General features: G+C 40.4%; 53 protein-coding genes and 1 riboswitch (2 of these 54 running past the window's edge). Of the genes, 14 read left to right on the top strand and 39 right to left on the bottom strand.

All coding sequences use genetic code 11. The features are described from left to right. A protein-coding gene (locus tag AC0KTX_RS02105) for a PAS domain S-box protein (RefSeq protein ID WP_474250577.1) crosses the window boundary here: on the bottom strand, window positions 1–1,390 show its 5' portion. 770 nt of this gene lie to the left of the window's left edge; 1,390 of the gene's 2,160 nt are visible here — the first part of the coding sequence; the start codon lies at window positions 1,388–1,390; its stop codon lies beyond the left edge, outside the window. A 226-nt stretch (window positions 1,391–1,616) separates the two neighbouring features. On the opposite strand from AC0KTX_RS02105, the gene AC0KTX_RS02100 reads away from it, so the two are divergent. Next, on the top strand, window positions 1,617–2,621 hold the full coding sequence (locus tag AC0KTX_RS02100) for an acyltransferase family protein (protein WP_474250576.1): 1,005 nt from the start codon (window positions 1,617–1,619) through the stop codon (window positions 2,619–2,621). A gap of 89 nt (window positions 2,622–2,710) precedes the next feature. Here AC0KTX_RS02100 and AC0KTX_RS02095 read toward each other — a convergent pair whose 3' ends face one another. Genes AC0KTX_RS02095 through AC0KTX_RS02085 form a run of 3 tightly spaced genes read right to left on the bottom strand, consistent with a single transcriptional unit; the run spans window position 2,711 to window position 5,594 of the window. Beyond that, window positions 2,711–3,430: a LutC/YkgG family protein gene (locus AC0KTX_RS02095; RefSeq protein WP_474250575.1), complete on the bottom strand. Its 720-nt coding sequence runs from the start codon at window positions 3,428–3,430 to the stop codon at window positions 2,711–2,713. Further along, window positions 3,427–4,860, bottom strand: coding sequence for a LutB/LldF family L-lactate oxidation iron-sulfur protein (locus AC0KTX_RS02090; RefSeq protein ID WP_474250574.1), 1,434 nt, complete (start codon window positions 4,858–4,860; stop codon window positions 3,427–3,429). The genes AC0KTX_RS02095 and AC0KTX_RS02090 overlap by 4 nt, the downstream gene beginning before the upstream one ends. A 14-nt stretch (window positions 4,861–4,874) precedes the next feature. Continuing rightward, on the bottom strand, window positions 4,875–5,594 hold the full coding sequence (locus AC0KTX_RS02085) for a (Fe-S)-binding protein (RefSeq protein WP_474250573.1): 720 nt from the start codon (window positions 5,592–5,594) through the stop codon (window positions 4,875–4,877). A gap of 235 nt (window positions 5,595–5,829) precedes the next feature. Between AC0KTX_RS02085 and AC0KTX_RS02080 the strand changes: the two genes are divergently transcribed. Then, complete coding sequence (locus AC0KTX_RS02080) at window positions 5,830–6,573, top strand: FadR/GntR family transcriptional regulator (RefSeq protein ID WP_474250572.1); 744 nt, start codon at window positions 5,830–5,832, stop codon at window positions 6,571–6,573. Between the two features lie 55 nt (window positions 6,574–6,628). Next, entirely contained in the window at window positions 6,629–8,398 is a 1,770-nt protein-coding gene (locus tag AC0KTX_RS02075) for a B12-binding domain-containing radical SAM protein (protein WP_474250571.1), read from the top strand. On the opposite strand, the gene AC0KTX_RS02070 is transcribed toward AC0KTX_RS02075, so the two are convergent. Next, on the bottom strand, window positions 8,395–8,541 hold the full coding sequence (locus tag AC0KTX_RS02070) for a hypothetical protein (protein WP_474250570.1): 147 nt from the start codon (window positions 8,539–8,541) through the stop codon (window positions 8,395–8,397). The genes AC0KTX_RS02075 and AC0KTX_RS02070 overlap by 4 nt on opposite strands. Window positions 8,542–8,920: 379 nt before the next feature. After that, window positions 8,921–10,909 (bottom strand): penicillin-binding transpeptidase domain-containing protein, encoded by a 1,989-nt coding sequence (locus tag AC0KTX_RS02065; RefSeq protein WP_474250569.1) that lies wholly within the window; start codon window positions 10,907–10,909, stop codon window positions 8,921–8,923. A 304-nt stretch (window positions 10,910–11,213) separates the two neighbouring features. On the opposite strand from AC0KTX_RS02065, the gene AC0KTX_RS02060 reads away from it, so the two are divergent. Beyond that, a complete protein-coding gene (locus AC0KTX_RS02060) occupies window positions 11,214–11,894 on the top strand; it encodes a DUF1836 domain-containing protein (RefSeq protein ID WP_474250568.1) in 681 nt (226 codons plus the stop codon). A 36-nt stretch (window positions 11,895–11,930) separates the two neighbouring features. On the opposite strand, the gene AC0KTX_RS02055 is transcribed toward AC0KTX_RS02060, so the two are convergent. Next, window positions 11,931–12,146, bottom strand: a complete 216-nt coding sequence (locus AC0KTX_RS02055) for a hypothetical protein (protein ID WP_474250567.1) — start codon at window positions 12,144–12,146, stop codon at window positions 11,931–11,933. Between the two features lie 164 nt (window positions 12,147–12,310). Between AC0KTX_RS02055 and AC0KTX_RS02050 the strand changes: the two genes are divergently transcribed. From AC0KTX_RS02050 to ku, 3 genes are all read left to right on the top strand, one after another. Next, on the top strand, window positions 12,311–12,514 hold the full coding sequence (locus AC0KTX_RS02050) for a small, acid-soluble spore protein, alpha/beta type (RefSeq protein WP_474250566.1): 204 nt from the start codon (window positions 12,311–12,313) through the stop codon (window positions 12,512–12,514). Window positions 12,515–12,626: 112 nt separating this feature from the next. Continuing rightward, entirely contained in the window at window positions 12,627–12,797 is a 171-nt protein-coding gene (locus AC0KTX_RS02045) for a twin-arginine translocase TatA/TatE family subunit (RefSeq protein ID WP_474250565.1), read from the top strand. A 215-nt stretch (window positions 12,798–13,012) separates the two neighbouring features. Continuing rightward, window positions 13,013–13,852: a non-homologous end joining protein Ku gene (ku, locus tag AC0KTX_RS02040; protein WP_474250564.1), complete on the top strand. Its 840-nt coding sequence runs from the start codon at window positions 13,013–13,015 to the stop codon at window positions 13,850–13,852. On the opposite strand, the gene AC0KTX_RS02035 is transcribed toward ku, so the two are convergent. Then, a complete protein-coding gene (locus AC0KTX_RS02035; RefSeq protein ID WP_474250563.1) occupies window positions 13,849–14,370 on the bottom strand; it encodes a D-glycero-alpha-D-manno-heptose-1,7-bisphosphate 7-phosphatase in 522 nt (173 codons plus the stop codon). The genes ku and AC0KTX_RS02035 overlap by 4 nt on opposite strands. 44 nt (window positions 14,371–14,414) lie before the next feature. Here AC0KTX_RS02035 and AC0KTX_RS02030 point away from each other — a divergent pair, with 44 nt between their 5' ends. Both AC0KTX_RS02030 and AC0KTX_RS02025 read left to right on the top strand, forming a co-directional pair. Further along, window positions 14,415–16,208: a DNA ligase D gene (locus AC0KTX_RS02030; RefSeq protein ID WP_474250616.1), complete on the top strand. Its 1,794-nt coding sequence runs from the start codon at window positions 14,415–14,417 to the stop codon at window positions 16,206–16,208. 79 nt (window positions 16,209–16,287) lie between these two features. After that, a complete protein-coding gene (locus AC0KTX_RS02025; protein WP_474250562.1) occupies window positions 16,288–16,383 on the top strand; it encodes a YjcZ family sporulation protein in 96 nt (31 codons plus the stop codon). Window positions 16,384–16,410: 27 nt separating this feature from the next. Here AC0KTX_RS02025 and AC0KTX_RS02020 read toward each other — a convergent pair whose 3' ends face one another. The 16 genes from AC0KTX_RS02020 to AC0KTX_RS01945 form a co-directional block, all read right to left on the bottom strand. Then, a complete protein-coding gene (locus tag AC0KTX_RS02020) occupies window positions 16,411–18,066 on the bottom strand; it encodes a putative bifunctional diguanylate cyclase/phosphodiesterase (RefSeq protein ID WP_474250561.1) in 1,656 nt (551 codons plus the stop codon). A gap of 120 nt (window positions 18,067–18,186) precedes the next feature. Next, the gene (locus AC0KTX_RS02015; protein ID WP_474250560.1) at window positions 18,187–18,648 is read right to left on the bottom strand and encodes a MarR family winged helix-turn-helix transcriptional regulator; all 462 of its coding nucleotides are present in this window, start codon (window positions 18,646–18,648) and stop codon (window positions 18,187–18,189) included. Between the two features lie 135 nt (window positions 18,649–18,783). After that, window positions 18,784–20,598, bottom strand: coding sequence for a methyl-accepting chemotaxis protein (locus AC0KTX_RS02010; protein WP_474250559.1), 1,815 nt, complete (start codon window positions 20,596–20,598; stop codon window positions 18,784–18,786). A gap of 252 nt (window positions 20,599–20,850) precedes the next feature. Then, window positions 20,851–22,062 (bottom strand): M20 family metallopeptidase, encoded by a 1,212-nt coding sequence (locus AC0KTX_RS02005; protein ID WP_474250558.1) that lies wholly within the window; start codon window positions 22,060–22,062, stop codon window positions 20,851–20,853. A gap of 636 nt (window positions 22,063–22,698) precedes the next feature. Further along, on the bottom strand, window positions 22,699–23,877 hold the full coding sequence (locus tag AC0KTX_RS02000) for a CaiB/BaiF CoA transferase family protein (RefSeq protein ID WP_474250557.1): 1,179 nt from the start codon (window positions 23,875–23,877) through the stop codon (window positions 22,699–22,701). 34 nt (window positions 23,878–23,911) lie between these two features. Further along, the gene (locus AC0KTX_RS01995; protein ID WP_474250556.1) at window positions 23,912–24,469 is read right to left on the bottom strand and encodes a Fe-S-containing hydro-lyase; all 558 of its coding nucleotides are present in this window, start codon (window positions 24,467–24,469) and stop codon (window positions 23,912–23,914) included. A 461-nt stretch (window positions 24,470–24,930) separates the two neighbouring features. Then, window positions 24,931–25,776, bottom strand: coding sequence for a fumarate hydratase (locus AC0KTX_RS01990; protein WP_474250555.1), 846 nt, complete (start codon window positions 25,774–25,776; stop codon window positions 24,931–24,933). A 30-nt stretch (window positions 25,777–25,806) separates the two neighbouring features. Continuing rightward, window positions 25,807–26,307 (bottom strand): MaoC family dehydratase, encoded by a 501-nt coding sequence (locus AC0KTX_RS01985; protein ID WP_474250554.1) that lies wholly within the window; start codon window positions 26,305–26,307, stop codon window positions 25,807–25,809. A gap of 31 nt (window positions 26,308–26,338) precedes the next feature. Then, window positions 26,339–27,097: a succinate dehydrogenase iron-sulfur subunit gene (gene sdhB / locus AC0KTX_RS01980; RefSeq protein WP_474250553.1), complete on the bottom strand. Its 759-nt coding sequence runs from the start codon at window positions 27,095–27,097 to the stop codon at window positions 26,339–26,341. Between the two features lie 20 nt (window positions 27,098–27,117). Beyond that, entirely contained in the window at window positions 27,118–28,899 is a 1,782-nt protein-coding gene (gene sdhA, locus AC0KTX_RS01975; RefSeq protein WP_474250552.1) for a succinate dehydrogenase flavoprotein subunit, read from the bottom strand. Between the two features lie 20 nt (window positions 28,900–28,919). After that, window positions 28,920–29,558 carry a succinate dehydrogenase/fumarate reductase transmembrane subunit gene (locus AC0KTX_RS01970; protein WP_474250551.1) on the bottom strand — a complete coding sequence of 213 codons (639 nt, stop codon included), beginning with the start codon at window positions 29,556–29,558 and terminating at the stop codon, window positions 28,920–28,922. 123 nt (window positions 29,559–29,681) lie between these two features. Next, window positions 29,682–30,362 (bottom strand): GntR family transcriptional regulator, encoded by a 681-nt coding sequence (locus AC0KTX_RS01965; RefSeq protein ID WP_474250550.1) that lies wholly within the window; start codon window positions 30,360–30,362, stop codon window positions 29,682–29,684. A gap of 278 nt (window positions 30,363–30,640) precedes the next feature. Further along, window positions 30,641–31,999 carry an MmgE/PrpD family protein gene (locus AC0KTX_RS01960; RefSeq protein WP_474250549.1) on the bottom strand — a complete coding sequence of 453 codons (1,359 nt, stop codon included), beginning with the start codon at window positions 31,997–31,999 and terminating at the stop codon, window positions 30,641–30,643. Window positions 32,000–32,284: 285 nt separating this feature from the next. Next, window positions 32,285–33,151 (bottom strand): HpcH/HpaI aldolase/citrate lyase family protein, encoded by an 867-nt coding sequence (locus AC0KTX_RS01955; RefSeq protein ID WP_474250548.1) that lies wholly within the window; start codon window positions 33,149–33,151, stop codon window positions 32,285–32,287. Between the two features lie 41 nt (window positions 33,152–33,192). Next, window positions 33,193–34,461, bottom strand: a complete 1,269-nt coding sequence (locus AC0KTX_RS01950) for a TRAP transporter large permease (RefSeq protein WP_474250547.1) — start codon at window positions 34,459–34,461, stop codon at window positions 33,193–33,195. Then, the gene (locus tag AC0KTX_RS01945; protein ID WP_474250546.1) at window positions 34,458–34,988 is read right to left on the bottom strand and encodes a TRAP transporter small permease; all 531 of its coding nucleotides are present in this window, start codon (window positions 34,986–34,988) and stop codon (window positions 34,458–34,460) included. Before AC0KTX_RS01945 ends, AC0KTX_RS01950 begins: the two co-directional genes overlap by 4 nt. 256 nt (window positions 34,989–35,244) lie before the next feature. Here AC0KTX_RS01945 and AC0KTX_RS01940 point away from each other — a divergent pair, with 256 nt between their 5' ends. Beyond that, window positions 35,245–36,270: a DctP family TRAP transporter solute-binding subunit gene (locus AC0KTX_RS01940; protein ID WP_474250545.1), complete on the top strand. Its 1,026-nt coding sequence runs from the start codon at window positions 35,245–35,247 to the stop codon at window positions 36,268–36,270. Between the two features lie 412 nt (window positions 36,271–36,682). Here the strand turns inward: AC0KTX_RS01940 and AC0KTX_RS01935 are convergent, their stop codons facing one another. Further along, complete coding sequence (locus AC0KTX_RS01935) at window positions 36,683–38,035, bottom strand: aspartate kinase (protein ID WP_474250544.1); 1,353 nt, start codon at window positions 38,033–38,035, stop codon at window positions 36,683–36,685. A gap of 803 nt (window positions 38,036–38,838) precedes the next feature. Between AC0KTX_RS01935 and AC0KTX_RS01930 the strand changes: the two genes are divergently transcribed. The 3 genes from AC0KTX_RS01930 to AC0KTX_RS01920 all read left to right on the top strand — a co-directional run bounded on the left by AC0KTX_RS01930 (window position 38,839) and on the right by AC0KTX_RS01920 (window position 43,689). Next, the gene (locus AC0KTX_RS01930; protein ID WP_474250543.1) at window positions 38,839–39,207 is read left to right on the top strand and encodes a Na-translocating system protein MpsC family protein; all 369 of its coding nucleotides are present in this window, start codon (window positions 38,839–38,841) and stop codon (window positions 39,205–39,207) included. A 338-nt stretch (window positions 39,208–39,545) separates the two neighbouring features. After that, window positions 39,546–41,045, top strand: coding sequence for an NADH dehydrogenase subunit 5 (locus tag AC0KTX_RS01925; protein ID WP_474250615.1), 1,500 nt, complete (start codon window positions 39,546–39,548; stop codon window positions 41,043–41,045). Continuing rightward, window positions 41,038–43,689 (top strand): DUF2309 domain-containing protein, encoded by a 2,652-nt coding sequence (locus AC0KTX_RS01920; protein WP_474250542.1) that lies wholly within the window; start codon window positions 41,038–41,040, stop codon window positions 43,687–43,689. Before AC0KTX_RS01925 ends, AC0KTX_RS01920 begins: the two co-directional genes overlap by 8 nt. A gap of 579 nt (window positions 43,690–44,268) precedes the next feature. On the opposite strand, the gene AC0KTX_RS01915 is transcribed toward AC0KTX_RS01920, so the two are convergent. The 14 genes from AC0KTX_RS01915 to AC0KTX_RS01850 all read right to left on the bottom strand — a co-directional run bounded on the left by AC0KTX_RS01915 (window position 44,269) and on the right by AC0KTX_RS01850 (window position 56,904). Continuing rightward, window positions 44,269–45,564: a hemolysin family protein gene (locus AC0KTX_RS01915; RefSeq protein WP_474250541.1), complete on the bottom strand. Its 1,296-nt coding sequence runs from the start codon at window positions 45,562–45,564 to the stop codon at window positions 44,269–44,271. Between the two features lie 86 nt (window positions 45,565–45,650). Beyond that, on the bottom strand, window positions 45,651–46,052 hold the full coding sequence (locus AC0KTX_RS01910; RefSeq protein WP_474250614.1) for a MerR family transcriptional regulator: 402 nt from the start codon (window positions 46,050–46,052) through the stop codon (window positions 45,651–45,653). A gap of 273 nt (window positions 46,053–46,325) precedes the next feature. After that, window positions 46,326–47,045, bottom strand: a complete 720-nt coding sequence (locus tag AC0KTX_RS01905; protein WP_474250540.1) for an AIR synthase related protein — start codon at window positions 47,043–47,045, stop codon at window positions 46,326–46,328. Then, window positions 47,011–47,520 carry an ECF transporter S component gene (locus tag AC0KTX_RS01900; RefSeq protein WP_474250539.1) on the bottom strand — a complete coding sequence of 170 codons (510 nt, stop codon included), beginning with the start codon at window positions 47,518–47,520 and terminating at the stop codon, window positions 47,011–47,013. The genes AC0KTX_RS01905 and AC0KTX_RS01900 overlap by 35 nt, the downstream gene beginning before the upstream one ends. Before the next feature lie 73 nt (window positions 47,521–47,593). After that, entirely contained in the window at window positions 47,594–48,028 is a 435-nt protein-coding gene (locus AC0KTX_RS01895; RefSeq protein WP_474250538.1) for a bifunctional adenosylcobinamide kinase/adenosylcobinamide-phosphate guanylyltransferase, read from the bottom strand. Continuing rightward, window positions 47,980–48,603, bottom strand: coding sequence for a histidine phosphatase family protein (locus tag AC0KTX_RS01890; RefSeq protein ID WP_474250537.1), 624 nt, complete (start codon window positions 48,601–48,603; stop codon window positions 47,980–47,982). Before AC0KTX_RS01890 ends, AC0KTX_RS01895 begins: the two co-directional genes overlap by 49 nt. Continuing rightward, entirely contained in the window at window positions 48,561–49,358 is a 798-nt protein-coding gene (gene cobS / locus AC0KTX_RS01885) for an adenosylcobinamide-GDP ribazoletransferase (protein ID WP_474250536.1), read from the bottom strand. Before cobS ends, AC0KTX_RS01890 begins: the two co-directional genes overlap by 43 nt. 1 nt (window position 49,359) lies before the next feature. Then, window positions 49,360–50,862, bottom strand: coding sequence for a cobyric acid synthase (locus AC0KTX_RS01880; protein WP_474250535.1), 1,503 nt, complete (start codon window positions 50,860–50,862; stop codon window positions 49,360–49,362). Continuing rightward, on the bottom strand, window positions 50,859–51,428 hold the full coding sequence (locus tag AC0KTX_RS01875; protein WP_339194967.1) for a bifunctional adenosylcobinamide kinase/adenosylcobinamide-phosphate guanylyltransferase: 570 nt from the start codon (window positions 51,426–51,428) through the stop codon (window positions 50,859–50,861). The genes AC0KTX_RS01880 and AC0KTX_RS01875 overlap by 4 nt, the downstream gene beginning before the upstream one ends. Continuing rightward, window positions 51,422–52,501: a threonine-phosphate decarboxylase CobD gene (gene cobD, locus AC0KTX_RS01870; protein ID WP_474250534.1), complete on the bottom strand. Its 1,080-nt coding sequence runs from the start codon at window positions 52,499–52,501 to the stop codon at window positions 51,422–51,424. Before cobD ends, AC0KTX_RS01875 begins: the two co-directional genes overlap by 7 nt. Beyond that, window positions 52,461–53,444 carry an adenosylcobinamide-phosphate synthase CbiB gene (cbiB, locus tag AC0KTX_RS01865; RefSeq protein ID WP_474250533.1) on the bottom strand — a complete coding sequence of 328 codons (984 nt, stop codon included), beginning with the start codon at window positions 53,442–53,444 and terminating at the stop codon, window positions 52,461–52,463. Before cbiB ends, cobD begins: the two co-directional genes overlap by 41 nt. Next, window positions 53,441–54,904 (bottom strand): adenosylcobinamide amidohydrolase, encoded by a 1,464-nt coding sequence (locus AC0KTX_RS01860; protein WP_474250532.1) that lies wholly within the window; start codon window positions 54,902–54,904, stop codon window positions 53,441–53,443. Before AC0KTX_RS01860 ends, cbiB begins: the two co-directional genes overlap by 4 nt. Window position 54,905: 1 nt before the next feature. Next, window positions 54,906–55,967, bottom strand: a complete 1,062-nt coding sequence (locus AC0KTX_RS01855) for a FecCD family ABC transporter permease (protein ID WP_474250531.1) — start codon at window positions 55,965–55,967, stop codon at window positions 54,906–54,908. Continuing rightward, entirely contained in the window at window positions 55,930–56,904 is a 975-nt protein-coding gene (locus AC0KTX_RS01850; protein ID WP_063389407.1) for an ABC transporter substrate-binding protein, read from the bottom strand. Before AC0KTX_RS01850 ends, AC0KTX_RS01855 begins: the two co-directional genes overlap by 38 nt. A gap of 104 nt (window positions 56,905–57,008) precedes the next feature. After that, window positions 57,009–57,189, bottom strand: a riboswitch (cobalamin riboswitch). Window positions 57,190–57,394: 205 nt separating this feature from the next. Between AC0KTX_RS01850 and AC0KTX_RS01845 the strand changes: the two genes are divergently transcribed. Then, window positions 57,395–57,671, top strand: partial view of an N-acetylmuramoyl-L-alanine amidase gene (locus tag AC0KTX_RS01845; protein ID WP_474250530.1) — the beginning only. The gene runs 1,169 nt beyond the window's last position; the window shows 277 of its 1,446 coding nt (coding positions 1–277); it begins with the start codon at window positions 57,395–57,397; its stop codon lies off the right edge, out of view.

The following is a 57,671-nucleotide window of genomic DNA, read 5'->3' as shown; positions in this document are numbered from 1 at the left end:
CGTTTTTCAATGTTAACACAAATTCTTTTGTTAATCCATTCTGATTCCAATCATTCATATTTTTTATGGAAAACAGTTCCAACAGACAATATTGATCTATTTTTTTGTTTGATAATCCTAAAATTTGTTTTGCCACCGGATTTGCATCGACAATCATCCATGAATCATCAAACAAAACAATTCCGTCCATGGCGCCGTTAAAAACGTTGCGAAACTTTTGTTCGCTTTCCCGAAGCTCTTTTTCCATCCGTTTTCGGTCGCTGACATTTCGTAAAATGGTCATATGGGTCCGTTCTTTCGGATTGTATTTTGAAGTGAATTCCAGTTGTTTCTTTTGTCCGTTCGGCATATAAAACATCAGTTCTTCTCTTATAGCACCTGTTTTCAAGTAGTGATGTATAATTTTCCGAAATTTCGGATCCCTCCGATTAATAAATTGCAGCAAATTGCTTTTCAACAGATTGTGAATAGGAAGTTCAAATATGCGGCAAGCCCATTGGTTGGCTTTTTGAATGTTTCCTTTTTCATCCCAAATAATGATGGCATCGAGTGCATTTTCAAATACTTCTCTAAATCTTTCTTCGCTTTCAATTAATTGTTGTTCCATTTTTCTTTTCTCGGTTATATCGCGCATGATGGACATGTAAAAGCCGTTGAATATATTCGAAGTGATCGTATATTCAAAAGTTCTCTTTGCGCCGTTTTTTAATTTTACCGGAAGTTCCCCTTTCATTCTTCCTTTTTTTTGAATGGTTTCCATAAAGGAAGAAGCCATTTCATCCGATTCAATAAAATCGGAAATTTTATGCTTGTTCAATTCGTTCGGATTAATGCAAAAACTTGAACAAAATGAATTGTTCGCATCAACAAAAAATCCTTTATGATCAATGATGGCAATCCCGTCAACGGCTCGTTCAAATAAATCCTGAAAAAGCTGATCATTGATTGACTGTTCACGTTCAAGCAGCTTTCTTTTGGAAACATCCCGCAAAATCAGCAGATTATATGATTCAAACACTTTTTCACATAAGCTGTATTCCACATATTTAATCCGTCCGTTTGGCAATTTCAGCAAACATTCTTCTTCATAATCCCCTTTATCATCATTGCATGTTTTGAAATTCCAATCACCGTTCGGCATCATAAATATGAAATCTTGGAACGATTTTTTCATCAATTCCTCGCAAGTCATTTCAAACAATCGGCAGGCGGCCTGATTCACCATATAAATTTGATCATTCGGATCCAAGAGCACCATGGCATCCAATGAATGGTCAAAAAGTCGATAAAAATTGTCCAGCTTTTTTCTCAGCTTTTCATTTTCCTCATTTGCTTTTTTCCAACGTCTCATCCATAGGCTGCCTTCTAATGTCATCACCTTTTGCTTCATTGTTCCCACCCCTTATTTGACACACTCTCTCCGCTTTTTCATTTTCTACAATTCCCCGCTAAATTCCTTCATTTCTTAAAAATTTGGGAATTTTGTTATATCTTTTCCATACTGTATGCCATACAGAAAAGTTTACAAATATAAAAATTTTGCTTATAGTTGAATATGGTATGTAGAAGTGGATAAAAATGATTTTTTGATACAAATTGCTTTTGAAGGTGATGTTATGAAAGAACGCGACAATTATTTTGATAATGCCAAATTTGTCTTGATTTGCCTCGTCGTGTTCGGTCATTTTATACGGTCAACGATTGAAGAAAATGATTTCATGATGAATTTGTACAAGTTTATTTATACGTTTCACATGCCTGCGTTTATCTTAATTTCCGGCTATTTTGCGAAAGGGTTTAAAAAGAAAGGATATGTCAAAAAAATAACGAAAAAGCTGATTTTCCCTTATTTGATTTTCCATGGAATTTATACGGTGTACTATACGTTAATCAAGGGGGAAAATTTTCTTTCATCGATGGATCCCTTAAATCCTCACTGGTCCCTCTGGTTTTTGATCAGCTTGTTTTTCTGGAACATCATGCTCTTTCCTTTTTCAAAACTGAATAAATTCGCGGCTCTTTTCATCTCATTTGCCATTGGAATCTTGGCTGGCTACTTTGATTTCATCAGCAACTATTTAAGCCTTTCGCGCACGTTCGTTTTCCTTCCCATCTTTTTGGCCGGATTTTATTTGAATAGCGGACATTTCCGTTCCATCGTCAAATGGCCGATGCGCTTAACAAGCTTTATTGCTTTATCGTTGATCTTTGTTTCTTACTTTCACCTTTCTTTTGACTACGAATGGCTGTTTGGCTCCAAACCGTATTCTGCCTTTGGCGATCCTGATTTCACATCAGCTTTGACGAGACTTGGATTTTATTTGTTGACATTTGTGACGACGTTCGGTTTTCTTTCCTTCATTCCAAGAAAACGCTACTTTTTTACAAAATGGGGGGCAAGAACATTTTATGTATATTTGCTTCATGGATTCATTATCCAAACGATCAGGGAGAGCGAATTGGAAAATTGGGTGATGGAAATAGAAAATACTTTGATCATTGCCGTAATCTCAGTCATGATCACCTTTATCCTGTCCAGCAATCCCGTGAAAGCATTTACCCAGCCAATAATTGAACTCCGGGCAACGCAACTGAAAAAATTAGTAAAAATTCATAATTAAACCGGGCGCAAAAGAGTGCACCCGGTTTTTCACTGCCGTTTAAGGCTTCGCTTCAATTACTTTCAAAAGGCAATTTTCTCTCCCTTTCTCTATAAATCTTCGACAATGAGATAAGCAGTTTTCACCGGCCCGTGCACACCGACAACTAAATTCATTTCAATATCAGCGGAATTGCTCGGTCCGGAAATAAAATTTATGCAAGAAGAAATGTCCTCTCCCCGTTCCTGCATTTGATGAATGAGTTCCGCTGCCTGCGTCATCCGAGGAACAATCGTACTTTTTGGAATGATTGCGATATAAGTTGTCGGCAAAAGGCTGACAGCCCTTCCTTTCCCGCCTCCATTAAATAATACAACTGTTCCTGATTCAGCAAGTGTCAAATCGCTAAAAGTGATGCCAACGTTTGCTTTTTCGGCCATTTTCAAATTTTCTTCTCCATTTTCCGGATTCCATATATAAACGTCCATCCCTTCGCTCGGCAGTTCCTTTTCAAGAAATGTTGCTAGACCGAAAGCTTCAAACCTTGGATCGTCCCAAACCGTCACAGGGCCTCCTCCATAAAAGTCAATTGCTTCCTTCAGCATACTTTTCAATGTTTGTTTTTCCGCTTTATAAACGTCCACATGAATATTTGCGCATTGCTTGATCAATACATTAACTAACTCATCTGTTGACGCTCCTGCAAGAACTTTTTGTTGAGGGTGATATGACCATGCCGGCCGCCTTACCCCTTCCGTTCGGACTTCCCTTTTTAAACGATTGGCAATCGTTTTCAAGAAGAAGTCGCGATTTTGAACAGTGCCTTTCATGAACGACCACCCACCCCGTTTTTGTGCTCTTTAAACCAATTTCGAAAACTGTTCTTTTCGGGTGCGGGGAATTCGCGAATCGATGTCCATGCCTTTAGCGGTCCAATACCGTTTGAGATAATCCCTTCTTTCGCAAACGGTTTCAAAGCGTTTGGCGCTATCTTTGTTCCCCACTTGTAAAGTTTTTGGTTGGCCGCTCCCAAACCGAAAGCCTTCATGGCCATTTTTTCGCTGATTGGCGCCCGTCCTTCTTTTTCCACAATAACCTGTCTGTGTTTTAATAATAGCTCATGCAAAGGAATTTTAACAGGGCAAGCTTCCGTACATGCCGCACAAAGCGTTGAAGCATAGGGCAGTTCTTTGTAGTCGTCATATCCGCCGATCAATGGCGACAACACCGCACCAATCGGACCGGAATAAATCGATCCATATGAGTGGCCGCCGATATGCCGGTAAACTGGACAAACGTTTACACATGCCGCACAGCGAATACATTGTAATACGGATTGAAATTCAGTTCCTAAAATATTGGATCTGCCGTTATCCACAATCACTAAATGAAATTCTTCCGGTCCGTCTACATCCCCTTCTTCTCTCGGTCCGGTTAAAACGGTTACATAGCTGGTCAGTTTCTGGCCAACAGCACTTCTCGTCAGCAGGCTGACAAGGACATCCAGCTCTTCAAATGTCGGCACAATCCGTTCCATTCCCATAACGGTAATTTGCGTCTTCGGAACAGTTGTGACCATTCTGGCATTCCCCTCGTTTGTGACAAGACAAAATGAACCCGATTCTGCGATGGCAAAATTGCAGCCTGTTATTCCTACATCAGCTGTTAAAAATTCGTTTCTGAGCATTTGCCGCGCATGAAGGGCGAGTTCTTCCGGTTTTTCCGTCTTTGTATAACCGAGTTTTTTCATAAAGACATCGCGGATTTGCTCCTTATTTTTATGCAAGGCGGGTGCCACAATATGGGAAGGAGGATCATGATCATCGACTTGCAGAATATATTCCCCAAGATCTGTTTCAATGACTTGGCAACCCGCTTCTTCCAAGCTTTGGTTCAAATGAATTTCTTCCGTAACCATCGATTTTGATTTGACGACCTTTTTCGCTTCCTTTTGTTCAATAACACCGCGAATATAATTTCTTGCTTCTTCCGCCGTACTGGCAAAGAAAACATGTCCTCCTCTTTTTGCAACATTTTCGCTTAACTGGAACAAATAAAAATCCAAATTGTCCAATGTATGCTTGCGGATTTGTTCACCGAGAGATCTCCATTCTTCCCAATTGCCCAGTTCTTCAGCAGCTTCTAATCTTCTTTGTCTCAACCGTTCCTGCGCATCGGCAACGGCATTTCGCATAAAGTCATTTTTTAAATTTGTTTCCAGTCTTTGTCCGAAAGGCTGATCGCTAATTTTCATCGCCATCGTTTTCCCCTCCCTTATTCCACGCTGTTTAACACTTCGGCAATGTGCATGACTTTAACAGGTTTACCTTTCCTCATGATCCGGCCGCCAATATTCATTAAACAGCCGCAATCCGCTCCGATTAAATAATCGGCCCCCGTTTCTTCAATGTGGCGAACTTTTTCATCGACCATTTGCTCTGAAATTTTTTCCATTTTGACCGAGAATGTTCCGCCAAAACCGCAGCAATCATATGCGTTTTTTAACGGAATGACCTCCAAACCTTTCACATTGGAGAGCAGCTTAAATGGCGCATCTTTTACTGCCAAAAGGCGCGTCATATGACAGGAGGTGTGATACGTCGCTTTTCCATGCAGCGTTGCCCCCACATCTTCCACCTTCAATACATTGACAATGAATTGTGTTAATTCATATGTTTTTTCCGCCAGTTTTTTTGCTTTTTCTCCCCATTCGGGATCATCGGAGAAAATTTGCGGATACTCATGAAACATTGTTGCACACGAACCGGAAGGAGTGACAACATATTCAGCGTCTTCAAATGTTCGTATCATGTTTTTCATCGCCCTTTTAGCATCGCTTACATAACCACTGTTAAAAGCAGGCTGGCCGCAGCAAATTTGACCTTCCGGAAATTCAACCTGACAGCCGAGCCGTTCCAGCAGTTCGACCGCAGCTTTTCCCACAGAGCCGTTAAAAACATCTACTAAACAAGTAACAAACAAGGAAACTTTCATTTTTGCTCCCCCTTGTAAATCGTTTTATCTATGAAACCCTTTACATTCACTTTAGCGCTTTTTATTTTTTAAGTCAACCGGTCATCAGATGACTCTGTTTTGTTATATAAACGACCTTGTTCATTATTTCGCATTTTTGCAAATGTTTCATTTATACTGTTGATTTGCTACTATATATTATGATTAGAACAATCAACTAATGGGTGCGGATTTTGATAATGAGGTGAAAAATCCTGTGAAATATAAAGAAATAAAACGGAAAAAAATTTATGAGCAAGTAGCGGAAACGATTTTTGACATGATAAAAGAGGGGGTGCTCAAACCCGGTGACAAATTGGACTCGGTTCAACAATTGGCCGAAAATTTTCAAGTGGGCAGAGCGGCGATCCGTGAAGCTTTAAGCGCCTTGCAAGCAATGGGATTGATCGAAATGAAACAAGGAGAAGGAACATATGTCCGCTCATTTGATCCTTCCATGATATCCTTTCCCATTTCGATTGCGGCGTTAATGAAAAAAGAGGACATTGTTCACTTAATGGAAGTAAGGAAACTTTTAGAAGTCGGTACAGCTGCAGTCGCTGCCCGAAAGCGGACGGAGAAAGATTTAAAAACAATGGAGCATGCGCTTGATCGCATGCGGGAAGGACTTGGAAATAAAGAACTTGGCGATGAAGCTGATTTTCTTTTCCATATGGCAATTGCTGAAGCTTCCCAAAATCCGATGTTAATAAACTTGATGAATAATATTTCAGGTTTGATGATTGAGACGATGCGAGAAACAAGAAGAATTTGGCTGTTTTCCGATCAAACTGCAAGCGAGCAGTTATTAGATGAACATATGCTCATTTTCGAAGCGATCCGTGAACAAAAGGAAGATCTTGCACAACAACAAATGAACAGACATTTGGTCAATGTTGAAAATGTGCTGGCAAAATTTTTTCAGGAAGCTCCCATTTCCAACCAAAACGAAGTGAAATAAGAAAACTATTTTTATGCTGCAATTTTTCAATTCAAAAGGAAAAAGGTGCAAAACGATGAACATAGTTGTGAGTGCTTTAAATGCAAAATACATCCATACAAATTTGGCCATCCGCTATTTAAAAGCATATGCAAAGCCGGAATTTGATGTTCAAATGAGCGAGTATACAATTAAAGATCCGGCGATGAACATTGTGACCGATCTTTTCCGAAAAAATCCTCGAATATTGGGATTCAGCTGCTACATTTGGAACATTGAAGAAACGATCAAAGTGATCAAAATGTTGAAAAAAATAAAACCGGAGCTGTTGATCGTGTTAGGAGGCCCTGAAGTATCTTATGATACAAAAGAGTGGATGGAGAGAGTTCCGGAAATCGATTTTATTGTCATCGGCGAAGGGGAAGAAACGTTTAAGCAGTTTTTACAGGAAGCCCACGGAAACCAAGAATGGGAAAAAGTGAGCGGACTTGCTTTTAGGAGAAATGGGCAGATTTTCATAAATCCGCAGCGAAATAAAATCGATCTGCGCAAAATGCCGTCGCCGTTTCGCTTTGAAGAGGATTTGCCGCATCTCTCCAAACGAATCACGTATATCGAAACAAGCCGCGGATGTCCGTTCAGCTGCCAATTTTGTTTGTCTTCCATTGAGGTTGGTGTTCGTTATTTTGACCGGGAAAAAATTAAGGAAGATATTCGTTTCTTAATGAAAAATGGTGCGAAAACGATCAAATTTGTCGACCGCACTTTTAACATCAGCCGCAAGTATGCGATGGACATGTTTCAATTTTTAATCGACGAGCATGTGCCGGGAGTCGTTTTTCAATTTGAAATTACCGGGGACATCATGCGTCCGGAAGTGATTCAATTTTTAAACGAAAAGGCGCCGAAAGGGTTGTTCCGGTTTGAAATCGGAGTTCAATCGACAAACGATTTGACGAATGAACTAGTAAAAAGGAAACAAAACTTCGCCAAACTGTCCAGAACAGTGAAAATGATCAAAGAAGGCGGAAAAATTGATCAGCATCTTGATTTAATTGCTGGGCTTCCTGAGGAAGATTACCATTCCTTTAAAAAAACGTTCAACGATGTATTTGACTTAAGACCGGAAGAATTGCAGCTCGGATTTTTGAAGTTGCTGCGGGGAACCGGTTTAAGAATTGGAGCCGATCATTACGGCTACGTTTACATGGATGTGGCGCCATACGAAATATTGTCCAACAACGTCCTTTCTTTTCATGACATTTTAAAAATTAAACAAGTAGAAGATGTCCTCGAAAAATATTGGAACGATCACCGCATGGACGCAACGATAGAATTTTTGGTCAAAAACGTCTTTGATACACCTTTTGATTTCTTCCAGCAATTTGGGGCGTATTGGGATGAGCGCGGCTGGGCAAGAATCGGCCATCAGCTTGAAGATTTGTTCAAGCGATTGTTTGCATTTTTGAAAGAAAATGAGCCGGAACACCTAGACGTTGCGGAAGGATTTATGAAATACGATTATTTGTGCAGCCAAAAAACGAAGCCGAGGAAGCCTTGGTGGGAAGAAAAGCTTCCAAAAGAAGAGCAATCATCCATTTATCAAACGATTTTGCAAAAACCAGAGCTGCTTGGCGAATCTTTCTTAAAATTATCACTTTCGGAAAAAGATTTGTACAAACATACTGTGTTGGAAAAGCTTCCGTTTGATCCTGAATTATTTGTCAAAAAAGGGCTGCTGATGAGAGAACCGACCATCTTGCTTGTTTATTATGATCCAGCGGAAAAAACTGCTCATCCTTTCACTTTTCCGTTGACGGCACTCAAAAAGGCGGCGGAAGCTTAGCAGCTCCCGCCTTTCTGACGTTTTTTGCTTCCTTGCAAAATATCGTATATTTTTGCTGCATTCGGATCCCCTAGTTCGCTGCCGAACTCTGCATCTTGTTTGGCTTCCTTTTTATTTTTTTCAATCCCTTTCTTTCTATCCATTTGTTTTCCATTTGCTCCTTTTTTCTTCAGTTTGTCCTTTTTTATGGCTAGGCGAGCAAGATTATTGTACAGGCAGGCTTTTCAACAGCGTTTCGCCTGTTTGCGCTGCTTCACTCTAGCCTTGTATTGCTTGCGGTTCATCACCCTTTATTTTTTTCAGATGAAAACCATTTATTCAATGACTTTAGTTGCGCCTTGAATTTTTTGTTTCCTAAGGTGATGTGTCCATAAAAAAGGGGGTGACCGAAAAATGGTTTTTCAGCCCAATCATGAAAAAAGTAAGACCAAAGAATGCTGTTAAATCAACATTCTTTGGTCTTTATTTGGAATCATGTGGCACTAAAATGCGCTTTTCAGACAGACCCTTTACGATGATTGTCTATCTATTTTTGAACACGTTTTTTACTTTTGGAACAACATAATGGCTACCGCCGCGATTTTCAACATCTTCAATCATCATTGCAATTAATAAATCTTTTTGACCGGCATCAACGGCGACAAACCAGCCGTTTTCTTGACCGCTTTCCCCTTTTTCTCTTTTGAGCTCGGCGGTTCCGGTTTTTCCAGCCAACTTCAATCCGTTGATTTGCGGTTCATGACCCGTTCCTTTCGGATCTTCCACTACTTGAATTAAATCTTGAAAGATCATGTTGGCTTGCTCCTGCGAAAGGATATTGCTCTTCCAGAATGATTGTTTTACATCTCCCTCTTTTACGAGAACGGGGGCGGCCATGTTTCCGCCATTAACAAATGCTGTATAGGCGTAAGCCAAATGAAATGGGCTCATTTGAATTTGTCCTTGTCCGTAACCTGAGTCGGCTAAAAGTACTTCGCTGTTTAAACCATTATTGGCGACTTTGGACGTTTCGACAGGAAATGGAAAGGAAATTTTTTCATTAAATCCAAATGACTCAAGGCCTTTCATAAATTTTTCTGCCCCAATGTTTAGTGCCGCTTGGGCAAAATAAATATTATCGGAATAAACAAGGGCGTCGCGCAAATTTACGTTTGTCACTGGAGACGGCACCCTTTTCACATAATAATCTCCCCAGCTTTTATTCTTTTGCCAAGTATCTTTTGCTATCGAAACTTTTTCATTAGGATCGATTGCCCCTGTGTTTAAACCGATGGCGGCAGTCAAAGGTTTTAAAGATGAACCTGGTGCATATACATGAGCAAACTTTGCGATAAACGGTTTATTGGGGTCATCTTTTTTCTTTTCGTATTCTGATTGGAATTTGTTTGGATCATAAGACGGCGCACTCACTAAAGCTAGCGTTTCCCCCGTTTGCGGATTGATGGCTACACCAGCTCCAGAATCATTCGACAATTCCTTGTAGATCCTTTGCTGCAAATCAGCATCAATGGTTAAATGAATATCCTTTCCATTTACAGCTTCTTTTTTGGCGATAACCTCATCGGTTCCTTTTACCTTGATCGTCCATCCTGTCTTACCGTGCAGTTCGTCTTCAAATATTTGTTCCAAACCCGCTGCACCGATTTGTTCGGATGAGCTGTAGCCTTTCTGCTGAAATTTTTCAAGTTCTTCCTTATACATCGGACGCAAATAACCTGTTAAATGGGCTGCGCTTTCGCCAAACGGATATATTCGCCCCGTCACGTTTTTTTTCAAGACGGAAGGAATTTTAAGAAGCTTGCTAACAAGTTCGGTGTCAGCAGGATTCACTATTTTCAGCGGAACAAAAGAATCGTCCTTCACCCAGCTTTGAGACATTTTTTGTTCAATCTCTTCCTCTGAAATCCCCAGCAGCTTTGCTGTTTGCGCAATAATTTCATCCTTTTGATCCGCCATTTTTCCCGGTACAACGCCGATTTCATACAATTGCCCATTAATCGCAAGGCCTTTTCCATTCCGATCAAAAATCTGTCCTCTGATTGGAATCGTTGATTGAATGGAAACCTCCTCCCCCTCATCAAGCTGGGAAAAAATATATGAAGGATTCCATTTTATTTTCCAATCTTCCCCATCATCCGTCTTTTCTTTTTTCAAAACCGCTTCATTTTCAAAGCTTATGTTCCCTGCGATTGTCTCCATTGATACTTGAAAAGGAAATTTTACTTCGCCTTTTTTATCAGGTTTTACTTCTTCATCCGGCTTTGCAAAAGAAACTTTTAAATTTTTCACTTCAATGTCTTGATAGATTTTTTTATAACGAGAAACAAACTCATCTTTTTTTACCTTATTTTTTATTTCGGAAGATAACTGATCATACATTGCTGAAAAATTTTGATCATTCCACTTGGATATAAAGCTTGCAAAGCGATCTTCAGGTTTTGGATCATTTGAACAACCTGCGATGAAAAACAGCGTTATGAAAAATGAAAAGATGATGTTAATGAAACGCACAAATTTCCCCTCCCTTCCACGATCATACCATGACTTGCAAGAAAATGGCATGAACTGTTGATGATAAGTTTGATTTCGTTTTAATCTTTCGCTAAAGGCTAATAATTTCGGACAACATCCTTGTGCGCCAAAAATCTCGAACAAAATCTGTCCTTCATTTGAATTTGTGCACATCTTTAATCATAACGGAAAACGATGGCGTTTTAAAAGAAATTTTTTGAAGCCGAAAAATTCAAATGGATAATGAAAGTTTCTTCAATTTTGTATTATAATTTAAGAAAAACGCACTAGATTAGGGGATTCTATGGAAAACGTTCATTCAGCACGCTCAACAATTGTCAAACTGCTTATGTCATTGAAAGGAATTTCCGACGCAACGCCGAATGATATCCTATTGCAATCTCCAGCAATGGATGAAAACTATCAACTCTTGAATTTCCTGAAAAAATTCAGGAAAGGGAAGGAAAAGGGTGAACGGGGTCTTTCCTCAAACGAAATTGTGCTGCTCGGCAATTTAGGGGATTTGCCTTCTCTGACATCCACCTCTGTACAAAATTGGGTGAAACGGGATGTGAAGGAGCTTATCGGACCGCCGGAACTTGGCAAAAAATATTCTGCTGAACAAACTGCCCTTTTACTAATCGTGAAGGATTTAAAAACAATCTTTGACTTTGAAACAATCCGCTCACTGCTTATGAAAGTGTTTAACACCATTTCGGACAGGCAGGATGATTTGATCAGTCCATTAAAATTTTACCGGTTATATACAGAAGTTTTGGATAAAATAACAAACGTGCAGCTCGAGAAAAATAGTGAATTAGAAAACATTCTATATAAAGAAACGAAAAAGCAACTGCAAAACGAGCCTTTGTCGGACGAACAGTTGGACAAAATTTGCCAAGTGGCGGTCGTAGCTGTGCTAGCCGTTTTAACTTCTTTTTTCAAATCAAAAGCAGCTCATTATGTAAACGAAAAGTTGTTATGATGTCGGGATGTCGGCAATGTCATTCCCGGCTCTCGGCTACTTACTATTTCTTTTGGCCATTCCTTTTATATAAAACTCAAGTGCCTGCAAATCCTCAAGCAATTCGTTTTTCATTTTGTCGTACTCCAAGTAGCTTTCATATGTAAACTCCATTTTTTGTTCCATCATCCGCACCATTTCTTGAAGATCTTTGGAAATGCGTTTAAAACAATTGTCAATGATTTCATAATCGGAAAAAGATCTCTCCTTCAATAAAATCTCCTCCTACATTTGTTTACTAACCAATCTTTTCTATAATACCAAACATTTCGTTTTTAGGGAAATGGATTTCAAAAGCAACAACATATTCCATGCATCTTCTCCCGTCTTTTTTCGAATATTAAAAATAAACCGGTAGCTGAAAGGAGTTGAAGGAAATGGCAAAGAGACAGCAACTCGTCGTTCCTGGTGTCGAGCAGGCGCTTGAACAATTTAAAATGGAGATTGCCCAAGAATTTGGCGTTCATCTCAATGCAGACACCACATCCCGGGCAAACGGGTCGGTCGGCGGCGAAATCACGAAACGCCTTATTGGCCAAGCACAGACAAGTTTTCATGACGATTTGAAAAAAAATCGTTGATCATTTTCCATTCCCGTGTTCTTCAATTTTTGGATAAGCTGCGGTAAAATAAGCATAGAAATTGATTGGCTGCTTCTAATGTTTAAGCAACCATATATAGGAGGAACAGAACATGGGAATTGGCTGGACAGAATTTATCTTAATTGTCTTTGTTGCCGTTTTGCTTTTTGGACCAAGCAAACTTCCTGAACTTGGAAAAGCCGCCGGAAGAACGCTTAGGGAATTCAAAATGGCAACAAAAGGAATTCTTGATGAAGAAGAAGAAAAGAAAAAAAGTCACTGATACCCACTGTAAAGGGGCTGTCTGAATCACATGTTTCCAAATAAAAGACCAAAGAATGTTGATTTAACAGCATTCTTTGGTCTTACTTTTTTCATGTTTGGGCTGAAAAACCATTTTTCGGACAACCCCTTTTTACTTTTTTTAACATAAATCATATTTTGGTTTTAACACAAACTATTGAAAAAGATTGGCTCAGAAAGGACGGACACAATTTTATGCATACAATGTGGAAAGGCTCCATCTCATTTGGATTAGTAAATATTCCGATAAAACTGTTTGCGGCAACAGAAGAGAAAGATATTCGTTTCCGCCAGCTGCACAAAAAATGCAATACACCGATTCAATATGAAAAGCGATGCCCAACATGCAATGAAAAAGTGGACAAAGAGGAGATTGTCAAAGGGTTTGAATATGAAAAAGGAAAATTTGTTGTCTTTACCGATGAGGATTGGGAAACATACAATCAAGAGCATACGGATAAAACAATTGAAATTATCGACTTCGTTGATTTGCAAGAAATAGACCCCATTTATTTTAACCGCTCCTATTACACCGGTCCAGGCGAAAACGGACAAAAAGTGTACGCCCTTCTCCGAGAAGCTTTGCTAAAGTCGGGAAAAATCGGCATCGGGAAAATTACGATGCGCTCAAAAGAGCAATTAGTGGTTATCCGAACATATCAACACACCATCTTGATGGAAACGATCCATTACCCGGACGAAGTGCGAAATGCGAAAGATGTACCGGGACTTCCGGAAAATATCAACATTGAAAAAAAAGAACTAGATGCCGCCATGATGCTCATTGACCAGCTCTCGACAACATTTGAACCAGAAAAATATCAAGACGAATACCGGCTCGGGTTGAAAGAGCAAATAGAAGAAAAGATCAGGCAAGGTGAACCGAAAACGCAAGCAGACGCTCCGAAAAAAAATGTCGTCGATTTGTTAAGTGCGCTTGAAGCAAGCATTGAACGTTCCAAATCAGTAAACCAAAAAACGCCAGATAAGAAAAAAACAACTAAAAAGAAGAAAACTGTCCGCCAAAAGGCTTAGTTTTTCCCCACAATAAAGCGCACGGCATCAAGTAATACAGGAAAACAAAAATCGGCTGCCGGGTCACAACCGCCTATTAAAACCGTCCGCACTCCAGCTTTTTTGCCGGCAATCAAATCAACATCGCGATCACCAATCATATAGCTTTTTTTTAAATCAACCTGATATTGTTCGGCTAAATCAAGGATCATTTTCGGATTTGGCTTGCGGCAGCTGCACCTTTCCTTTGGCGCATGGGGACAATATTTAATATCAGTAATGCGCCCGCCTTTACGCCCAATTTCTCGAACCATTTTATCATGAATTTTGTGCAGCATTTTTTCTGACATATACCCTAGTCCGATCCCGCCTTGATTTGTGACAACAAATACTTGAAATCCTGAGCGGTTTAACAGGGCCACCGCTTCGCCAACACCGTCCAACAAATAAAAATCTTCCGGCTTGTTGACAAAATGAACCCTGTTTGTTAAAACTTCATTCACAACACCGTCTCTGTCTAAAAAAACAGCTTTATTCATTATGAAAACCTCCAATCATGAAAGGGTGAATTTCCTTGAAGCCGATGATGCCAACACTATCTTTTCAAATACCAGAAGGACAAGATTGGATTTATGAAACAAAATTCGATGGGTTCCGTGTTTTTTTACAGGCAGAAGAAGGCAGGCTGTCCTTAATGAGCCGAAACGGAAAAGATTTGACCATTTTTTTTCCGGAAATCAAACAGTTTATTGAAAAACATCTACCTATATGGAAGCCTTTTTTTCCGCTCCATTTAGACGGAGAGCTTGCAGTGTTAAAATCGGCGTTTTCATCTGATTTCTCTTTGCTAAAAAAAAGCTGGAAAAGAAAAGAGAAAAAAACAGAAGACCGGCCGGTTCGTTTTCTTGTTTTTGATGTCCTTCTTTACAAAGGGCAAGATTTAACGAAAATGCCGCTTAAGATGAGGAAAAAAAAGCTTTCCTCTCTTTTTCAATCATTGCGACTGCCGTTACATGTATGTCCAGAATTTGAGCAACTTATTCAAATGGTCGAATGTTACGATCAATTTTCACCGTTGTGGGAACTAGTCCGTAAACATAACGGAGAAGGCATCATCGCCAAACATTTGACAAGTACATATGAACAGGGGAAACGAACGAAGAACTGGCTGAAAATCAAAAACTATAAGAAAGCGCTCTTTATTGTATCAGGGATGGATCAGACAAACGGATACGTTCATGTATCCGTCCATCATAAAGAAAAAATGATGCCGGTGGGCGTTTTTTCACACGGTATGAGTGAAGAAGAAAAAAGAGCGCTGTTAAACATTATAAAAAAGAAAGGAAGAAAAAAAAACAGCCTTTATTCCATCGATCCGGCTATCTGCATCAAACTGTTTTTTCTTTCATTTCAAGGCGAAACCTTAAGGGAGCCCTTTTTCGATTCTTTTCAATTGGATCATGATTGGAGGGAATGCACCTATTTACAGCTAAAAATGGCTGAAGCAAATGCGGAAGAGGTTTCCATTACTCATCTTGAGAAACCGCTTTGGCCCAAAGACAATTGGCAAAAGCAAGATTTTTTGCTTTACTTGCTGGATGCCTCCGATTATATGCTCCCTTTTTTGCAAGACCGCGCATTAACCGTCATCCGTTATCCGCACGGCATCATGGGAGATTCGTTTTTTCAAAAAAATTGTCCTGATTATGCCCCGGACTTTATTGAAACGAAAATGATCGATGGGATTCATTACATCATATGCAATGATAAACGTTCCCTTTTGTGGCTCGGAAATCAGCTGGCCATCGAATTTCATCTCCCTTTTCACAAAACGGGGAAAAACAATCCGATTGAAATTGTTTTTGATCTGGATCCCCCTTCAAAAAATGAATTTCATTTAGCTGTTTTTGCAGCTCTGCAATTAAAATCGTGTCTTGACAGATTTGATATCATTTCTTTTCCTAAACTTTCCGGAAACAAAGGCATCCAAGTGCATATTCCGATCGGTTCCGATGATATCACATATGATGAAACACGAATTTTTACATCCTTTTTTGCTCACTATCTTGAAAAACAATTTCCAGATAAACTGACAACTGAACGTTTGAAAAAAAAGCGAGCCGACCGTCTTTATATCGATTATGTTCAACATGGGGAAGGAAAGACGATCATCGCCCCATATTCCGTCAGGGGCAATGAACATGGAATTGTCGCTGCCCCCCTGTATTGGAGCGAAGTCAATGACAAGCTTGATATGGAACGCTTTACTATGGAATATTGTATGAAAAGGTTGAAATCGATAGACTGCCCTATGACCAACTTTTTCTATATCAACCAAGAAGAAAAAATTCGGGAAATAATCCGTCATTTATCATGAGCAATGCCTATACAAGCAAAAACGTTCCAGCATAGTGTAAAACTGTAATGATGAAACTTGATAACAGGAGGGATTGTGAATGTCAGGAGTTGCTGGAGGCTACGGCGCCGGATTTGCGTTAATTGTTGTCTTGTTTATTCTCCTAATTATTGTTGGGGCTTCTTGGTGGTATTAAGAAAAGGGCGGTGTTGATGCCGCCCTCTTACAAAAAGATGTCATCCTGTTTTTTTTGCAATAATTGAAAAGCCTCCTCTGAAGGGATTGGCTTGCTGAAGTAAAAACCTTGCATTTGAAAACAATGATGGTTTTGAAGGAAGGAGATTTGTTCTTTTTTCTCCACGCCTTCCGCTACAATCGCAAGCTTTAAATTTTTGGCCAAGGCAATAATCGTTTTAACGACAACGTCCGTTTCCTTTTCCATAGAAAGATTTTGGATAAAAGAGCGGTCAATTTTAATTTTGTCCAGCTTCAATTTTGTTAAGTAGCTGAGGGAGCTATAGCCAGTTCCGAAATCGTCGATGCTCAGCTTAATGTGCAATTTCTTCAGTTTTTGTATAATTTCCATAAACCATTCCAAATTATACATTGGAACGCTCTCCGTAAATTCAATTTCAAAACATTCGGGGGGAATGTTGTATTTTATCAATAGCTCCTGGATCATATCGACAACATCATGTTGGTAAAATTGCTTGATGGACATGTTTAAACTGATTTTTAAATCGCGGTACCCTTTTTGCCGCCATTCTTGCAATTGCCGGCAAGCTTGTTCCATGCTCCATTTTCCGATTTCGACAATTAAACCGGTTTCTTCGGCAATCGGAATAAATTCCGCAGGAGACACCATTCCCAATTCTTTATGAGGCCATCTAAGCAACACTTCAAAACCGATGATATGTTTTGCTTTTGTATCGACAATCGGCTGATAATATAAAGATAATTCTTTTTTCTTGACCGATTTGTAAAGTTCATTTTCCAAATAAATTCTTCTTTCAAACGACTTGCTCTTGATGTTGTTAAATTGAGTAATCCGCTCGTTTTTTTGCATGCCGATTTGTATGGCAATTTCACTGTTTTTAATTAATGTCTCCGGATCCTGTCCATGCATTGGATAAAACGCAATGCCGATGCTGTAATCATAATAAATTTCTTGTCCATGTATATCCAATAAATCTTTTAAGTTTTCCAGTTTTATAGTAATATTGCGGATAAAATCCTCCTGATCAGCGACATCTTCCATAATAATTAGAAATTCGTTATTGGAAAGCCTTCCAATAAAATATGTATCCGGAAATAAAGCTTTCAATTGACCGGCAAAAGCGCGAATGACTTCATTGCTAACTTCTTTTCCAAATATTTCGTTTATGTATTTGAAACGGCGAATTTGGAGTTTGACAATTGCAGTCGAAACACCTTTCTGGCAAACAGCATTCAAAAAAGCAAACGTGGTGCGTTCATTTGGCAAATTTGTCAAATCATCAAATTGAGTTAAATACTCGATTTTTTTATCTGCTTCTTTTACTTGCGATATATCTTTGATGATAAAGGCAAAACCGTAAAATCTCTGATCTTCGATTAACGGAATGTTTACAATTGAAGAAGGAAGACCTGCGACAACCGCTTCAAAAACAGCAGGTTTGCCAGTTTTTTTCACCGCTTCTGAAATCTCACAGATTTCCTTGTCATTTAGCATATGAAAGCATTCAAAAACAGATTGATTTTTTACGTTGGCATAATTTTGGAACATATTGAACGCCTGCTCGTTTCCATCCTTTATGATCCCATCCGAATCACAAAGAAGAATGGCATCAGGATAGTAACGGAAAATATAGTGATAAAATCTTTGAAAAACGTTCTCCATTGCCCAACACTTCCCAATCACCTTTTCTTACTTACTTTTAATATCGGTAATTAAACCCGTTTCATTTAATAAAAACATTGATTTTTTCCATAAGGAGCTCAAAAAGACAAATGGAGAATATTATCGAAACAAAATATTTTGACTAGAAATGCCTAATTTCTTTAGCAGCTCTCTTAACTGCTGCTGCTCTTCCGCTGATAATCCAGAAAAAGCCCGAGCTATTCGCAGCGCCCGAAGCGGATAAATTTCATCCAAAAAATGCTTTCCTTTTTCCGTCAGTTTGGCGTACATAGAACGTTTGTCGTTCGGATCTTGTTCACGGTAAATAAATCCGCTTTTTTCAAGTTTATCGATCGTGTATGTCACATTGCCGCTAACAAGCAAAAGCCTTGAACCAATTTGTTGGAGCTTTTGCGGCCCTTTCGTGTACAACAATTCCAAGACGGAAAATTCCGTTGGGTTAAATCCGTTTTCTTTGCTGTCGCGGATTGCATGTTCCGAAACACTTTTAAAAGCTCGAGCAAAAACTTGAAACAGTGACAAAGCCCTCTCCATTTCTTCTTGCGTAAAAGAAGATAACATAGCCTCAACCTCGATTATTTTAAGATATTTATTTCATTTTACTATGTTCAAAATTTTTTGTAAACGCTCCCATTGAATGAGGTTTTGGCTTGATTCTGTTCACATGCAACAAGGGAACTCCCTTATTGCATGTGATTATGCGTTAAATTGCTTGACTAAAGCCTGCAATTTGCCAGCAAGCTGAGACATCGATTCGGCACGGGAGGTGATCAATGTTACAGCTTCATTTGTTGCCACTGCGGAAGCGGATGTTTCTTCGATGCTGGCTGCGGCTTCTTCGGAGATTGATGCGATGTTCGAGATTGATTCATTAATGGTTTCGCTTGTTTCCATTATGTTGTTTAGTTCATTTTGAGCATTGAGGATGCTTTCTGTAATTTCTTTAATGTTCTGTTGGATAAGAACGAACGCTTCTCTTGTATCCTTCATAGATTTCGTACCGGCTTCAACCTGGCTGAAGCCTTCTTGGAAGCTTTTCGCGACATTGTTTGTTTGCTCATGAACTTCTTCGACAATTTTTTGGATATCCACGACGGAATTGGAAACTTGTTCGGCCAGTTTTCTAACCTCATCCGCAACGACAGCAAATCCTCTTCCGTATTCTCCTGCTCTTGCCGCTTCTATCGCCGCATTTAACGCCAATAAATTGGTCTGGTCTGCAATCGATTGGATGACATCGACAAGTTTCAAAATTTCTTTCGAACGTTCATCAAGCTGCTGAATTTTTTGTAAATTGACTTTAATATCAGCATACATTTTATCAATGATTTCCATTGACTGATCCATCAACTTGCTTCCATTGTTGGTTAAATCCAATACTTGATTGGATTTTTGCGTCATGGCTGCGCTTCCATTTTGAACGCTGTAAACTTTTTTCATATACATACCCATAGCTTCCGAAAGCTCTGATACAGAATTTGCTTGTGATTCCGCTCCGACTGAAAGCTCTTGCATCGTTGCGGCAATTTGAGTGCTCCCTTCTTTCAACTCTTTGGAAGAAGAGAACAATTCATTACTTTGCTGAGAAACCGTTGCCGAAGCATCAGAAATATCGTGGACAATTTTTCGCAGCTTTTCGGCCATATCGTTGACGGCTTCTATCAAATCTCGAATTTCATCTTTCGTTTTGGTTGTTAACGGTTCATGCACAAGATTCCCTTTAGAAATTTCCTTCATCCGATTTGAAATGCTGACAATAGGCTTGGTGATCGAACCGGCCATTTTGATCGAAGCTATAAAGCCGATTAAAATGGCTAAAACAGATACCAATACAACAATCATAATGGAAAAGCTGCTTGCTGAAATAATGTCATTTCCGCGATCCATCACTTCATTTTGCCGTTCTTCGGCTATTTTCTCAAAGCCTAAAATAATTCCTTCGCCAAGCGGTTGAACCTCTTCCCGCATTTTTTTCATCACTTCATCTTTTCGGCCGAGATCATAGCTAAATAAAATATCATTCCGGACAATAATTTCCCATTCAGCACATTTTGAAATTAAGTCTTTCATTTCTTTCGTTCCGTTAACTTCCAACAACTGCTTCTGCAAGGAGTAGCTATCTTTCGCCACTTCTTCATACCGGTCACGGATGCTTTCATCACCATATAATAAAAATTGGTTGATGAGCGAAATGCGCTCGGCTATGTTGAAGCGCAATTTCTCATTGGCAATTAAACCTTTTACCTCTTCCTTCACGAGATTTTCAGTATCTTTTGAAAAATTGTTCAGCACAAAATAATTAAAGATTGCAATGATGGCAGTTAAAATCATAAGGATTCCAAAACTTCTGAGCAGCCTTTTTCTCAACCCCGATTTTTTCGGTTTGAATCCGCCATTTTTTTCGGAAGCTTTTTTTCTAAAAAGCATCACCATTTTTTCTTGAAAACGCTTACCGTTGATAGACAACTTATTCGGACTTTTTCTAGGTCTCAATAACAATTTCTTCTTCATATAATCCCCTTCCAAGTTCTTTTTTTATTATTATCGGTACAAATTCCAATTTGTTTATGGAATCCTAGTGAAAAGGTCATCCTTCTTTCGAACTGAGCGGCATGGAAAGAAGGCGATCAAAACTCATTTTTTCACTTCCACTTTTTGCAAAATTTTTAATAAATAGATCAACTCATGAAAAAACTTGCCCTCAACAAGAGGACAAGTTTTTTATATTGATATTCCGTTAGGAAGCGTTATGCAAGCCTCGACCTAAGACGACAAATTATTTTCCACTACTTTAGGTTGTTCAAAATGCTGGAAGGTGAGTGCCGCTGCGCCCAGTACTTTTGCCGCAATCAGCATGGCCCGTTCATCAATGTTGAACTTCGGATGGTGATGCGGATAAGCAACTAGCTGCTCCGGGCTTTGAGCGCCTGTGAAAAAAAATGCTCCTTTTACGTGCTTCAAGTAATAGGCAAAGTCCTCTCCGCCCATTTTCGGCTTCGTTTCCACCACCTTTTGAACATCGGCCAATTCGGCTGCAACGTTTTTGATCAATTCAGTTTCGAGCGGATGATTGACAACGGGAGGATAACCGCGAATATATCGGTATTCATATTCACAATCAGCAGCAAGACAGATTCCTTTGACAATTTTTCCGATTTCCTGTTCGATGAATCTTCTGACCTCTTCGTTTAACGTGCGCACTGTCCCGATTAACTCCGCTTCGCTCGGAATGACATTAAAGGCATTTCCGGCTTGAAATGAACAAACCGAAACGACGGCAGCTTCTTGCGAATCAATGCGCCGGCTAGCAATTTGCTGCAAATAGGCGACGATCTGGCATGCGACGGCAATCGCATCTTTTGTCAAGTGAGGCTCCGCTCCATGCCCGCCTTTTCCTTTTACAACAATTTCAAAGCGGTCGGCAGCGGCCATAAAGGGGCCTGTACGGTATAAAATGGTGCCAAGCGGCTCCGTTGCCCAAAGATGGGTGCCGAATATAACATCCACACCATCTAAACAGCCGTCCTCAATCATGGCGATGGCACCACCAGGAGCTACTTCTTCTGCATGTTGATGAATAAATACGATGGTTCCCTCAATGTTTTCTTTCATTTGGACTAGCGCTTTCGCCAAACAAAGAAGTGTTGCTGTATGGCCGTCATGTCCGCAAGCATGCATGACTCCGTCCCGCTTTGACCGATAAGGGACATCATTTTCTTCTTGTATCGGCAATGCATCAAAATCCGCGCGCAACGCAACCGTCTTGCCCGGTTTTCCACCGTATAGCTTTGCCACCACTCCTCTCCCACCTACTCCTGTTCTTACATCAAGTCCTAACTTGCGATGATAGTCGGCAATAAATCGAGGTGTTTCCACTTCTTCAAAAGATAATTCTGGATTTGCATGAAGTTCCCGCCGGATGTCCACCATTTCTTCATATAATTGATCAAGCAGTGTGCATAATGTTTTCACCATTTCCCCTCCGCTTAAGTTTATAAACACTTGGAATTTTTAAATGGAAAAACAATCCTTTAAAAAACTGCAACCCCGTAACGAAATCGCTGCTCCTTTCCATTCTTTTCCTAGAAAAAAGAAGTGATTTGAGGGTACCGCAATCATCCATTAAAAATTGGCTATTTTGCCAACTTTGTTATTTTAGAAATTTCAGATAATTCTTTGGATTTTCTTCTAGATTTCCTGCGCGAAAATGTTTGCAGGCAACTTTTTAAATTTCCGTCCGGTTAACTTTATCAGATAGTGGTTTTCTCAACACCCGGTTGCACGTTTTACAGTTAGATTATTTTTTCTTCCAAGCAACCGCCTGTATTATATCGGTGCCAACTAAGTTTTTTCTGACTGAAGATTTTTCAGTCTTTCTTTTAAATTTTACCAGAAAAAACGGTTAAATTGTATCAATCATTCAATCTATCCGTCATTTTTTACAAAATTTTTTTCTTTAAATTTTACAACAATCAAAATGGTTGTTCTTTATCCATACAAAAAAGACAGGAAACTTCGCATATATATCGGTTAATCAATCAATTTCTTTCCATCTTAGACAATTATGAGCCAAGATCTATAGTATTGGGATAAGCAATATTTGCAGTATGTTCAAAATACTCCCGCAAATGTAAAATCTTGAATTTCCTCTTCACTGAAACCTAGTTCTTTTAAAATGGTTTTTGAGTGCTCTCCAACGTCTGGAATTGGCTTCATTACGAATTCAATATCTTTCATCGTAACAGGCGGAATCAAGGCTTTAATTTTCCCGACTGGCGAATCCACCTCCGTCCATCGGTTCCGAGCCTTTAATTGTGGGTGTTCAATAAATTCTTTAATGGAATTGAGACTTGCATGAGCAATGTTATACCAATCTAGTTTTTCAATTACTTCCTGTGCGGTCATGCTGCTAAATACCGAATGAATAATTCCGGTTAATTCTTGTTTGTTTTCCAATCGGTTGGAGTTGCTGTTAAAGCGCGGATCGGTAGACAATTTCTCCTGTTGGAGTATTTCTTTACAAAATATTGACCATTCTCTTTCATTTTGTATGGCAAAAAAGACCATTTTTCCATCACCAGTTTTAAAAGATCCATATGGGAAAATGGTAGCATGACTGGCACCTGTTCTCTTTGGCTCCACTCCGCCGTAATTTGCATAATACATCGGATAGCCCATCCATTCCGCAAGTGCTTCGAGCATTGAAATCTCAATTATCGTTCCTTGACCGGTTTTTTCTCTTGTAAGTAACGCTGTTAAAATCCCAGTGTAAGCATACATTCCAGCCGCAATATCTGCTATGGAAATGCCGGCTTTTGATGGTGTATCCTCCGTACCCGTAATGGAAACAAGACCTGCTTCACATTGAATTAAAAGATCATAAGCTTTTTTGTTTGTATACGGACCATAAGTACCATATCCTGATATACCGCAAATAATAAGATGTGGATATTTTTCCCTTAATGTTTTTGGAGAATAGCCAAGTCTATCAATGGCTCCGGGCGCAAGATTTTGAATAAATACATCTGCCTTAGAAAGAAGTCGATCCATAATTTCTTTCGATTTATCAGACTTTAAATCTAATGTTATAGATTCTTTTGAGCGGTTTATCCAGACAAAGTGGCTTGACATTCCTTTCACTGTTTTGTCATAACCTCTGGCAAAATCACCTGTCACTGGCCTTTCAATTTTAATGACACGCGCTCCTAAATCAGCCAATTGTCTTGAAGCAAACGGAGCGGCTACCGCCTGTTCTAACGACACTACAGTTATTCCTTCCAATGGTAACACAAAATCCCTCCTTGCTCACTACTTTTTCAAAACTTTACTTGTGCTGATTAAAGATATTAACGCCTTGTTTATACCAGTCATTTCCATAGGCATCATTAATAACAATAGCGGGAAAATCTATAATTTTCATTTTTCGAATAGCTTCTGGACCGAGATCTTCATATGCAATAACTTCAACTTCTTTTATTGTTTGGGCAATCAAAGCCCCTGTTCCTCCAAGAGCAGCAAAATAAACCGCTTTCTTCTTCTTTATTGAATCAATAACCTGTTGGCTGCGATAACCTTTTCCAATCATTCCTTTTAAACCTTTATCAAGCAGAGCAGGGGTATATTTATCCATTCTTCCGCTAGTGGTAGGGCCAGCTGACCCAATAATCTGTCCTGGTTTGGGAGGAGTAGGGCCGACATAATAAATCACTTGTCCCTTGATTTCAAAAGGAAGTTCTTCCCCTTGTTCCAACGCTTCCACCATTCTCCGATGTGCCGCATCCCGTGCAGCAAACACTGTTCCGCTGATTAATACTCGATCTCCTGCTTTTAAAGACAGAACAGTATCTTCATCAAAAGGGGCCGTAATCTTGATTACTGACATAACAATCCTCCAATCATTATGATTAATTTTTCATGTAAACCGTTTGATCAAAACATCAAAAAAAGGTTGCAGACACTTTATTAGGCAAAATATTTTAAAAATTTGTACAATTAACAACACAACGTTATGCTTTTTGAATCAGCGATAATGGTATGATTCAAAAAAATCAATTTTTTATGTTATTTCTAAAAAAGTCTGAACCCTTGGTTCTCTTGATCTCCAAACGTCATTATTTTCACTTTAAAAACAGCCCTGATGCCTGATCATTAAATGGTGGGTGATTCAAAATAAAGCAATGCCAATGTATTCAACCACTGTCTATATTGTCTATACGATATGTCCGAAACCACGACTTCAACTGTTTTTCCCGGTTTAATTCCAAAGCTGTCCAGCTTTCTTAAAATTGATTATGGCGATCTGGTCGTTATCAGCCTAAAAAGTTTTCGCACGTTTCGTAATCATTAAATAATCACTTCTTTATGCCGGCTTGCATGACAGTTCAAATTAACTGCCACTGGAAGAGCAGCGATATGGCAAGGAGCTATTTCAATCTTGACGTCTAGTGCTGTTGTACTTCCCCCCAATCCTTGCGGCCCGATTCCCAATTCATTCATTTCTTTTAATAATTCTTCTTCCAACTCTGCTATTTCCGGCAATGGACTTCTTTCACCAATTGGACGAAATAAAGACTTTTTAGCTAAATATGCGCATTTTTCAAAATTGCCGCCAATTCCAACTCCCACTACAAGTGGAGGACAAGCATTCGGTCCTGCTTCCCTGACAGTATCAACAATAAACGTTTTAACTCCATCCAGGCCGTCTGCAGGTTTCAACATTTTTAGGGAACTCATATTTTCACTACCACCACCTTTGGCGGACATATAAATTTCTATTTTATCTCCCGGCACTACTTCAACGTGAATAACGGCAGGGGCATTGTAATCTGAACTTTTTTCTCTTTTCAAAGGATGGTTTACTATAGAATGTCTTAAAAACCCTTCTTTATAGCCTTTTTTCACCCCTTCATTAATCGCTTCATTCAAATTTCCACCAACAATGTGAACATCCTGACCAAACTTTACTAAAAAGACAGCCACACCTGTATCCTGACACATCGGAACACGATCTTTTTTCGCAATGGCCGCATTTAAAAGCAATTGATTCAACACATCTTTACCTGTATCCGACTTCTCGGATTTGAGAGCATCTCTGAACGCTCCAATCACATCATCATTCAAATCATAGTTGGCCTCTTGACACATTTGGGATACTTTTTCAACAATTTCGTTATAATAAACGGTTCTCAAAGTTCATTACCTCCTAAACATAAGATCTGTCTATTCTGGAACCTCAGTTCTTCCGGTTTGTGGTGCATAACCTCGTTTATACACCATAAAAATCCGTTTAAATTCAATGACAACTTTATGATTTTGGTTGTAACCGACTGTTTTCACTGTAACGATTCCAACATTTGGCCTTGATTTGGATTCTCTTTTTTCTAAAACTTTACTATATGAATAGATAGTGTCCCCTTCAAAAACAGGATTTGGCAGCTTGATATCCGTCCACCCAAGGTTAGCCATTACGTTTTGGGAAACATCAGCTACTGATTGGCCTGTCACAAGCGCTAATGTAAAAGTTGAATCCACCAATGGTTTTTTAAACTCTGTTTTTGCAGCGTACACTTTGTCAAAATGAATGGGATTTGTGTTTTGTGTCAGAAGAGTGAACCAAACGTTGTCTGTCTCCGTTATTGTGCGTCCCAACTGATGTTGATATATGTCTCCAATCTCAAAATCTTCATAAAATCTCCCTATCCAACCTTGTTTCACTGTCATCATATCTACACTCCGTTTCAAAGAATTTTTTCTAATTTTTAAACCACAGCTTCCAGAAAAAGCGGTTTGCTTCTGCATTTAGTTCTGCTATGGCGGTTGTTAACGGAATCTCCTTTGGACATACTTGAACACAGTTTTGCGCGTTCCCGCAATTGGATATTCCTTCTTTACTGACTACAATCTGCAACCGTTCTTCCTTTTTCGTTTTTCCGATTGGATGCATATTAAAATATTTTGTTTGTCCCATTGCTTGCGGTCCAATGAAAGGAGATTTTCTATTTACGTTGGGGCACGCTTCCAAACAACAACCGCATGTCATACAAGTAGAATATTTGTATGCTTCTTGTTGATCTTTTTGCATAATATTCGGACCTGCATCAAGTGCATAAGTTCCATCAATCGGGATCCACCCTTTGATTTTTTTCAGAGCTTCAAACATTTTTTCGCGGTTAACCACCAAATCTCGTTCAACCGGAAAAGTACTCATCGGTTCTAATGTAATGGGATGTTTTAAATGATCCACGAGGGCAGAACACGCTTGCCTGACTTTGCCGTTAATCACCATACTACAAGCCCCGCATACTTCTTCAAGGCAATTATATTCCCAAACAACAGACGAAACTTTCTCACCTTTTACATTCACTGGATTTTTTTGAATTTCCATCAAAGCCGAAATGATATTCATGTTTTTCCGATAAGGTATCTCAAATTCTTCCCAATACGGAAGTGATTTGGAATTAATTTGTCTTTTAATTTTTAATCGAATTGTTTTTTTTCTCTTTTCTTCCATTATCTTTCTCCTTCCCAATGTTAAGGTTTCATTTCAGCTATGCTTTGATCCTTACTGCTTGTGACAATATCGTAACGGCGTTGGCGCGGAGGAATAAAACTCAAATCAACAGGTTCATAACTAAATTTTGGCCCTTCAGGCGTATATTCCGCTAAAGTCGTTTTTAACCAATTTTCATCATCCCGATCTGGGTATTCTGGTTTATAATGAGCTCCACGGCTTTCGTTTCGATTGAGAGCCCCCAACGTAATAACACGAGCAAGCACCAGCATATTCCGAAGCTGTCTAACAAATGCAACAGTTCGGTTATGCCATCGCGATTTATCATCTATGCCAATGTTGTGCCATCTTTCCATGAGCTCCTGAAGTTTCTCATCTGTTTTTTGCAAGCGATCGTTATATCTCACGACTGTAACGTTTTCCACCATCCAGTCACTCATCTCTACATGAAGTTGATAAGGATTCTCTTTGCCATCCATTTTATAAATTTGATTCATATATTCTTCTTCTTTCTTTCTTTCCTTTTCAAACAAATTAGTTGGAATGTCTTCCCATGATTTTTCAAGACCTTTGACATATTTTACAGCATTTGGTCCAGCTACCATTCCTCCAAAAATGGCAGAAACGAGCGAGTTTGCCCCCAGACGATTCGCACCGTGATATTGATAATCACATTCCCCACAGGCAAATAATCCCGGGATATTAGTCATTTGATTATAATCCACCCATAATCCCCCCATTGAATAGTGCATGGCGGGAAAAATTTTCATCGGTACTTTTCGCGGATCCTCCCCAACAAATTTTTCGTAAATATTTAGGATGCCTCCAAGCTTTTGTTCCAGCTTTTGTTCCGGCAAATGCGACAAATCGAGGTACACCATATTCTCGCCGTTGATCCCAAGCTTCAAGTCGACGCAAACATGGAAAATTTCTCTTGTTGCAATATCACGCGGCACAAGATTGCCGTATGCTGGATATTTTTCCTCAAGAAAATACCAAGGTTTCCCTTCTTTATAAACCCAAATTCTCCCACCTTCGCCACGAGCTGATTCTGACATAAGGCGAAGCTTATCATCTCCCGGTATTGCGGTAGGATGAATCTGGATAAATTCACCATTTGCGTAACGAACTCCTTGCTGATAAGCTATACTGTGAGCGCTTCCAGTATTGATGACAGAATTTGTGCTTTTTCTGAAAATACTCCCTATACCTCCACTTGCTAATATAACTGCATCTGCAGGGAACTCTTTCATCTTCATTGATTTTAAATCTTGAGCAACAATTCCTCGGCATCGTCCTTCATCGTCGATGATAAGCGAAACCATTTCCCAATATTCAAATTTCTTGACAAGCCCATCAACCTCATATTTTCTTACCTGTTCATCAAGAGCATACAAAATTTGCTGCCCTGTTGTTGCACCTGCGAAAGCAGTTCTTGAATACTTGGCGCCGCCAAGACGACGGAAGTCAATTTTTCCTTCTTCTGTACGATTGAATTGAACCCCCATTCTCGCCAACAAATAAATGATGTCGGGTGCTGCCTCACACATCGCTTTAACTGGAGGTTGGTTCGCCAAAAAATCGCCGCCATATATAGTGTCATCAAAATGCTCCCAAGTTGAGTCGCCTTCACCTTTTGTATTGACCGCGCCATTTATGCCTCCTTGAGCGCAGACTGAATGAGAACGTCGAACAGGAACAAGAGAAAACAACTTTACTTTTCCGCCTTTTTCAGCAATCTTGATTGTTGCCATTAACCCAGCAAGCCCGCCGCCTACGACTATATACTCGTCTTTTTTCATATAGGCCAACCTCCTAAATTTTATATAAATGCCATTAATATTCCGATACCTGCAGTGCTGAGCAACAGAAATAATCCAAGACTAAGTTGTGATGCCACATACTGAGACTTCTTGCCAATTGTAATGCCCCATGTTATTAAACTTGTCGCCAAGCCATTGGAAAAATGAAATGCAGTTGAAACTACACCAAGTAGATAAAATAGAAAAATTAGCGGATTCTGCAGATGCTCACTGACGAGATGATAGTTTACTGGCTGATCATGAATTGCTGTAGCAATCCTGAAAGACCATACATGGTAAACGACAAACATCAATGTGATGACACCAGAAATTCTTTGAAATAAAAAGAACCAGTTTCTTCTATATGAATAATGGGATGTATTGCTAACAGAGGTAAAGGCGATATAAAGACCGTAAATAGCATGAAACAACAATGGCAACGCGATCAGAACAAATTCAAAAATAATTAAAAAAGGAATCGATTGAATGAGGTTAACTGTGTTGTTAAAGTTTTCTTCACCGATGATTGCTGTAGCATTTGAAAAAAAATGCTCCAATAAAAACAGTCCCAAAGGAATTACACCTGACAATGAATGAAGCCTAGTCAAGACAAACCTTCCGCTAGATGGATTTGTTTTCACATTAACGGCAGACCTCATTTTTCCAAATCCTCCACTTCCTCAAAATTTTGAGAGTTGACCCAACGGATATTGGATATTGGATCCAAAAGTTTTTTTTCAGAAATAAACTAAGCAACTTCTTAGTTTATTTCTTTTTCTTTATTAAACATCAAAAACGGATTTCTTCTTACTTGCCCTTAATCTCTCTATAAATTTGCTTCCGGTATTCAGTATATGCTCCGCCAACGCATCAGATGCCTGTTTTTTATTCCCTGCTAATATAGCGCTCAATATTTTGCGGTGTTCTTCCTTCGATCTTTCTGTTTGACCGCTTAAGAAATGAGGCGTTTCCTGAGGAAATCCATTCCAGAGTGTTTCAATAAAAGAAAGCAATCGTTGCCACGGACATTTCTTTATAAGTAATTGATGGAATTCAATGTTCAATTGAACATACTGTTCGATATCATCCGTATTCTCCATCTTTTCAACAAGTTCTTTTAACTGTTTATAGTCTTCTTCGTCAAAATAAGCCATGCTTTGTTCAATCGCCATGCTCTCAAGTTTGGCTCTCAGCTCATATATTTCCCGAACATCTTCTATTTGAATGGATTTTACTATTGCTCCTTTGTGAGGCTCAAGAATAACCAAACCTTCGGATTCCAATTTTCGCAGCGCTTCCCTGACCGGCATCCGACTAACTCCTAGTTGTTCAGCAAGTTCTGACTGTTTTAGTCTTTCTCCTGGTTTAAAATCACCGTTAAGGATCGCTTTCCTAAGAACATTGCAAACCTTTAAATGGAGAGTGTCACGGTCTTCCACTTTTAAGTTTATCCGATTCGACATACGTGGCTTAACCCTTTCTAGTCAGTGTATTTGAAAAGAATATTCACGTTTTTGATTTTCAACGTCCAGATTGTGAAAAAAGTTTTGTTCTATACTTTATAGGATATAGGATCCAAACTTCAATGTCTATAATTTTTTGAAAAATTAAACATTTTATCCCTGCTTCCATATACAGTCAGCGTCTTCACTTTTCCAAGCAGTTGTTTGAAATAAAACTCATACAGCGGACGTGTGAATTATCATATGAAATGAATTCCCTTTAAAACCTGAACACCTTTTTAATGATGTGCCCATTCCCCAGTTCCTTTCAGCAGATTCTTGCAATGCGTGATATTTTCCAGCTTCATAACTTTTTCTACTATCGAATCAACCTGTTTCGGCGGTAAATTTTTTGTCAGCTGTTTAAACTTACCGATCATTTCCTCCAATGATGCTGGATTTTCCGGATCTCCTTTAGGGTAACGGGTTTTCTTTGTAATGACCTTTCCATTTGTTAATTTGATTTGTACATTTGATCCCCATTCGATTGGATATCTTTCTTCTATTTCTGGATCGACCCCTACATTTATCTTATCCATCAAGTCTCGTATAACTGTATTATGAAGCATTTTTTCATTAAAATCGTCTAAAGCGCCTCGCCGTTTTACAAGTGCAAGCGCTGTACAAAACTGGAGGCTGAATTTTGCGCCATATACTGTCATAGGATTTGGATTATTCGTGATATTCAGGGCAACTTGATAAGTTTGAACATTCACTTTTTCAACATCTTCTACTCTAATATCGTGATCGTTGGCAAGCTCAATAGCCAAATCCATTGCTGAATGTGTATGGCGACAGGAAGCATGAATTTTAAATGAATTTTCCTTAATTTTAAATACTTCGCCAAGCTTGTTTGTAACCTTATCTAGTTGATAGTTTTCTGACATCGCTTCGAAAAATCCGCGCTTTCCCTCTAAAATCTTCCTCGCAGCTGAAAATCCTTTTTTAGATAGCAGCGTCGACATAACCCCGTTCATTGCGGCTTTTCCGGGGTGAAGCTGCTTGCTCATAGCTGAGTCCTCAATAAATTCCCACAATCCTGCGGCTTGTGTGCCAGCAGATCCAAGAGCATGTATGATTTGTTCTTCATTTAATTCAAGAAGTTTCGCCGCTGCTGCCGCTGCTCCAAACGTTCCGCATGTTGCTGTGTTATGCCAATAATAATAATGTGATGGAGAAACTGCTTCGCCAATGCGATAACATACTTCATACCCAATAGTTACGGCAGCAATTAAATCTTTTCCGGATTTGTTCTTCCACTCTGCAACTGCAAGCGCAGCCGGAATAACTACTGTCGCAGCATGTATAATGGAAGATTTGTGAATATCATCAAGTTCTACAACATGACTTGAAGCGCCATTTAATAGAGCTGCATTTAATACAGATGAACTTCCTCCTGTAATTAATGTTGCTTGTGGTGATCCGCCCTGCTCTTCCACAAGTTCTTTTATTATTTGAATCGGTTGCGTTTTTCTTCCTGCATACGCTGAACCAATCCAATCCAAAATGCATATTTTCGTGAATTCTCTTACATCTTTCGGTATATCCTCATAGTTTGTTTGAATAATGTATTGAGCCAATTTTTTGGAAATTGTCATGTCTCCTTCCTCCTCCCACAATTGTTTTTACAGAAAAATGTTTTGATCTAAATGACAACCTATCGCGTTCATCAAATGATGACAGCACCACTCATCCTTTAATTTAAATGCCCCTAAAATGTTCTAATTACCATTAGAAACACAATGATTTTATAGGAAAATCGTGCAAATCGTGGCCAAGTTCTCAATATTGGATAAAATCTTACTCCCGGCCCAGCGAACCTAAATTCCCGAAAAATAAAACTGCTTCCTTTTTACACAAAGTTCAGGACTTCATTTAAATCGTTATGTCTTTCTTTTTTCTAAGTTTTTCTTCATGGATAGCAATTCCTTCGCTTTTTTATATACAGGATAATCAACCATTTTATTTCTGATGGAGATAGATGCAATCCCTTTTTTTTCGGCCTCTTCAAACGCCTTCACTATTTCCCGGGCATTTTCAATGTCCGCTTCCGCAGGGGAAAAAACTTCATTGACAGTTTCTACTTGTTTTGGATGAATAACTAATTTCGATTTAAATCCGATTTGTTTTGAAAGTTTCGCTTCGTTTCTTAAACCTTCTTCATCATTGAGATCTGAATATACCGAATCAATCGGACTTTGAATTTCTGCACACCTGGAAGCAATTACTATTTTTGAGCGGGCATATAAAAGTTCCAATCCTTGTCTTGTCAATTCACAACCAACATCCAGCGAAAAATCAATGGAACCAAAAGCCAAGCGGGAAACAAGTCGATGAGATTTTGCTATTTCGTAAGCATTCTGAACGCCTTTCGCTGATTCAATAAGAGGAATAACTTCAAAATTGTCCTTATTATATTTTTTTAACAATTGTGTCACATTGTTACAAACCGTTTCGACAACATTTCCCAACTCCGGTTTTGGAAGCATAATTCCGTCAGCGTTTATCAATACAGCAGTTTCAATATCCTTTTTCCAAAATGGGGTCGAATGGCCATTTACGCGAATGATAAATGGTTTATCTACATTTCTATTTCTAAAAAAATCCAAAATTACTTCTCTAGCTTGATCTTTTTGGCTGTACTCAACCGCATCCTCTAAATCAACAATGACGCAATCCGCATTTGAATGAATTGCTTTTTCTAATACATTTGTTTTGGATCCGGGAACAAATAAATATGATCGTATCACAAAAAAACTCCTTTCAAAAATCATTTTTTTAGATGGCGTATTTATTCAACAAGAAGCAATGAAATTTGCGGGAAAACTATTACAATCACCAATGTGAAAATGATTAACAGGTAGAAAGGCAAAACTCCCTTGATAACTGCTTCAACTTTTTCTTTTGCTATACCACTCACAACAAACAAATTTAATCCTACCGGAGGCGTGATCATCGCCAACTCCATGTTGATAGTCATAATAATTGCGAAATGAATAATGTTTATATCAAACAAAGCTAGTACTGGCAATAAAATTGGGAGCGTAATCAAAATAATGGCAATAGATTCAAGAAACATTCCTAAAATGAAAAACATGATATTAACACCGATTAGGAATAGCCATTTATTACTTGCGTGTTCTTCAATCCAAGCAGCCAAGTTTTGAGGTACTTGCTCCGTTGTTAAAAACATCCCGAAAACAAATGCAGAGGAAATTATTAGAAAAATCATCGAAGTAATATTAATTGACTCGATCACAACTGCTTTAAACTGGGAAAAATTCATTTCTTTATAAATGAAAATAGATACAATAATGCCGTACAAACAAGCCACAAACGCCGCTTCTGTCGGTGTAACAATCCCTATATATATTCCTCCGAGAATAATAACCGGAAGCAAAATTCCCCAAAATGCTTTTTTTGTTTTTTTTATGCGCTCCGAAAAGCTTTCTTTTGGAAGCATCCCATAGTTATTCTTTCTTGCATGAATGATTGCTGAAACAACTAAAACACCACAAAGCAGCAAACCAGGTAATATCCCAGCAGTAAAGAGTTTTCCCACTGATTCTTCAGAAACGCTTCCATAAATAATGAGCGGTATGGAAGGAGGTATTAAAATTCCTAATGTCCCAGATGCCGCAACAAGTCCCATCGCATATTTTTTGCTATATCCAGCATTCACCATACCCGGGATCATAATACTGCCGATTGCTGCAGCTGTAGCAGGACTTGATCCTGAGATGGCCGCAAACAAGGTGCAGGCCAAAATAGTGACAATAGCAAGCCCCCCGCGAATATGACCTACCCAAGATTTCAACGCTTCAATCAAATATTTGGAAATACCACCTTTTGACATTATGATGCCCGCAAATACAAATCCCGGAATTGACATTAATGTGGCCGAGTTTAGTGACGTAAATATTTTTTGCACAACGGTGTATAATGTAAAATCAATCATTTTGAGAGCAATTAAACTGGAGAGCCCTAGACTAATAGCAATAGGTATCCTTATTAAACAAAACAACGCAAATGTAAGAAAGAGGACAAAAACTGGACTCATTTATGAACCTCCTCAGTATATTTTTCAAGGAATTCACTTTTGCTGGCTGCGCCGATGATCTCTTCTTCGTCACCAATAATTGCGCGATACATTTTCACAATGAAATAAAGAGAGAGAAGAGCCATTCCCACCGGCATAACTGCGTACGTAATCCAAACTGGCATTCCTACATCAATCGTTACTAAATCTTGTTGTTTTGAAAGCGCTGTCATTTGAAACCCAGTAAAAGCAAGATAAATACTATACAAAGCTCCAAGCAGATTTCCAATCATGCACAATATTTTTTTTATTCGGTATGGCAACTTATCATATAATAGGTCAACTGCAATATGGTGGTTATGTCGCAAAGCAATGGCAAACCCGATAAATATTGACCAAACCATCACCATTTCAAAAATTTCATTTACCCATGATGTAGGAGCATTTAAAATGTAACGCATAAACACCCCATAAATACTGATCGCTACACCGATCACAAACAAAATACCCGAAATCCACTCTTCCGCTTTTTCAAGAATTTTTAACAAAACGGTTTCCCCCTTGCGAAAGTATTTTTAATTTTTGGATCCAAAATACATTATCCTTTTTTATATAATATACTATAATTCATGCAATAATTGAACAATTTTTTTGAATTTTTTAATTATTTTGTATATTCACAACAATAAATTAATTTGTTATAATTCATTTGAATATTGAATCCAATATTCAATATTCCATAATGTTTTTAGAAAGCGCTTCCCGGAAATAATGATGTTGATAATTTTAAGGAGGTTTTATAAGATGAAAAACGCCATGCAAAAGTTTTTTCTCCTTTCATTTACCCTATTGTTTGCATTTTTACTGTCTGCATGCGGCCAACAACAAAGCAACGGTTCCGATTCAGACGGCATTCAAGAGATGACAATTAAAATATCGCATGTCGTTGCAGAAAACACTCCGAAACATCAAGGTGCAATGGCAATGAAAGAATATATTGAAACAAACTCTGATGGAAAAATTAAAGTTCAAGTTTTTCCGAACAGCCAACTTTTTGGGGATAAAGATGAGTTTCAAAACCTTGTAGCAAACAATGTGCAATTTATCATTCCGGATATGACAAAACTTGTTGCAAATGACCCCGCATTTAACATTGTTGCAATGCCATTTTTATTTAAAGATGATCAGGCTGCTATCAAATTCTGGGATGGGGAAAAGGGTCAAGAAATTATGAAACGGCTTGAAGATGAAGGTGCAATCGGTTTGAAAATGTGGCCAAACGGTGCCAAACATATCACAAATAATGTAAGACCCATTGAAAAACCTGAAGATTTAAAAGGGTTAAAAATCCGTTCCCAAGGCGGAAAAGTCCTTGAGAAACTTTATGAAACGCTGGGTGTTGGCGTAACTTCCATACCATTCGGAGAACTTTACACGGCTCTGCAACAAAAAACGGTTGACGGGCAGGAAAATACTTTCAGTAATATCGAATCAAAAAAGTTCGATGAAGTTCAAAAATATGTAACTGTTATGGGTCATACACGGGTCGACTACTTATTGATGACAAATACAAAATTTTGGAAAGGATTAAATGAAGAGACTAAAAAAATCATCGAAAACGGTATTAAAGTAGGTACCGAAAAAGCCCGTGTTTCTGCTACCAAACTTAACGAAGAATCATTTAATAAAATTAAGGAACGCGGAAACACTGAAATCATTGAACTTACTGATGAAGAAATCGAAGCATTTAAAGCAAAGCTGAAGCCAATTTACGATGAATTCAAAGATGTGGTTGGTGAAGAATTTATTGAAGCTGCTTTGAATTCATGACATCGTGCATATTATATGAAACGAACGATTTACCGTTCACTGAAGAATCTATCCTTTGGATGGCCAGCCACACACTTTTTTGTTTCGGTTGCGTCCAACGAGACTCCAGCAATAGGCGCAATTTGTCGATTGTCAATTTAAACTTAACCGCTTTCCGTTGTCCAGAAAATGTGGTTCCAGTTCAGGACTTAACCTCATTTCCAAATTTCCATCCTAATTGAAGGACAAAATGGTTCCTTCTTTTTTGTTGAACCGGCAGGGATATTATCCGAATAACTTTTTCCCAAGGACATCTTAAAATCGTTTGATTGTTTTTCAACTACCATGCAAATAGTGTTAGATGAACAAAAAAAGAGCCTGCAGATGAATGTTGTCTGCAGGCTTGAAATGGAAAAACGTATTACATAATTTTTTATTTTCGGAAAAATTCGTCATATAGCGCTTGAACGGCTTTTTTCTCATCCTTTCCTTTCACACCGAACATCATACTCACTTCAGACGATCCTTGGTTGATCATTTCGATGTTCACGCCGTTTTTAGCGAGTGCCGTTGCTGCGCGAGCCATTGTCCCGACATTTTGCCGCATTCCTTCGCCAACAATCATGATCACCGCTAAATCATAAGCTACTTGCACATTATCGACATCCAATTCTTTTTTGATCCGCTCTACAACTTTTCGTTCTGTTTCCGAATCAAACTGATCCTGACGCAAAATGACGGAAATGTCATCAATTCCAGAAGGGGTATGCTCATAAGATAGTCCAAAGTCTTCCAAAATTTGCAATAACCTTCTGCCAAAGCCGATCTCTCTGTTCATTAAGTATTTGTTGACATAAATGCTGCAAAAACCGGTATCACTTGCAATACCGACAACCGGGCCGTTTGTATGCGACCGTTCATGGACAATTTTGGTGCCGGGAGCTTGCGGATTATTCGTATTTTTAATGTTTACAGGGATTCCCGCACGAAAAGCAGGAATTAATGCTTCATCATGGAAAACTGCAAAACCTGCATAAGACAATTCGCGCATTTCTTTATAGGTGAGCTCGCGAATTTCTTTTGGATTTTCCACATAATTCGGATTCACGGCATAAACGGCGTCAACATCCGTGAAGTTTTCGTAAACATCAGCTCCCACTCCGTTTGCCAAAATCGAACCAGTGATATCGGAACCGCCGCGGGAAAAAGTGACAATTTCCCCATTTTTCGAATAGCCGAAAAATCCCGGGACGATTAAAATGCCGGAGCGGTCGCGAAGCTTTTTCAAATTATCATATGTTTCCGGAAGAACTTGCGCGTTGCCGGGCTCATCGCTTACAATCAGCCCTGCTTCCTTCGGATTAACATAATGAGCTTCAACGCCTTTCGACTGAAAATATGCCGTAATAAGCTTTGCATTATTATCTTCGCCGCTCGATTTAACAGCATCCATAAACCGATCCGGGTTGGAGCGGTCGCCGTGCAATATTTCCAACAAATCAGAGGAAATTTTATCGACAATGTCTGCTGAAAGGCTCAAATCATTGGCAATTTCTTTATATCGTTCGACAACGGCAAAAAATGATTCTTTTCCATCGCCGTTCTTTAAATAATCTTCACCGCACTTAATCAATAAGTCGGTTACTTTCACGTCCTCTTTATATCTTTTTCCCGGCGCAGATACGACAACAATCTTTCGTTCAGGGTCTTGAGCGACGATATGAAACACTTTTTCAATCTGCCGGCCAGAAGCTACTGAAGTTCCACCAAATTTTACAACTTTCATATTCACTACAACCCCTACCAATAAATTTAACAATATTTTATAAAATTCCATATAAATCTTATTATCCCTTTTCATGCTGATTGTTGCAATAGTTTTTTCAGTGTCGAAATGTGCATTACCTCTAAACTCTTGGTTCTTCATGAGCAGCGTCAACAGTTCGTTTCTTATTGACAACCCTTCTTCTATGACTTAAAAAAGAATCAAGTCTTCAAGAAGAATAATGGATCTTGTTTCAATCTACTTGACCTATTATGGTTGGAATACGTTTGATGTTTCTAACGCTCAAAGATAAAACTCGCCGCTTTTGCTTTGTTCAGTTGGAACATTTTCCGATAATTTTTTTAGCGGCAACATCAGTGTCAAAGGTTGAGAAATTGCCCAAAACGGTGGATTGGTTTAGGTTATAAATCATATAAATCTCGGATGTTGTCGCATAATGATTTTATAATGGCAACAGCTTATTTTGACAACTGGGGACGCACGCCCCTTTTAAGCCTTGGAAATCTCATAAAGTAAGTGATGAGATTTAGGAATTTTTTCAAATGTCACGACTGGAGCTTCCGAAATCGTCATCCATTTCCATATGCTTTACACTTCTTTTCAATTCGGAATTTAACGATGGACTCCCATTTCAAATTGATTAATTCAAACAAAGAATGATTTTTTTCTAGCAGCCAAAGCCGATAATGATTATAATAATGATTATTGATTTGATCAAAGAAGGGAATACGAATCATATCAGGTGCTTTGTAATTATCGAACTTTCATTCCTTGTCATGTACCTGTTAGAGAGGTGAAACATCATGAATCAATCGAAAGGCAGTATGGAGGCTGAAATCAGCAAAGCATTAACAAAATGGGAAAAAGATTTTCTTGGTCGCGGATCCGTATCAGTCAAAACGGATATTTTGCGGGATATGATTATTGTATCGCTGCAAGGTATTCTAACCCCTGCTGAATATGCCCTCTGCGAGTCTAAAGAAGGGATGTTGTCTGTAAAACAAATCCGCTCCAGTTTAGTCGAATCCGGGGTTGATGAACTGAAAAAAATGATTTTTCAAATTACAGAAGAACAAGTAAAAAGTTTCCATACGGACCTTAGTACTCAAACAGGAGAGCGAATTATGGTGTTTAAATTGTTTCAAAATTTGGAAAAGAAACTCCTTAAATAAACGAAAACGCATTTTTCTATAAATCTCTAAAAAAATACGTGCAATGTTGAAAACGATGATGTATAATGAAAACAACTTTTTTTGAAAAAAATTTGAGAGAATTGCCAAAGTCGGCAGACCTTCAAAAAACCTACGGAATCTATTAGTAGGTTCGTTGAAGGTAAACCGACAATAGGAAAACTGAAACGGGAGATCTAAGCCAATAGAAGTTGGCTTTAGGTAAACCGGCTATTGTCATTTTTAGGCAAAAGGCAGTCATTTTCTTGAAAAAGGCTGTTTTGCTTAGAATGACATAGCCGGTTTTTTTCTTTCAAGAGGAGGAACCTGATTTGCAAGAAATGTTGGTTTTCGGATGGCTGGCAGCATTGATGATCGTGCTCATAAGCGCATTGATTTATCTGCATCCTCGTGTGCCCGACTGGTATGTGCATGTTCACGTCGGCCTGCTTCTTTTGCCGGTTGCTTCGGCATTCTTCGGGTGGATTTATTCTGGCGCGGAAATAAAAACCGGACCATGGCGGCTCGACACGACTAGCTGGATGATGGCGGTCTATATTTCAACACTCGGCTTTATCATCCAGCGGTTTTCCATTCGATATTTGCATGGGGATCGGGTCTATCGGCTATATTTTCTATTCTTGACATGGACAACCGGTTCTGCCGCCAGCACTTGGATGACTGATGATCTACGCCTGTTTAGCATTTGTTGGGCGATGCCTCTTTTCGGTCTTGTCTTTTTGACGGCTTTAAAAAAAGAATGGCGGCCGGCAAAAGTTGAAGCGGTGCAAATGGGAACGATGTTTTTCATTTCTTGCCTTGCGGTATGTGCAGTGTCTGTCTGGTTGTTTCATGCAACTGGGGGGTGGAAGTTATCGGCCGTTTTATCAACGGATAAGTTGGCTCATCTTGAATGGTGGGAGACAGCAGGAATCAGCTTGCTGCTTATTTTGGCGGCCATCATTCCTGCCGGGCAGTGGCCTTTCCACCGTTGGCTGCTTGAATCTGCGGTAACGCCGACGCCAGTTTCGGCTGTGATGCACGCCGGTCTTGTCAATGCCGGAGGACTTTTGCTTTGGCATTTCTCACCGTTGTTTACGGATGGAGTCACACACGCTCTCCTTCTTCTCACAGCGTTTATTTCTGTCATGATCGGTACCGGCGTCAGTTTCGTTCAAGTGGATTATAAACGGCAACTGGTTGCCTCAACGATGGCACAAATGGGTATGATGCTTATTCAATGTGCATTAGGCGCTTACGAGGCGGCAGTCATTCATCTTATTTTGCACGGCTTATTTAAAGCGACTTTATTTTTACAGTCCGGATCGGCTGTTCCCCGTCCGGGACATTCGGCACAAACATTGGTGCACAAAAAAGGGCATAGGTTTGTCGGTACGATGCTTGGCTTGGCACTTGGATTCGGCTTCTGGTCCGTTTCGCCGGAAGAGCCGGCGCGCCTATTGAGCGCTTTGCTTCTTGGTTCGTCCATGACGATTGCATGGAGCAGATTTGCGCTTTTCAGAGAAGGTCGATGGCTTGGATTGGCACTTGCAGCGATTCTGGCATTTATTTCAGAAGAAGTGCGCAGCGGACTAATGGCAATGCTCCATAAAGCAGAGGCTTCTCACTTTGCGCCTCCGCTTGCCCTTGAATGGTTTGCATTCATTCTGTTTATTGTTTTCTCATTGGCGTTAACACAGTTCTTTAAACACCGTTCTTCCGGTGTTGCTGCCCGAATTTATATGCGGCTTGTCCATTTTAGTGAGCCTAGTCTGCCTGCAGTTGAACGGCATCCCCTTTATTTGCATGCATATATGAAGGAGGAGATAACCCATGAGTAAAACAGTGATTTCACTTGAACGTCCTGAAGAGCAAAGTAAACGAAATAAGAAAGATGTGTCCCGCTCTATTCTTCAGCTCGTCGAACAGGCATGCGATGCAATTGCTCCCCTTTGGCCGATTTCAACGTTCATTGCACGGCATCCGTGGATGAAACTTGAACATATGCCGTTTACCGAAGTAGCCGAGCATTTCCAACAATCCCAGCATGTTCACCTGTATCCGACAATGCCGGTTGTACGAAAAGCTCTCTCTAGAGGCGAAATCGATTCCTCCTTCGTTGAAAAACAGCTGGAGAACTGGCTTTCCAAGCAGTCTCTACCCGTTCATCGCCACAAAGCGGAACAGTTGTGCCGTGCCCTTTTGTGGAACGAAACCGTACCACATGAATGGTTAGATTCATCAGAACTGAACGAGCTGGCGGAGGAAATAGCCGAGTGGATCGGTTCCACAAATGCAGCGGTGGTGAAACCGATTAGCGCCCGCATGAAAAAGCTAGACGAACGGCTTGATCAACAAATGATCAAATGGTGCAAACTGTATTTGGATGAAAATCAGGCAGCATGGGCAATGCCCTTCCGGGAACAGGGATTTTATCCTGCTTGGCAGAAACTTATCCAAAACGATCCGGCTCTTTCAAAAAATGAGCGAAAACGCCTTGCTGACTGGCCGGAAGATGCGGAAACAGCACTGTTGTTTTCACTGTCGCTGCTTGATATAGACGATGAAAAGGCGAAAGACTATTTAGAATCTCATCTTCTTGCATTGCCGGGATGGGCCGGCATGTTAAAGTGGCGTTCTCAGCAAAGTGGAGAAGGCCTCCAACTGTTAGTTGATTATTTGGCCATTCGTCTTTCGTTAGAATGGGCATTTGTCTCCCCTTACTTGCCGCTGGAACAGGAGAAAAAGGCTGACGTTTCAAGTTTACTTCCCCTTTTGGCCGCATGGATCCATTGGGGAGGAATATCTGTGGATGAGTGGAGGCAATTGTCGAAAGATGAAATGACATCCTGTTTATTGTTTGCCGACCGGTTTTGGCGGATCAATCGTTATCACCTTTGGCTCGAGGCGTGGGAAGAGACGTACGAATCCCGACTGCAAGAAAAAATTGCATCCCGTCCATACACTGGACAAAAAGAGCAGGCCGCCGTCCAGCTTCTTTTTTGCATTGATGTCCGTTCCGAGCCCTTTCGCCGTCATTTAGAGGAAGCCGGTCCATTTGAAACGTACGGCTGCGCAGGATTTTTCGGCTTGCCGATTCTAACACGTGAACTTGACAGTGACCATACCCATCCTTCTTGTCCTGTGATCATTGAGCCGCAGCATGAAATTTACGAATCTGCACGAGATGATGTTTCAAAATTCCGTCGCCGGCTCAATGTATATCAGTTCATCGGGGACACTTTTAAAAAAATGAAAAAACATGCATTAGCGAATTTATTGCTTCCGGAGATGAGCGGCCCATGGCTTGGTTTGCATACGATTGCACGAAGCATTGCCCCTAGATGGTCGGGCCATTTTCTCCAGCAAGCTGAAAAAACAGCTGAACGGAAGCCGCCAACAAACTTGTCATTGCATTATGAAAAATCTTCTTCACCATCCGGTTTGCCCATCGGGTTTACAACAGAAGAACAAGTTCAGTACGTAAAACAATTGTTATCAAATATCGGGTTAACATCGTCTTTTGCCCCCCTTGTCGTTGTCTGCGGTCATGAAAGTATGACAACGAATAACCCGTATGCCTCCTCCCTTGATTGCGGGGCGTGCGGCGGAACAGCCGGAGCTTTTAATGCCCGCGTGTTTGCAAGCCTATGTAACTTGCAGGAAGTAAGAGAAGGACTGGTGAAGGAAGGGATCCTCATTCCAGATGAAACCGTATTTGTGGCAGCGGAACATATCACAACGGTCGACGAACTCTACTTACTCGATTTGCCAACCTTATCGAAAAGGGCAGAGCAGTCACTCCGTTTACTAAAAGGAAAGCTAGAAGAAGTGAAACGGAAAGCAAACGCCGAACGGCTGGCGAATCTCCCTCGCACCGGCAAGTCGAAAAATCCGGTGACTGAGGCGAGCCGCCGTTCCGTCGATTGGAGCGAAATCCGTCCTGAATGGGGATTGGCTGGAAACGCAGCCTTTATTATCGGCCGCAGGACGCTTACAAAACATTGCCATTTAGACGGAAAAGTGTTTTTACACAGCTATGACTGGCGAAAAGACCAATCCGGCGAAGCACTTGAAAATATCATCTCCGGTCCTGCTACGGTCGGGCAATGGATCAATTTGCAATATTACGCATCAACCGTTGCACCGCATTATTACGGAAGCGGCAGCAAAACGACGCAGACGGTTACAGGTGGATTCGGGGTGATGCAAGGGAATGGGAGCGACTTGCTTTCCGGTCTTCCGTGGCAGTCGGTTGCTTCTTCCGACGGGGAGCTGTTCCATTCCCCCCTTCGTTTGCTCTTGATCATTGAAGCGCCGCGCTTCTATATCGAGCGGCTGCTCCGGGACAATCCCTTTTTCCGTCAAAAAGTGAAAAACGGATGGCTCCGTCTTTCTTCTATTGAACCTGAAACAGGGGCTTGGCTGAAATGGAAGTTTGATAGGATTCATGACGAGTTTTATACCGAACCCAATTTGAAGTGACCCTTGTGGAGTAGCAAGAATAAAAAGCGATTGAAGCAGTATTAAACCGTTGATGGTTGTCAAGTGGACATATTTGTCGTACAGGAACCATGATCGAAAAAAGTACAGATTGGAACACTCTTCCTTAAATTCTCCGGAGAAGTTTTCTATATTTTTCTAAAACAATCTTGGGTTCATTTTGCAGTTATATTGACTTGATGAACCCGTGATCACTATGTAAGAGGAAGCCGTCTACTCTCCATTCTTTTTTGTAAATGTTAAAGCAAAACATGACGTTATCAAAAAGTTGTGAAGTGAAAATCAGGCTGTCGGAGAGTTTCCCGACAGCCTTTACCGTTAGTTAGAATCTTTATTCATTCGCCGCTAAAGCTGTAGTTGGCAACCATGTTCATCCCAAATAAAGGTAGACAAACTGTTGTTTGTATAGAAAAGCTTGTTCTGGAAAATCTTCTTTTTTCCTCTTTTTAAAAGAAAAAGGATAAAATCCCTTTTGCACTGATAGCGGGTGACCTTTGGTTGATCCTATCGTTTTTTCAATGTCCTTTCCAAAAGCGAATCTTTAGCAAATCTTCGTTAATTTCATGATTTTCTTTCAGCAATTTCAACCGTTTTGACATGAAACCCGTCCATGTCTAGAATTTTAAACGAATAATGATCAAAATCAATTTCATCTCCGACTTTCGCATCCATTTTTTGGGTTAAAATCCACCCCCCAATGGTATCAACATCGGCCTCTTTAATCTGGAGGCCAAAAATATCATTGACTTCCTCAATTAAAACTTTTCCATCGACAACTGTTTTTGAATCAGTAATTTTTTTAATTTGCGGAGTTTCATCCGCATCGAATTCATCGCGAATTTCCCCGACAATTTCTTCCAAAATATCTTCAACTGTCACTAGACCTGCCGTCCCGCCGTATTCGTCAATTAAAATGGCCATATGAATGCGTTCCATTTGCATCTTAACCAACAGGTCATGGATCGGAATCGTTTCAATGACATGAATGACTGGCCGCACATATTCACCCACCGTTTTTTCTCCTTGGATTCCTTTGACATAGTCGGTGAGCACCTCCTTCATGTTTACGATTCCGATCATATTATCTTTATCGCCGTTAAATACGGGATAGCGCGTATAATGCTCCTCCATGACAATCTCAATGCAGTCTTTTAATTTCATGTCTTTATCAAAAGCAACAATTTCTGTTCTTGGAACCATGATTTCTTTTGCAATGCGGTTGTCAAACTCAAAAATGTTGTTGACATATTTATATTCCGACTGGTTGATTTCCCCGCTTTTATAGCTTTCAGACAAAATAATGCGCAATTCTTCTTCCGAATGGGCAATTTCATGCTCTTGTGCCGGCTTGAGGCCAAACAAACCCGTCAAAAGCCTCGCAGCGCCGTTTAAAATCTTAATAAACGGTTTCATGACTTTGTCGAACAAAATGAGCGGACGGGCAAAAAGCAGCGTGATATGTTCTGCTTTTTGTATGGCGAATGTTTTCGGCGCCAATTCCCCGACAACAACATGCAAAAACGTCACAACGGAAAAGGCGATAACGAAAGACAAAACGGTTGTCACTGAGGTCGGAAGCTGAAAGTAAACAAAAATTGGATGCAACAAATGTTCGACCGTAGATTCACCAATCCAGCCCAATCCTAAAGAGGTGATGGTAATTCCAAGCTGACAAGCTGACAAATATTCATCTAAATTGGAAATAACCTTTTTGGCTGCGATCGCTTGTTTATTTCCTTCCGAAATAAGCTGATCGATTCTTGAAGTGCGGACTTTGACAATAGCGAATTCTGATGCCACAAAAAAACCTGATAGGGCAATTAAAAAGGCCACTATAAGCAAATTAAAAATTTCCAAATATCTCCCTTACCGTTTCTAAACAGTAAGGAATACACCTCCTGTAATCTTTCTTTTATTTAGTACTTTCCTAAAAGAGAATATGATTAATAAAAAATTACCAGCAACGCCTTCACCAAATTGGCGCTTTGCTTAGACAATTTTTCCATTATGATGGCGCGCTGTTTCCCGTTCATATGATCCATCAATTGCTGCATGTCTTTTATTTCTTTTTCAAGATTTTGCATAATTTGGGCAATATGTTCGACATGCATTTCCAAGCTTTGATTTGAAAGTGTTTTTGATTGCATCATGTCGATGACATCTTTAATTTCATTAAGCGGGCAGTTCATTTTTTTATACCGCTTCACCAATTCAATCGCTTCAACCGCCTCTTCATCATACAGGCGATAATTGGAATCAGTGCGCCGTGGATGCAACAAGCCGATCTTCGTATAATAATCGATCGTTCGTTTTGACACGTTCGTTCTTTCGGCTAACTCTCCAATTCTATAATACTTCCCAATACATTCACCCCTGTTTATAGAATTATTTTTAATTTACAAAAAATTAACCGTACAGTCAACGTTTTAGTTTTGGAAAACAAGCAAAAAACTTTTCATTTATGTCTAACTTACTTTCACAGTTTGATTTTTAGTTCAAGGCCTATTTAGGAACTGTTTCAAAAATAAATTTCATTTTGTAAAAAATTGGTTAGCAAAATGAAAGTCACCAAAATACAGGAAACAAGTTAATAGTTTGGGCTCATGATTTTCGAACCCTCATTTTGTATTAAGTTGGAAAAAATGCCCGCCTGCCGCCTTGGCAATGTCTTCAATTCTGCTTGGATCAAAGGAGATTAAAAAACATGTGGCAGGTCCGGCCGATTTTGCTACATCAATTTCTGTTGAAGTGATTTGGCAATAATCTAACTTGTTTTCTTCACAAAGCTTTTTCCATTCATATTGAATTCCTTTTGAGCCGATCGGAACGATTTCAAATACATACGGCAATTCTAATAGTTTTTTTATGATTGGCAGAGGCCCGATTTCATGTTTTTTTTCGATTACTTCGCCTCCGCACAGCGGTTTTCCGATGCAGGCAAATTTCGCATGGCTTGGCGTTTTCCGAACCTTGATGTCTGCTCTTCTCACCTTCCCAATGACTATGATGCCAAAAGCGGACTGAACCATCTTGAAATTGCTTTCTGTGCTTCCGGTTATGGGAATCGGTTCGCACTTAAGTTCCGAGAAAAGGGTTTCACAGCCTTTTTTTAAATGAATCCATTCGTCTTCACCGATGAGATTTTGCATGACAATGGCAAGCGGCTTTGCCCCCACTGTTAAACATTCGGATAAAGCTACTCTTAAACCATAATAAGCGACCGTTTCATAATCAACTTTGACGTAATCAAACATTTTTTGTCCCACACCGCCGGAATTGTCAGCGGCAATCACAAGATCTTCATCATTTGATATCGGAATCATGATAACGTCTCTCATGGCGGTGAACCTCTCTTTGTTTTTCTAAAACAGGAAAAAGTTTTACGGTTACTGCATGACCAATCATTAAATTGATGGCTGTACCGATGACCAATCCCGGCAACACTCCGAAATAAAAGCCTTTCCCGATCAAAAAGGAAAAAGGAACGGCAGCTAAAAAACCATTGACGATAAAAAAGAAAACGGCTGCTGCGTATTTGTTTTTTCTGTAAATCACCCCAAATGCCCAAACGAGCAAAAACATTTCGACTGCAATCATTGCATGAAACGCTCCTAACGGAAAACCAGCGAGATAGCTTGACATGATATGACCAAAGAAAGCCGCAACTGCTCCCGCAACCGGCCCTAATACGACAGCGGCCACAAGGGCTGGAAATGAATCAAGGGCAACACTCGAAATATACGCGGGGATTTTAATAAATGCTCCGACAACGGAAAGTGCAATAAACATTATCAAATACGCATATTGTTTCATTCTGTTCCCTCTTTCTTTTTAATTGCGCAATCTTCCCATTAATATAACGAATGAAAGAAGTTTAACCGTACTTTTATTTTAATCTTTCACTGATTCCATACCAAATGATATCAACGCGTCCTGCTTTCGCAATCAATTGTTGAAGGCAGCTCCCGCATACATCCCGCCACTTGCGTTCCAATGGGTCAATTGGAACAACGCCTTTTGTCATATCATTGGCAATAATAATGACTGTTCCTCTCTTTTTTACTTCCCACTCACGCCAGTTGAAAATCATCTTTTCCCACTTTTTTTGCCAGTCCGACGATTGATCGATCAGATGAAAAATATATTGTTCAATTCCTTCAATGACCGTTATTTTTTGAAAATGCTCCGTCTCATAAATTTCAGATATTTTGGCATTATTCACGTAGCCGCAAAACCATTTGCAAGCGCCGGATTGCAGCCGGTAATGCTCTTTCACCCATTTTCTTTTTCCGTTGAACGCTCCGCCGACAACAACATGCACCGCTTTCCCCTCCTTACATCTGTCCGCTTTCCTGTCAATGAACAATACGCTCCATGATCCAAGCGCCATTGCCAATATGATGATCCTTCGGGTCCATACCGATAAAGGATCTCGCGAATGACGCCGTCATGAGTGATCATTGCAATGTGGGAAATGGTTTCATCAAAAAAATAGGTGACCGTCTTTTCCCAGCCTCTTTTGACCCTTTCTGAAAAGGTTGGATACGATTCTCCGTTTGGCACTTCAAGATGCAGCATATCGCGAAGCCAGCTTTGATAGCGGGCATCTCCTTTCAGTTCGGAATAGGTTTTCTGTTCCCAATCGCCGAAATTCATTTCCCTAAGTTCTTTTAAGGCAACGAATTTTTGTTTTGGGTAAATGATGCCGGCCGTTTCTGCGGCGCGTTGCAAATCGCTTGCTATTACCAGATCAGGAGCTTTTGGATAATGGCTTTTTTCCAAAGCTTTTTTTCCTTCTTCACACAGCGCTTCATCCGTCCAGCCGATATAGCGTTTTTGTCTATTTGCTTCTGTCAACCCATGACGTATAAGAGTAACAACCACGTTACCATCCATAAAACTGTCTCACTCCCTTCAATCACTGCTCCAAAGGAATCTCCTGTTAAGCCGCCGAACGATTGAAGGAAAAACCGGCGGGCGTACATATAAAGAAAAATAGACGATAAGGCCATCAAAAGATAAACGGCTGGTAAACCCGGGATCATGGGGACGGCGATGAAAAAACATAACAAATAACCGATCAGAACGGCGAAATCTTTTTTGGCAAGCGTTTTAGCAAACAAGTACCCAAGCCCTTCCCGTTTCGCCATTCCCGGACCATCAATCATTAGAGCGCAAACGATGAGACGGGAAAAAAACGGAATGAACACAGCAAACCAAAAATTGTCGATTGCCCCGATGATTTCCGCCATAAACAAAAAGCGAAAAGCTAACAAAAACAGCAGCGCCAACACCCCAAACGTTCCCACTCTGGGATCTTCCATAATCTTCAGCCTTTTTTCCTTGTCGCGATAAGAAAAATAGGCATCCGCTGTATCTGTAAAACCGTCAAGATGAATGCCGCCCGTTATCGCCACAAAATAGAATAAAAGAAAAAGAGCGCAAGCCCAATTGGACAATGGTGTCCAAAATTTTGCCATATAGATGATCAAACTGCCTATCAAACCGATGAAAGCCCCGATCATCGGCATACTTAACACCGCAAATTTGAGCCGTTTCTCATCTATTGCAAACTCCTTTTGAACCGGAATGATCGTGAAAAACTGGAGCGCAAGAAAAAAACCCTCCATTATTTGTCTGGCCGTTCTCATTTCATTTCCCCCACGATTGAATGATGTTGAGCAAATCATCCATATGAATATGGTTTTGGGCATGTCGGGCAATCTGTTCATACTTTTTTGTTTTTTCCTTTTTCAACCATTTTACTTGCTTTTTTTCAAGTCCTTTCCGGTCTCGAATCCTGTTGAGCCATTCCGTGCGGAATTCGTCATTGAAAAAAATATGGTGGAAATATGTGCCAATCACCCTTCCAGAGTCGATCACTGCGCCATCCGTCCCGTCCGAAAGCTTGATAAAAGGCCGCACTGCTTGCGGAACAATCGGTTCGGTTACGCCTAAATGAATTTCATACCCTTCCACGAAAAACTGGGGAAAACCTGATTGCGGATGAATAATTCCTTTGTTCCGCACCGTTTTTTTCTCATGATAAAAAGTTGTGCCCACTGGGAGGATGTTGAATCCTTCTTCATAACGTCCTTTCACCCCTGTATCCGATCCGGCTTTATCATACAAGTATCTTGAAAGCATTTGATAACCGCCGCAAATGCCGATGATCGTTCCGCCCGTTTGGTTGTATGCTTTAATCTTTTGAGCCAAGCCGCTATTTTTCAATTGTTGCAGATCGTGAATCGTGCTTCTCGTTCCCGGAATCACGAGGGCATCCGGTTCGCCGAATTCATCCGGGCCGGACACAAGTCGGATGGAAACATCTTCTTCAAATAAAAACGGCTCAACGTCCGTATAATTGGATATATAGGGGAGCTTTACCACCGCAATGTCAATTTCTCTCCTGTTTTGGTTGGCAAATCGTTCGGTGAGCGACAAAGAATCTTCGCCTTCGATCATATGTCCGGAAACATAAGGAACCACCCCTAATACTTTGATGCCCGTCCGTTCCTCCAGCCATTGCACACCGGGTTGAAACAAGCTGAGATCCCCTCGGAATTTGTTGATGATAATCCCCTTTACCCGGCTACGTTCTTCTTCGGAAAAAAGTTCAAGCGTCCCGATAATGCTGGCAAACACGCCGCCCCGATCGATATCTGCTACCAGTATCACCGGAACGTCGGCCAGTTCGGCCACTTTCATGTTGACAAGTTCCCTGTCTTTCAAGTTGATTTCAACAGGACTTCCTGCCCCTTCCATCACGAGAAAATCATATTGTTCCGACAGCTTTTCCAGTGAAAGCTGAATCGCTTCCAGCCCTTTTAGATAAAATTTTTCCCGGTAATCTTGGCCGCCTAATGTTTCATAGCTTTTGCCAAGCAAGACGATTTCCGAAGTGCAATCGTTTTTCGGTTTCAATAAAATCGGATTCATATAGACGGAGGCCGCCGTGCCGGCGGCTTCTGCCTGAATTCCTTGAGCCCTGCCGATCTCCCTTCCATCCAATGTGACATATGAGTTGTTTGACATATTTTGTGATTTAAACGGAGCAACCTTGTAGCCAAGTTTGTGAAAAATAGCACAAAATGCCGTGGCAATGAAACTTTTGCCAACATCAGAAGCCGTTCCCTGAATCATGATCCCTTTCATTGTAGTTCTCCCTTCATAGCAACTGGAATGCCGAATTCCATTCTGACCGCCAAATCCGCACGTTCAACGATTTGTTGATGGAGATGGCCGAGAAGGCGAACATATTGGAACACTGCATTTGACCGCGCTGGAAATTCCCAGTTGACCTCATTGGAGACGATGCAAAATAGCTCGCAGCTTTTTTGCAGCTCAGAAAGACCACGGATGATTTTTTCCAACACATATTGGCGAAAAGAAGCGGTCTGCCATCGTTCACCATGTTGTTCATGAAAAAAAAGTTCGTTTGTCAACAATGTTGTTAAACAGTCCAACAGCACAAAATCATTTTTTTGCAGTTTTTCCGACAACTTGCCGACATCATTTGTCTGTTCAATTGCCAGCCATTTTTCTCTGCCTTGGGCTCTTTTTAGCTGGTGTTGCAATATTCGTTTTTTCATTTCTTCATCTGATGGAAATGAGGTTGCAATATAAACAAGGCGGTTTGCCTGATTCTTTTTAGCCGTCAAATAATATTCGGCCCACGAACTTTTCCCGCTTCTCACCCCGCCGGTCACAAAGATCAACACTTGTCCTTCCACTCCTTAAGCGCTAAAAGAAGCCGGTCGTTTTCTTCTTTTCTCTTAACCGCCAAACGAATGTATTTGCCGGACAGCCCGTTGAAATTGTATGTATGTCTAGGCACTATACCTCTTTCCAATAAAAAGCGGATCAAAGGCAGCATATCTTTTTTTGGCTGCTCTCTTAACAAATAAAAGTTGACAGAGCTGTCCGCCACCACAAAACCAAGTTCATGGAGTTGTTCAAACATTCGCTTCCGTTCATGCGAGATCATTCTTTTTGTTTTTTTGACATGGTCTTCGTCCTTTAATGCTTCTATTCCCGCCCTCTGCCCAATGGCGTTGACGCTCCAATGCACCTGAAATTTTTTTAGTCTCTGGATGACCGTTTCATCGGCAAGCAAAAAGCCGAGTCTTAAACCTGCAATGGCATACATTTTGGTCAAAGAACGCAAAATGATCACATTGGAAAAAGATGATAAACAATTCAGAATTGATACGTTTTCCAAGGCGAAATCATAGAATGCTTCGTCCAGAACGACAAACACGTGCTTCTTTTTGGCATCTTGAATGATTTCCAATAATGCTTCCCGGTTAAATACTTTGCCTGTCGGATTGTTGGGGTGGCAGAGGAAAAACGCTTTTTTCCCGGAAAGAGCCGCTGTTAGCTTCTCAACGTTCAACTCCCAATTGTCTTCCTCTTTTAAAACATAGGATGAAATCCGCCTTGAGAACGGTTCGCATGCTTTTCGGTATTCTGAAAATGCCGGTTCCACGATCAAAACGTCTTCATTTTGCAGCAAGGCGGCTGCAATGATAAAAATAAGTTCTGCGGCACCGTTTCCGATTAATATATTTTCAGGCGAAACATTTTCCTTTCCGGCAATTACCGCTCGCAATTCCGCCATATCAGGATCTGGATAATCGGCAACAAACGGAAAAAAGCGATCCCAGTTTTTGCGGATGCATTCAGGCGGGCCGAAAGGATTGATGTTGACGCTGAAATCGATGATGTTTTCCGGCATCCGGATGTTCAATGATTTATAAAGATAAGATGGATTGGCTCCATGTGATGGCAGCATCGAAGCATACACCTCCGATCATGAAAAATAGCAAGAAAAACCTGTCTGTTTTTTTCATAATATCAATAGCATCGTGAATATGTTTTGCTTCTAGCGAATAAACCCCGTCTCCCAATTTAGGGCGATTGGAAATTTTCCCTTGATAACGGTTGATTCCCCCTAATGATACACCCAGCAAAGCAGCCATGGCGCTTTCAAGAAATCCGCTGTTGGGGCTGGGGTGTTTGCGGGCATCCCTTTTCAGAATGGAAAAGCATTCCCGCTTTTGAATCCCTTTTGCCGGATGATTGACAAGTACCATGATGAAAGCTGTCAGACGGCTCGGAAGGTAATTCAACAAATCGTCCAGCTTGGCGGAAGCAAACCCGAATTCAGCGAACTTCTCGTTTTGATAGCCTACCATCGAATCCGCAGTATTGACGACCCTGTACAAAACCGCAAAAGGAGCTCCGCCGAACAGCGCCCAAAAAAGCGGAGCGGTAATGCCATCGCTCGTATTTTCCGCTACCGTTTCCACCGTTCCCCGAACGATTTCCGATTCTGGCAAATCTGCCGTATCGCGGCCGACAATCCATGACAGCTTTTCTCTTGCCGAAACGAGATTTTTTTGGCAAAGCGGTTCATAAACTGCCAAAGCTGCTTCCCGCAAACTTTTTTCCGCTATCATAAAAGAAATGATCACCGCTTCCGCAAAAATGCCCGCTGCTGGGTGAAGCCTAGAGAAAAATGACACAATTGAAAAAGCGGCCAGCATAAAAAATAAACCGACCAGCATGATCATCGCCATACCTTTTTCTTTCTTAAAGCGCCCTTTGTTGAAGCGCCGTTCGCAAAACGCAATAGACCAGCCAAACAAGCGGACGGGATGGGGGGCATTTTTCGGATCACCGATGATTTGATCGATCACAAACGCCAGCATGATCGCAATTACATGTTCTGTCATGTCCTTCCCCTTCTTTTTTTATTTAGCTGAATCGCTTGAATTGTACTCTCATATACCCCCCTGCCGATCAATCTTCCAAGTGTTGTGATCGTGCCAGCGTGCTGATGAAAAATGCCCTTTTGCGTGGCCGCCACTAATATGCTGTCTGTGGAAGTGCCTGTTGCAATCGTATTGGAGACAGGATCCAACACTTTTTCATCAGCCAGCGCCTTCGTTTTGGCTTCTGTTGCCGTCATCACACTTTCAATAAATGCTTGATCAGATAACCGTCCGTTTATCAAAACCCATGTATTGATCGTCCCTGAAGCTATGCCTTTCCGTTTTATACTATTTGCTGCATCCACTGCATTGGAAAGTCCTGCTGTCACAACAATGACAACGGAGACTCCTTCTGCTTCAAGCTCGCTGACTACCCCATCTTCCAAACAAGCCGCAGTCATCATGGCGACTGTTGCATGTTGATCAAACCCGTTTTTCTGCAGAAAATCGGCCATTTCCGAACGGCTGTCTTGACAATTGTAGCTTTTATCGACATGACGATTGACAAAAGTGCTGTGCCAGCCAAATCCTCCGCCTATAATGGCGGATGAAAGGGTTTTGAGCGGCGATGCCGCTTTTAAATAGATGAGTTCCTTCGTCTGAACAATGTCCTTTTTTGTCACTTTATATGTTTCTTCCTGTTTCTGTTCGGGTATAAGCAGCATTTGCGGGCGGGCAAGCTCCGGATGTGATTGTTTGACAATCGAAACACCATACACCTGTTCAATCGTTTTTTCGTTCATCACGACAGATGAATTATCAACGGCAACCGCTTTTCCATCTTTTAATAACAGCAGTTTGTCACAATAAAGGCTTGCTAAATTCAAATCATGAAAAATTGAGACAACCGTTAATCCATTTGATTGTGTCCAATTTTTTAACTGATCAAGCATGATTTTTTGATGGGAAATATCAAGATGGTTCGTGGGTTCATCCAATAAAAGCAAAACGGGGTTCTGTACAAGAGCCTGCGCTAAAAAAACCCTCTGTTTTTCCCCGCCGCTTAATTCATTGATCGCTTTATTTTTTAAGTGGGAAATATTCGTCTGCTCCATGGCCTTTTGGATGATTTGTTCATCTTCTCCCGTCAACCGCTTGAAGAAACCCGTTTGAAAAGGATAACGGCCGAGCGCCACTGTCTCCAAAACGGTATAATCGAACATTTGCGTCGGCAATTGCGGCAATGAAGCGATGTTTTGCGCCAATTTTTTCGGAGAATAAGCAGAAAGAGGTTTGCCGGCAAGCTCGATCGTCCCGCTTTTAACCGGAAGAATCCCGCTGATCATTTTTAATAGTGTCGTCTTTCCGCTCCCGTTTGGCCCCAAAATGCCAAATATTTCCCCTTTTTTTACTGAGAAGGAAAGGTTTTCGATAATCTTTCGCCCTTCATAGCCTCCCGAAATGTTCTTGACTTGCAGCATGTTACCCTCTTCTTTCCATTCTTTGTTTCATTAAAATAAAGGCAAAGCTGGGAGCGCCGATCAAAGCCGTGATCACACCGATCGGAAGTTCTGTCGGCGACACGATCGTTCTTGAAACGAGATCCGCCAAAATTAAAAAAGCGGCGCCAAGAATGGCGGACAAAGGGAGAAGATGGCGATAATCACTTCCCCATAGCAGCCTGTTTACATGTGGGATGACAAGACCGACAAACCCAATCGTTCCGCTGATGGCAACGGCCGCACCGGCTAAACAAGAGGATGATGCTAAAACAAACAGCTTTCTCCTTTTTACATGGACCCCAAGCTGCTGCGCCTTTTCTTCGCCAAAGGACAGAGCGTTTAATTCTGTTCCGTTTACAAAAATCAAAATGGACCCGATTAAAAAAAATGGCAAAAGCATCAATACGTATCCCCAGCCGCGCATCGCAACGCTTCCTAACAACCAGTTGACAATTTGTCGCAATTCTTCGCCTGTCAGGGCAATCATCAACGAAATGAAAGCACTTAAAAAGGAACTTAAAATAATTCCGGTCAGCACAATCGTTTCAATCCTCATCGTTTTTTCAATGAAATTGGCGAACAAAATCACAGCCAAAATCGTTAAAAAACCCGTAAAAATGCTGACAACCGGCAAAGTGAATGAGCCGAAAAAAGGAATTTGAATGCCGAAAAAAAGAACAAGTACAGCACCTAAAGAAGAACCTGATGAAACACCGAGCGTATAAGGATCTGCCAAAGGGTTTTGCAAAAGCCCTTGATAACAAGCTCCCGCCATTGCAAGCGAGGCTCCGACAAGTCCGGCTAAAACGACACGAGGAAGTCGAATATCAAGCACAATGCTTTTCATGCTTTCATCAATGTCCGGCGCCAAACCGATATGAAACAGTTGATTGAAAATTATTTGGAAAATATCCTTAAACGTGATGTGAAACGTTCCGATAGAAATTCCTAAAAAGACGGAAAAAATAAGAAAACAAGCGGTCGCCGTATAGGCGACCACATGTTTATTTTTTGTAGACATCCGGATAAATTGCTTTCGCAAGTTCTTCTACTCCTTCAACCAATCTTGGGCCTGGGCGGCTCACCAAGTCGGAATGCACATCGTAAACCCGTTTATTTTTCACCGCTGATACATTTTCCCATCCTTTGCGTGCCAACACCTGGTCAACAGCTTTATCGACGTAATAGCCGTATGTCGTCACAATGACGTCTGGGTTCAGTTTTACAACGGCTTCTTCCGTCATTTGCGGCCAGCCTTCTTGATCGCCCGCTGCATTTTTTGCTCCAATGATCGTTAGCATTTCATCCATAAACGTTCCTTTTCCAGTCGTATAGATTTGTGGTGCGGGATTCACTTCGACAAAAACAGACACTTTTTGATCATCCGGAATCGTTTTTCCTTTTTCTTGAATATCCGCCAGTTTCGTTTTCATCTCAGCCACAATATCTTCGGCTTTGTCACTTGTCCCTGTAATTTTGCCGATTGTCTGGATGGAGTCATACACTTTATCAAATGATTGGGCATCTTCGACTACAAAAACATTTATTCCCGCATCTTTCAGCTGCTTCAGCCCTTCCTGCGAGTTATGGGCGCTGGAAGCATGCGCTAAAACAAGATCCGGTTTTAAAGAAATAATTTTTTCAACATTAAATTCCATCCCGCCAACCTTTTCTTTGTTTTGAACATCTTCCGGATAGTTGTCATTATCACTTACACCGACAATTTGTTCACCCAACCCTAAAGCATAGGCAATTTCAGTATTGCTTGGAATTAGCGAAACAATCCGCTCCGGTTTTTCGTTTACCGTCACCTCATTTCCTAAACCGTCCTTGACCTTCACCGGAAATTGTGAAGCCGTCTCTTCCGTCTTTTGATTGCTTTTGTTTTCAGACGGCTCTGATGTATTTTGTTGGCCGCATCCAGCCGCAATTCCAAATAGAAGTAATAAGGCTAAAAATAGTGCAGATAGTTTTTTCATCATTTTCCTCCTCCAATAAAAAACATCTTCTTGAATTCGATAAGAAGATGTCTGAAAACGTACATATGTATTGTTTTCAAACACCTCCCTATCCGCGTAGGGTTTTAGGTGTGCTCAAACAGGCAGGTCTCCTGGCTCATGGTCATCGCTTCCTGGACCTTCCCGTTGAAACAGTGGTTTTCCCAGGTTGCTCCCATTCACAGTGGCGGGACCGCGTTGGATTTTCACCAAACTTCCCTTTTAAGCTGGCAGCTATGTGCCGGCACCTGTTTGCTTTTCGGTATAATGTTATGACGAAATGTATTATACATGATTTGATTGAATTCTGGTAGGAAGAAAATGCAAAAAATCGACAAATTGACCTAAATGTTTTGGATTTCGATACAGTTTTCGCTAAAAATAAAATTTTTTTGAACTTCCTTTCCATTACTTGAATAAAATATTGGCAGACAAGCGAATTGGATGTTTGAAAACGAAGGAGGATATTGCAGTGACAACCGTTCTTTTAGACCCTGGCCACGGAGGAAGCGATCCCGGCGCAACCTATAGAAATTATGAGGAAGAAGATTTTACGTTGACTATTGCCCTCTTGGCAAGACAACATTTACTTGAACATTACCAAGTCAACGTGCTCATGACGCGCACAGACGATCGAACAGTCGGTTTGTCAGAAAGATCATCCATGGCTAATCGAGAGAATGTTGATTTTTTCTGTTCCATTCATATTAATGCCGGCGGAGGAACAGGTTTTGAAAGCTATGTTTATA

This window comes from Aeribacillus sp. JST-2 (assembly GCF_056032925.1).
This window is presented reverse-complemented; position numbering and strand designations above follow the sequence as displayed.

What these genes read in the sequence shown, in the direction of transcription:
- AC0KTX_RS01920 (WP_474250542.1), top strand. Translation starts at nt 41,038, where the DNA reads ATGAGTAAAACAGTGATTTCACTTGAACGTCCTGAAGAGCAAAGTAAA.
- AC0KTX_RS02045 (WP_474250565.1), top strand. Translation starts at nt 12,627, where the DNA reads ATGGGAATTGGCTGGACAGAATTTATCTTAATTGTCTTTGTTGCCGTT.
- AC0KTX_RS01940 (WP_474250545.1), top strand. Translation starts at nt 35,245, where the DNA reads ATGAAAAACGCCATGCAAAAGTTTTTTCTCCTTTCATTTACCCTATTG.
- ku (WP_474250564.1), top strand. Translation starts at nt 13,013, where the DNA reads ATGCATACAATGTGGAAAGGCTCCATCTCATTTGGATTAGTAAATATT.
- AC0KTX_RS01950 (WP_474250547.1), bottom strand. Translation starts at nt 34,461, where the DNA reads ATGAGTCCAGTTTTTGTCCTCTTTCTTACATTTGCGTTGTTTTGTTTA.
- AC0KTX_RS01890 (WP_474250537.1), bottom strand. Translation starts at nt 48,603, where the DNA reads ATGGATGGTAACGTGGTTGTTACTCTTATACGTCATGGGTTGACAGAA.
- AC0KTX_RS01925 (WP_474250615.1), top strand. Translation starts at nt 39,546, where the DNA reads ATGTTGGTTTTCGGATGGCTGGCAGCATTGATGATCGTGCTCATAAGC.
- AC0KTX_RS02030 (WP_474250616.1), top strand. Translation starts at nt 14,415, where the DNA reads ATGATGCCAACACTATCTTTTCAAATACCAGAAGGACAAGATTGGATT.
- AC0KTX_RS01860 (WP_474250532.1), bottom strand. Translation starts at nt 54,904, where the DNA reads ATGCTGCAAGTCAAGAACATTTCGGGAGGCTATGAAGGGCGAAAGATT.
- AC0KTX_RS01905 (WP_474250540.1), bottom strand. Translation starts at nt 47,045, where the DNA reads ATGAGAGACGTTATCATGATTCCGATATCAAATGATGAAGATCTTGTG.
- AC0KTX_RS02075 (WP_474250571.1), top strand. Translation starts at nt 6,629, where the DNA reads ATGAACATAGTTGTGAGTGCTTTAAATGCAAAATACATCCATACAAAT.
- AC0KTX_RS02005 (WP_474250558.1), bottom strand. Translation starts at nt 22,062, where the DNA reads ATGGTGAAAACATTATGCACACTGCTTGATCAATTATATGAAGAAATG.
- cobD (WP_474250534.1), bottom strand. Translation starts at nt 52,501, where the DNA reads ATGCTGCCATCACATGGAGCCAATCCATCTTATCTTTATAAATCATTG.
- AC0KTX_RS02060 (WP_474250568.1), top strand. Translation starts at nt 11,214, where the DNA reads ATGGAAAACGTTCATTCAGCACGCTCAACAATTGTCAAACTGCTTATG.
- AC0KTX_RS02070 (WP_474250570.1), bottom strand. Translation starts at nt 8,541, where the DNA reads ATGGATAGAAAGAAAGGGATTGAAAAAAATAAAAAGGAAGCCAAACAA.
- AC0KTX_RS02095 (WP_474250575.1), bottom strand. Translation starts at nt 3,430, where the DNA reads ATGAAAGGCACTGTTCAAAATCGCGACTTCTTCTTGAAAACGATTGCC.
- AC0KTX_RS02090 (WP_474250574.1), bottom strand. Translation starts at nt 4,860, where the DNA reads ATGGCGATGAAAATTAGCGATCAGCCTTTCGGACAAAGACTGGAAACA.
- cobS (WP_474250536.1), bottom strand. Translation starts at nt 49,358, where the DNA reads ATGAGAACGGCCAGACAAATAATGGAGGGTTTTTTTCTTGCGCTCCAG.
- sdhA (WP_474250552.1), bottom strand. Translation starts at nt 28,899, where the DNA reads ATGAAAAAAGACGAGTATATAGTCGTAGGCGGCGGGCTTGCTGGGTTA.
- AC0KTX_RS01900 (WP_474250539.1), bottom strand. Translation starts at nt 47,520, where the DNA reads ATGAAACAATATGCGTATTTGATAATGTTTATTGCACTTTCCGTTGTC.
- sdhB (WP_474250553.1), bottom strand. Translation starts at nt 27,097, where the DNA reads ATGGAAGAAAAGAGAAAAAAAACAATTCGATTAAAAATTAAAAGACAA.
- AC0KTX_RS02085 (WP_474250573.1), bottom strand. Translation starts at nt 5,594, where the DNA reads ATGAAAGTTTCCTTGTTTGTTACTTGTTTAGTAGATGTTTTTAACGGC.
- AC0KTX_RS01995 (WP_474250556.1), bottom strand. Translation starts at nt 24,469, where the DNA reads ATGTCAGTAATCAAGATTACGGCCCCTTTTGATGAAGATACTGTTCTG.
- AC0KTX_RS01985 (WP_474250554.1), bottom strand. Translation starts at nt 26,307, where the DNA reads ATGACAGTGAAACAAGGTTGGATAGGGAGATTTTATGAAGATTTTGAG.
- AC0KTX_RS02010 (WP_474250559.1), bottom strand. Translation starts at nt 20,598, where the DNA reads ATGAAGAAGAAATTGTTATTGAGACCTAGAAAAAGTCCGAATAAGTTG.
- AC0KTX_RS02025 (WP_474250562.1), top strand. Translation starts at nt 16,288, where the DNA reads ATGTCAGGAGTTGCTGGAGGCTACGGCGCCGGATTTGCGTTAATTGTT.
- AC0KTX_RS02100 (WP_474250576.1), top strand. Translation starts at nt 1,617, where the DNA reads ATGAAAGAACGCGACAATTATTTTGATAATGCCAAATTTGTCTTGATT.
- AC0KTX_RS02050 (WP_474250566.1), top strand. Translation starts at nt 12,311, where the DNA reads ATGGCAAAGAGACAGCAACTCGTCGTTCCTGGTGTCGAGCAGGCGCTT.
- cbiB (WP_474250533.1), bottom strand. Translation starts at nt 53,444, where the DNA reads ATGACAGAACATGTAATTGCGATCATGCTGGCGTTTGTGATCGATCAA.
- AC0KTX_RS01960 (WP_474250549.1), bottom strand. Translation starts at nt 31,999, where the DNA reads ATGACAATTTCCAAAAAATTGGCTCAATACATTATTCAAACAAACTAT.
- AC0KTX_RS01935 (WP_474250544.1), bottom strand. Translation starts at nt 38,035, where the DNA reads ATGAAAGTTGTAAAATTTGGTGGAACTTCAGTAGCTTCTGGCCGGCAG.
- AC0KTX_RS01965 (WP_474250550.1), bottom strand. Translation starts at nt 30,362, where the DNA reads ATGTCGAATCGGATAAACTTAAAAGTGGAAGACCGTGACACTCTCCAT.
- AC0KTX_RS01850 (WP_063389407.1), bottom strand. Translation starts at nt 56,904, where the DNA reads ATGAAAAAACTATCTGCACTATTTTTAGCCTTATTACTTCTATTTGGA.
- AC0KTX_RS02015 (WP_474250560.1), bottom strand. Translation starts at nt 18,648, where the DNA reads ATGTTATCTTCTTTTACGCAAGAAGAAATGGAGAGGGCTTTGTCACTG.
- AC0KTX_RS01880 (WP_474250535.1), bottom strand. Translation starts at nt 50,862, where the DNA reads ATGAAAGGGATCATGATTCAGGGAACGGCTTCTGATGTTGGCAAAAGT.
- AC0KTX_RS01930 (WP_474250543.1), top strand. Translation starts at nt 38,839, where the DNA reads ATGAATCAATCGAAAGGCAGTATGGAGGCTGAAATCAGCAAAGCATTA.
- AC0KTX_RS02035 (WP_474250563.1), bottom strand. Translation starts at nt 14,370, where the DNA reads ATGAATAAAGCTGTTTTTTTAGACAGAGACGGTGTTGTGAATGAAGTT.
- AC0KTX_RS01970 (WP_474250551.1), bottom strand. Translation starts at nt 29,558, where the DNA reads ATGAGGTCTGCCGTTAATGTGAAAACAAATCCATCTAGCGGAAGGTTT.
- AC0KTX_RS02020 (WP_474250561.1), bottom strand. Translation starts at nt 18,066, where the DNA reads ATGGAGAACGTTTTTCAAAGATTTTATCACTATATTTTCCGTTACTAT.